The sequence below is a fragment of the Candidatus Hinthialibacter antarcticus genome, from assembly GCA_030765645.1.
GTDB classification, from domain to species: domain Bacteria; phylum Hinthialibacterota; class Hinthialibacteria; order Hinthialibacterales; family Hinthialibacteraceae; genus Hinthialibacter; species Hinthialibacter antarcticus.
On the sequence record JAVCCE010000003.1, the window covers coordinates 1 to 57,671 of the forward strand.

The 57,671-nt window shown below is 51.4% G+C and carries 40 protein-coding genes (1 of these 40 running past the window's edge); 21 read left to right on the plus strand and 19 right to left on the minus strand.

Annotated elements, in window-relative coordinates:
• Positions 1-274: 274 nt before the first annotated feature.
• The 5 genes from P9L94_00630 to P9L94_00650 form a co-directional block, all read right to left on the minus strand.
• Positions 275-1,060: an NIPSNAP family protein gene (locus P9L94_00630; GenBank protein ID MDP8242555.1), complete on the minus strand. Its 786-nt coding sequence runs from the start codon at positions 1,058-1,060 to the stop codon at positions 275-277.
• 162 nt (positions 1,061-1,222) lie between these two features.
• On the minus strand, positions 1,223-1,492 hold the full coding sequence (locus tag P9L94_00635) for a hypothetical protein (protein ID MDP8242556.1): 270 nt from the start codon (positions 1,490-1,492) through the stop codon (positions 1,223-1,225).
• Positions 1,493-1,804: 312 nt separating this feature from the next.
• The gene (locus P9L94_00640) at positions 1,805-4,954 is read right to left on the minus strand and encodes a hypothetical protein (GenBank protein ID MDP8242557.1); all 3,150 of its coding nucleotides are present in this window, start codon (positions 4,952-4,954) and stop codon (positions 1,805-1,807) included.
• Positions 4,955-5,016: 62 nt separating this feature from the next.
• Complete coding sequence (larA, locus tag P9L94_00645) at positions 5,017-6,330, minus strand: nickel-dependent lactate racemase (GenBank protein ID MDP8242558.1); 1,314 nt, start codon at positions 6,328-6,330, stop codon at positions 5,017-5,019.
• A gap of 31 nt (positions 6,331-6,361) precedes the next feature.
• Entirely contained in the window at positions 6,362-7,708 is a 1,347-nt protein-coding gene (locus P9L94_00650; GenBank protein ID MDP8242559.1) for a formylglycine-generating enzyme family protein, read from the minus strand.
• 212 nt (positions 7,709-7,920) lie between these two features.
• On the opposite strand from P9L94_00650, the gene P9L94_00655 reads away from it, so the two are divergent.
• Complete coding sequence (locus P9L94_00655) at positions 7,921-9,231, plus strand: Gfo/Idh/MocA family oxidoreductase (GenBank protein ID MDP8242560.1); 1,311 nt, start codon at positions 7,921-7,923, stop codon at positions 9,229-9,231.
• A gap of 203 nt (positions 9,232-9,434) precedes the next feature.
• Here the strand turns inward: P9L94_00655 and P9L94_00660 are convergent, their stop codons facing one another.
• The 3 genes from P9L94_00660 to P9L94_00670 all read right to left on the minus strand — a co-directional run bounded on the left by P9L94_00660 (position 9,435) and on the right by P9L94_00670 (position 12,535).
• Complete coding sequence (locus P9L94_00660; protein MDP8242561.1) at positions 9,435-10,952, minus strand: alpha-L-fucosidase; 1,518 nt, start codon at positions 10,950-10,952, stop codon at positions 9,435-9,437.
• A 54-nt stretch (positions 10,953-11,006) separates the two neighbouring features.
• Positions 11,007-11,516, minus strand: coding sequence for a hypothetical protein (locus tag P9L94_00665; protein ID MDP8242562.1), 510 nt, complete (start codon positions 11,514-11,516; stop codon positions 11,007-11,009).
• Positions 11,517-11,611: 95 nt separating this feature from the next.
• On the minus strand, positions 11,612-12,535 hold the full coding sequence (locus P9L94_00670; GenBank protein MDP8242563.1) for a carbohydrate kinase: 924 nt from the start codon (positions 12,533-12,535) through the stop codon (positions 11,612-11,614).
• Between the two features lie 56 nt (positions 12,536-12,591).
• On the opposite strand from P9L94_00670, the gene P9L94_00675 reads away from it, so the two are divergent.
• Positions 12,592-14,634 carry a class I SAM-dependent methyltransferase gene (locus P9L94_00675; protein MDP8242564.1) on the plus strand — a complete coding sequence of 681 codons (2,043 nt, stop codon included), beginning with the start codon at positions 12,592-12,594 and terminating at the stop codon, positions 14,632-14,634.
• 32 nt (positions 14,635-14,666) lie between these two features.
• Here the strand turns inward: P9L94_00675 and P9L94_00680 are convergent, their stop codons facing one another.
• Entirely contained in the window at positions 14,667-17,015 is a 2,349-nt protein-coding gene (locus P9L94_00680) for a glycoside hydrolase family 95 protein (protein ID MDP8242565.1), read from the minus strand.
• A 253-nt stretch (positions 17,016-17,268) separates the two neighbouring features.
• Here P9L94_00680 and P9L94_00685 point away from each other — a divergent pair, with 253 nt between their 5' ends.
• Complete coding sequence (locus tag P9L94_00685; protein ID MDP8242566.1) at positions 17,269-17,838, plus strand: hypothetical protein; 570 nt, start codon at positions 17,269-17,271, stop codon at positions 17,836-17,838.
• On the opposite strand, the gene P9L94_00690 is transcribed toward P9L94_00685, so the two are convergent.
• The gene (locus tag P9L94_00690) at positions 17,826-18,989 is read right to left on the minus strand and encodes a HAMP domain-containing sensor histidine kinase (GenBank protein ID MDP8242567.1); all 1,164 of its coding nucleotides are present in this window, start codon (positions 18,987-18,989) and stop codon (positions 17,826-17,828) included. The genes P9L94_00685 and P9L94_00690 overlap by 13 nt on opposite strands.
• A gap of 237 nt (positions 18,990-19,226) precedes the next feature.
• On the opposite strand from P9L94_00690, the gene P9L94_00695 reads away from it, so the two are divergent.
• Positions 19,227-20,516 carry a glycoside hydrolase family 30 beta sandwich domain-containing protein gene (locus P9L94_00695; protein MDP8242568.1) on the plus strand — a complete coding sequence of 430 codons (1,290 nt, stop codon included), beginning with the start codon at positions 19,227-19,229 and terminating at the stop codon, positions 20,514-20,516.
• Positions 20,517-20,573: 57 nt separating this feature from the next.
• Here the strand turns inward: P9L94_00695 and P9L94_00700 are convergent, their stop codons facing one another.
• Positions 20,574-22,289 (minus strand): hypothetical protein, encoded by a 1,716-nt coding sequence (locus P9L94_00700; GenBank protein MDP8242569.1) that lies wholly within the window; start codon positions 22,287-22,289, stop codon positions 20,574-20,576.
• Between the two features lie 479 nt (positions 22,290-22,768).
• Between P9L94_00700 and P9L94_00705 the strand changes: the two genes are divergently transcribed.
• Entirely contained in the window at positions 22,769-23,620 is an 852-nt protein-coding gene (locus tag P9L94_00705) for a DEAD/DEAH box helicase (GenBank protein MDP8242570.1), read from the plus strand.
• Here P9L94_00705 and P9L94_00710 read toward each other — a convergent pair.
• Positions 23,599-26,979: a formylglycine-generating enzyme family protein gene (locus tag P9L94_00710; GenBank protein ID MDP8242571.1), complete on the minus strand. Its 3,381-nt coding sequence runs from the start codon at positions 26,977-26,979 to the stop codon at positions 23,599-23,601. The two genes, P9L94_00705 and P9L94_00710, sit on opposite strands and share 22 nt — an antisense overlap.
• Positions 26,980-27,091: 112 nt before the next feature.
• On the opposite strand from P9L94_00710, the gene P9L94_00715 reads away from it, so the two are divergent.
• From P9L94_00715 to P9L94_00725, 3 genes are all read left to right on the plus strand, one after another.
• Positions 27,092-27,697, plus strand: a complete 606-nt coding sequence (locus P9L94_00715) for a hypothetical protein (GenBank protein MDP8242572.1) — start codon at positions 27,092-27,094, stop codon at positions 27,695-27,697.
• 279 nt (positions 27,698-27,976) lie between these two features.
• Entirely contained in the window at positions 27,977-28,987 is a 1,011-nt protein-coding gene (locus P9L94_00720; protein ID MDP8242573.1) for a carbohydrate-binding family 9-like protein, read from the plus strand.
• A 1-nt stretch (position 28,988) separates the two neighbouring features.
• Complete coding sequence (locus tag P9L94_00725) at positions 28,989-30,488, plus strand: family 10 glycosylhydrolase (protein ID MDP8242574.1); 1,500 nt, start codon at positions 28,989-28,991, stop codon at positions 30,486-30,488.
• Between the two features lie 230 nt (positions 30,489-30,718).
• Here P9L94_00725 and P9L94_00730 read toward each other — a convergent pair whose 3' ends face one another.
• Entirely contained in the window at positions 30,719-31,438 is a 720-nt protein-coding gene (locus P9L94_00730; protein MDP8242575.1) for a lipoate--protein ligase family protein, read from the minus strand.
• A 142-nt stretch (positions 31,439-31,580) separates the two neighbouring features.
• Here P9L94_00730 and aceE point away from each other — a divergent pair, with 142 nt between their 5' ends.
• Genes aceE through lpdA form a run of 3 tightly spaced genes read left to right on the plus strand, consistent with a single transcriptional unit; the run spans position 31,581 to position 37,410 of the window.
• Positions 31,581-34,301 carry a pyruvate dehydrogenase (acetyl-transferring), homodimeric type gene (gene aceE, locus P9L94_00735; GenBank protein ID MDP8242576.1) on the plus strand — a complete coding sequence of 907 codons (2,721 nt, stop codon included), beginning with the start codon at positions 31,581-31,583 and terminating at the stop codon, positions 34,299-34,301.
• Between the two features lie 34 nt (positions 34,302-34,335).
• On the plus strand, positions 34,336-35,976 hold the full coding sequence (locus P9L94_00740; GenBank protein MDP8242577.1) for a 2-oxo acid dehydrogenase subunit E2: 1,641 nt from the start codon (positions 34,336-34,338) through the stop codon (positions 35,974-35,976).
• A gap of 12 nt (positions 35,977-35,988) precedes the next feature.
• A complete protein-coding gene (gene lpdA / locus P9L94_00745; protein ID MDP8242578.1) occupies positions 35,989-37,410 on the plus strand; it encodes a dihydrolipoyl dehydrogenase in 1,422 nt (473 codons plus the stop codon).
• Positions 37,411-37,441: 31 nt separating this feature from the next.
• On the opposite strand, the gene P9L94_00750 is transcribed toward lpdA, so the two are convergent.
• The 4 genes from P9L94_00750 to P9L94_00765 form a co-directional block, all read right to left on the minus strand.
• Positions 37,442-38,212, minus strand: a complete 771-nt coding sequence (locus P9L94_00750) for a WecB/TagA/CpsF family glycosyltransferase (GenBank protein ID MDP8242579.1) — start codon at positions 38,210-38,212, stop codon at positions 37,442-37,444.
• Between the two features lie 16 nt (positions 38,213-38,228).
• Positions 38,229-38,867, minus strand: a complete 639-nt coding sequence (locus P9L94_00755; protein ID MDP8242580.1) for a prepilin-type N-terminal cleavage/methylation domain-containing protein — start codon at positions 38,865-38,867, stop codon at positions 38,229-38,231.
• 138 nt (positions 38,868-39,005) lie between these two features.
• Positions 39,006-39,473, minus strand: coding sequence for a peptide-methionine (S)-S-oxide reductase MsrA (gene msrA / locus P9L94_00760; GenBank protein ID MDP8242581.1), 468 nt, complete (start codon positions 39,471-39,473; stop codon positions 39,006-39,008).
• A 142-nt stretch (positions 39,474-39,615) separates the two neighbouring features.
• Entirely contained in the window at positions 39,616-40,233 is a 618-nt protein-coding gene (locus P9L94_00765) for a prepilin-type N-terminal cleavage/methylation domain-containing protein (GenBank protein MDP8242582.1), read from the minus strand.
• A 216-nt stretch (positions 40,234-40,449) separates the two neighbouring features.
• Here P9L94_00765 and P9L94_00770 point away from each other — a divergent pair, with 216 nt between their 5' ends.
• The 4 genes from P9L94_00770 to P9L94_00785 all read left to right on the plus strand — a co-directional run bounded on the left by P9L94_00770 (position 40,450) and on the right by P9L94_00785 (position 46,379).
• Complete coding sequence (locus P9L94_00770; protein MDP8242583.1) at positions 40,450-41,121, plus strand: ABC transporter ATP-binding protein; 672 nt, start codon at positions 40,450-40,452, stop codon at positions 41,119-41,121.
• A complete protein-coding gene (locus tag P9L94_00775; GenBank protein MDP8242584.1) occupies positions 41,118-43,670 on the plus strand; it encodes an ABC transporter permease in 2,553 nt (850 codons plus the stop codon). Before P9L94_00770 ends, P9L94_00775 begins: the two co-directional genes overlap by 4 nt.
• Entirely contained in the window at positions 43,660-44,748 is a 1,089-nt protein-coding gene (locus P9L94_00780; protein ID MDP8242585.1) for a lipocalin-like domain-containing protein, read from the plus strand. Before P9L94_00775 ends, P9L94_00780 begins: the two co-directional genes overlap by 11 nt.
• Before the next feature lie 380 nt (positions 44,749-45,128).
• Positions 45,129-46,379 (plus strand): NAD(P)/FAD-dependent oxidoreductase, encoded by a 1,251-nt coding sequence (locus tag P9L94_00785; protein MDP8242586.1) that lies wholly within the window; start codon positions 45,129-45,131, stop codon positions 46,377-46,379.
• Positions 46,380-46,480: 101 nt separating this feature from the next.
• Here the strand turns inward: P9L94_00785 and P9L94_00790 are convergent, their stop codons facing one another.
• Positions 46,481-48,757, minus strand: a complete 2,277-nt coding sequence (locus P9L94_00790) for a hypothetical protein (protein MDP8242587.1) — start codon at positions 48,755-48,757, stop codon at positions 46,481-46,483.
• Positions 48,758-48,831: 74 nt separating this feature from the next.
• Here P9L94_00790 and P9L94_00795 point away from each other — a divergent pair, with 74 nt between their 5' ends.
• The 4 genes from P9L94_00795 to P9L94_00810 are packed head-to-tail and all read left to right on the plus strand — an operon-like array spanning position 48,832 to position 54,145.
• Positions 48,832-50,964, plus strand: a complete 2,133-nt coding sequence (locus P9L94_00795; protein ID MDP8242588.1) for a hypothetical protein — start codon at positions 48,832-48,834, stop codon at positions 50,962-50,964.
• Between the two features lie 38 nt (positions 50,965-51,002).
• On the plus strand, positions 51,003-53,393 hold the full coding sequence (locus tag P9L94_00800) for a glycoside hydrolase family 127 protein (GenBank protein MDP8242589.1): 2,391 nt from the start codon (positions 51,003-51,005) through the stop codon (positions 53,391-53,393).
• A gap of 21 nt (positions 53,394-53,414) precedes the next feature.
• The gene (locus P9L94_00805) at positions 53,415-53,687 is read left to right on the plus strand and encodes a hypothetical protein (GenBank protein MDP8242590.1); all 273 of its coding nucleotides are present in this window, start codon (positions 53,415-53,417) and stop codon (positions 53,685-53,687) included.
• Between the two features lie 11 nt (positions 53,688-53,698).
• Positions 53,699-54,145 carry a DUF1569 domain-containing protein gene (locus P9L94_00810; GenBank protein ID MDP8242591.1) on the plus strand — a complete coding sequence of 149 codons (447 nt, stop codon included), beginning with the start codon at positions 53,699-53,701 and terminating at the stop codon, positions 54,143-54,145.
• On the opposite strand, the gene P9L94_00815 is transcribed toward P9L94_00810, so the two are convergent.
• Positions 54,146-55,072 carry a hypothetical protein gene (locus P9L94_00815; protein MDP8242592.1) on the minus strand — a complete coding sequence of 309 codons (927 nt, stop codon included), beginning with the start codon at positions 55,070-55,072 and terminating at the stop codon, positions 54,146-54,148. It abuts the gene before it with no gap.
• A gap of 229 nt (positions 55,073-55,301) precedes the next feature.
• Here P9L94_00815 and P9L94_00820 point away from each other — a divergent pair, with 229 nt between their 5' ends.
• On the plus strand, positions 55,302-56,240 hold the full coding sequence (locus P9L94_00820) for a TIM barrel protein (protein MDP8242593.1): 939 nt from the start codon (positions 55,302-55,304) through the stop codon (positions 56,238-56,240).
• Between the two features lie 71 nt (positions 56,241-56,311).
• Positions 56,312-57,671, plus strand: the 5' portion of a protein-coding gene (locus P9L94_00825; GenBank protein ID MDP8242594.1) for a cellulase family glycosylhydrolase. It continues 770 nt past the right edge of the window; only the first 1,360 of its 2,130 coding nucleotides appear in the window; its start codon is at positions 56,312-56,314; its stop codon lies beyond the right edge, outside the window.

Below are 57,671 nucleotides of genomic sequence, written 5' to 3' on the forward strand. Positions count from 1 at the left end.
ACATTGGCTTCAGTGCGGGCTTTCAGGCCCTTATGCACAGGCGCTCCCAGAGTTGCACCCATGCCTATATTTGGTTTATCAATTTTTGATATGCAGGAATAGGTTTTTTTAACCTAAATCATGTCCATCCATCAATGTAGGTACTCACTTGTCGGATGAACCGTTATTGTTTTTGATCGAGGATGCTTAATAAAGACGAGGGGTATTCTTATCAATAAAAAAAGAGGCGCTGGTTAGTGCGCCTCTTTTTGGAAAGATTAATGATGAGTTTGGTTTAGATTTGCGAACAAGCCATTGGTTTTAAGTTAATATTGGTGATGTTGCTGAGGATTTTATTGTCGGCGTATTTTTCGATGCTTTTCAGTTTTTTCCAGCCTTCGCTGCCGCCGAATGTTTTCCAATTGGCTTTTTGTTCTTCTTCGTCCTTGAAGGTCAGCATGTAAGTCAGGTTGGGGATTTTGCCGCCGATCAGCGCTTCGCCGAAGAAAACCGGGTGCAATCCGGTTTCACGGAAAACGTCGATCTCGCCAATGTTAAACATTTCGATTTTAGTTTGTCCTGTTTTGACGCTGGGGCTTTCATAGATGCGTAATTGAAAGACGCGATCTTCATCGGCGGAGATTGGCGTCTCAAGCGTTGGCATGCCATCGAAAGCGGCGAAGAAGCTGCTTTCTACCCGCGTATAAGCCGGGTCGGTTGCGGGAGCATTCAAAAACGCATCGCCTTTTTTAAGGAACGCGTCATCGGCGAGTAATTTCTGATTGACCGTCGTCGCTGCTTCGAGGGATTTATGGCGCAGGAAGACGTAAACCGGGCCGATACCTTCACGCAGTTCAAATGCGCCAACGGGTTTGACGCCCTGGCGGTTCAATGCAGGGATCATGGCGTCTTTGAGAAACGCGGCAAGCCCGGCTTTTTGTTCTTCTGTTTCCAGTTGATATTCTCGCAGTTCAAAATAGTCGCGACCGCTGGCTGCTGCGGCTGTTTTTCCCGTCGAAATCGCTGCGATTGACGCGGCGCCGATGGCGCTGGACTGTTTGAGAAAAGATCGTCGTTCCATGAGGTTCCCATCCTTTATATATGATGATAGGAAATCATAAAGCATTTATGCGGCTTTGGGAATTGCTGATGACGGATGGAGGAAGCAGGGAATGGAAAACAAAAAAACGGGATTGACGTAACGCCAACCCCGTTTTTTTGCCGACTCTGGAAAATACGGTAGTTACTGCATCCGCGGCATCCGCGCGAACCATGACAGCATGGTTTCCGCCGACGCCATAATCTTTGAATCCCGTTGAAACGAAAATGCTTCTGCGTTTTCAGAATTCGCTGAATTTTGATGGGCCGGTTCAAAGGCCGCCGCTAACAAGGCGTCGACTTCTTCTTCCGGCATTTCACCATACGCGCGATGATCGTAGCGCAAAAAACAGCTGGGGCAGATTACGGATGAGGACGGAGAGCCGCAATGCTTGCACTCGCAGGTCTTGGACATGATCGAGCACCTCAATTGCCATAAATATCGCCTCAACCGAAACCCTGCAAATAAAGGAGAGAATAACCGCGTCCACACATGATTCATGGCTGGCTACACCTGCTTTTATACAAAAATAATTATGACTGCCTAATCGTTATCGGAGTTGCAGTCAAAACCTTAACCAAATTCTATTATTTATTCGGTATGAGTCGTTTGTATTTGAAATCCATTGGGGCCGTCTTGCGTCCACATGCACGTCATGCCCGGCCAAAGTTGCGGATTTTTTGGGCGGCGGCGGTGAGCGCTGCGCTTTGTTTGGGTTGATCGGGTTTATTCCGTTTCTCGTTCTGTATCCGGTCTGTATGGTTCAATGACGATGATGGCGACGTCTTTTGGATGAAGGCTGCCGGAAATGTCTACGCCGTCTTCGGTTTGGGCGGCGCTGAAATCATCCATCCCCCATTCGCACAAAGCCTTGGCTTTGGGGGCGGCGAAGGAGAACAAGCGTCCTGAGGCGGTGTCAGCGGTATTGTTGAAAAGCGTAATCACATGTTTTTCATGGGTCGAAAAGCGGTTGGCGTACACGCCGGGGCGCAGTGTGGGCAATAACGGTTCGACATTCTGAGATGAAAACGCATCCTGATGTTTGCGGATGATGGGATAAACATCTTGTACAAACTGGCGGAACTCAGGGCTGTACCAGCTGCGCGGGCGGCCTTTGAGCCACATCCCTACGCCTTGGAAGACGCAGAGTTTCGCCCGTTCCGGGTTCAATAAATGGGCGTGGATACTGGGATGGATTTTCTCGATGACGCGCATCTGAGGTTGCGAAAAACGTAAAGTGTTGATTGGGATTTGGGTCGGGTAAGCGCCGCCCGCCAGCGCATACGACAAGGCGCCGTCAAGATGAAGCGTTGAAATGTCCGACGGTGCGCGTTCGGCGTATAGGGCGCGGTCAGATGTTTTGTTTAACTCGTTGTAGGTTTCCTGCAGCAAGGCGTTTTCACCGGGCAGGGTTTCTAGCGGGCCAAGCCCGATGCGGTCAAAGTACAACGCATTGCCATGAAGCGTTTGTATCCGTCTTGCGTAGGCATGGGCGGCAAACTGGCGCCATGGTCCAAAATTCGGGTTCATTTGTTTTTCGGATGCGTACTTTAACGTAGCATCATCATTCTTGTACCCTAGGAGTAAATAAGCTGAAGACTCAAATCCCGTAAGCGGCGCGAACGGATCGGCGACCAGTGAGACATGGACGCTTTGTGATTTCATTTCTTCCATATTGCGGCGTAAGTTGATCTCGCTGCCAAGTGAGAGTTTATTGGGATCGCCTGTGATCGGGGATTGTAGGTAGGAGGTCGAGTTGAGTTTCTGTTGCATCCACCCCGCCAGTTCGATCATGTCGACGCCGCCAAATTCGCGCTTGAGTTCCTCTAACAGCGGCGCAAAGTGATACGCGTTCATCGCTGGAGAAAAAGTCAATCCCGAACCGCGATAGGGATAGTCGCGCCAACATAAAAACACATTGCCAATCGGGTTGCTTCGCGTTGTTATGGGTTTCAAAGAAACAAGCCAGTCGCGATGAGCGGCGAGCGGCGTTCTCCAGTCGCCTCCGTGAATTTGCACGCGCGTCGGCGATGATTCAAACCATTCGCCGCCTTGTATGAGCAATGGCTTTTCAAACCCATCGTTCGGTTGCTCCAAGCCGTATTCAACGCCCATGCGCGAGCCGGATTTTTCTTTCAACAGTCGAAATTGTTTTGGAACCAACATCTGATCGCGAGTTTGAATGGACAGCCCGCATTGATAGTCGTCGGAATATAAATCCATCCACTGCTGAGGCATCTGGCCTGAATGCGGCGCGCTGATTCGCGTCTCGCCGCGCGCCCATGTAATGCGCTCGGTCGGGAGGAAGTGAATGTCCTTGCTCGCGTCGTTGTGGATGCTGAGCGATTGCAGGGCGGGAAACAAAACCCGCAACGGAACGGGCGCGCCGCCGATGTTTTCGATGCGCAATCGCATCTCACAAGCATCGCTCGCCGTCGGCGCAAAAAATAATTTTGCCGCCAAGGGTAAGGCCGGGTCGATATTGTTCAGCGTTAGCGATACGGTGGCGCCGTCAAGTTCATAATTCGCGAGCCGCCAACTGTCGTCAGGAACGCGAAGCCCGTTCGAGATGACGGAGAACAAGGGCGAAGAGTTTTGTAAAAACTCGCGATTGTTGGGGACGTATTTGAGCGATGAAATCGAAAAGGCGTCCTGGGTTTCAAATGTGATTTGATAATGCTGATTGGCGATGGTCAACTGTTTTTGTGGAGTCATCGAAACTTGCGGGGCGCTCGCTTCGGTCGTAGACGCGATGGGCAGCGTTTGGATGATGTCCGGCTTTTGGATGTAGGCCATGCTCGACTCGCCGGGGTTCAGCGTCGCTGCTGCAAGATAAATTTGTCCAAACGGCATGGCGTCGCGAAGGACGATTTTTTGCAGCGTTTTGTCTGGATTAACGGGGACATGATAAATCGACCACAAATCATTCGCAATTTCATGTTTGAACGTCGATAACGAATACGGCATTGAGCGTTCAATGGCGCCGTCGGCGTATCGTTTTTCAATGACCAGCCAATCGGGCGAGCGGATGGCGTCGCGCGGTGAGAATCCCTCATGTAATTCTTTGCCAATCAAATGTGCGCTCATCAACAAAAACAAATCGCTGCCGCTGGCGTTCACTTCGATGGGAGCGTCTTCGCTGAGCGCCAGGCTGGTTGCTGCGACGCGTCGGTCGGGCGCGAGTTCGAATAACTTGCCTGAGATGGAATAGCCGCGCAGCTGCAGCGGCGCGTCTGTCGCCGAGGGGGTAATATCACCCAATTTGTAAGGCGATGGCGGCAGCGCGAGATAGTTCCACCCCGGCGGAGGCGTGGTTTCATCGGGCGCCTGGAAGGTGAATTCTTTTAATAGCGGCTCATCGCCGATGGTTGGGTTTGTAATGTCAAGTTGATGCAAAGTAAACGTGAGCGGTGAACTTCCGCTCTTAATCGTAATATGAATCTGGTCGACGGGCAGATGTTGGTAGTATTTGAGTATTTGTTGTTGACCGATTGATTCACCGGTTTTGGAGCCTGGCTGAAACGATATAACCGATGGGGCGGCAGCCGCTATCATTGGAGCATTTTGGTTCGGAAGAAGCCGCACATCCACTGAACAATTCGCGTCCTGAGAGTCGACGCGATACTGCGTGTTTGCGACCGGGAACCAATCGGGCCAGATGGGCGTGGTGGTGAGAAGCCAGCTGCTTTTCTGGTTGGGCGGGACGCGAAAAACGAAAGCCCCGTATTGCAGCTGTACGCTGCCTTCACCGGATTGAAGCCGGATATCGCTGGTTTCCACATTACGCAACGACCAGCCAACCATGGCGGGATGGTCGTCCGCATGGGCGGAAATAATGAATAAAGCAAAAAAGAATGCGATGCAGGTTCGGTTCATGATATACGTCCAACGATTGAGATGCGCCGGGCGTTATCATAGCATAAGCAGGCCGCTTGCGGCTAAGCCGACGCCGTCTGCCATGAATATAATCCCTTGACGTCTTGCGTCTGTTTGGGCATGACGTACGGCCCTTCGGGGATCACCATCACGCGGGCGTTGGCGCCGTGGCGTTCGAGCGCCTGGTCGAGGCCGTTTTGCACCGACGCAATGGGTTGTACCAAAAAGTCGCGCAGGTCGCCGTCGCTGATGCCTTCGGTGTAATACAGCAGTTCGCAACGGTGCAACCCATTGACCAATTCTTGAATCATCCATTGATCTTTGGCGACGTAGTTCGGCTCCATCACGACCTTGTAGTATTCCATCGGGTCTTGCAGGCGCCGCAGCAAGTCTTCAAATTCGCGGCTGCCGCAGCCTTCTTCATTTTTGGCGGCAAGAATGATGGCGCCGCCCGGTTTGACCGCTTCGAGTGCGGCGACGAAGCCTTTGATCGCCTGGTAGAGCGTCTTGTCGAGCGGATAGCCGCCGCTGGATGTAACCACGATGTCTACTGGCTCGTCAATCGAAACCATCGTCGCTTGCGCGGAATGGGCGCATGCCGCTTCGTGAGCGGCTTCGAGTTCGCCCGCAAACACGCCGGTGACGTTGCGGTGTTCATCGAGAGTGACATTCAGAATAAAATCGACGCCCGCCTGGCGCGCGACTTTGACGGCGGCTTCGTGAAACGGGTTGCCCTCTAACTTACCGTTGCAAACCTCGTCCTTTTGTAACATGCGGTAGCCGTGCATGTGCTTCATGGTTTCCAGCGAGGCGATGCCGGGCAATACGGCCTTGCGTCCGCCTGAGAAACCTGCCATCAGGTGTAGCTCAACCAGCCCTGTGAGAATTTTCAGGTCGGCTTCGAGATAATGTTTGTCGATGTATACGGGGATATCGCCGTTGACGACGCCGATGTACTCGTTGGCGTCGGGGTCTTCGGAGTAATGGTTTTCGACGCGGTAATGATTGGCGATGTCTTCGCCGACGAGTTCAACTAATTCGTCGCCCAAGTTGGGACGATGGATTCCCGTGGCGATGAGGATGCAGATTTTTTCACGGGAAACGCCTGCTGCTTCTAAGGTTTCTAAAAGCGGCGGCAGTATAACTTTATTGGGAACCGGGCGTGTGATGTCGGAAATAACGATAACCGCCGATTCACGCCCCTGGGCGATTTCGCTGAGCGGTTTGGATTGGATGGGCGATTGAAGCGAGTCGCATACTGCCGCGTCTGTATCGGTGATCGGCGCCGCTTCGCGCATGTGGATGACGCTCGCCAAATTCTGGTCGGGAACGTCTACTTCTACGCCTTCTTTTCCATACGCTAAACGAATCTTCATCTGGTTCTCTCCGGTTTTATTGGTGACGAAATTATAACTCTCTTACCACGCGCAATCCAAGAATGAAACTGCGAATCGTGGGCGCGGGCGACTCGCGCTGGGCGGAACGGCAAAAATCTGCGTTGCTTGCCCAACCGCCGCCGCGCACTACGCGGCCTGACCCGCTGGCGGGACCGGTTGGGTCAGCTTGCGGCCCGGCGGGATAATCGCCGTACCAGTCGCTGCACCATTCCCATACATTGCCGCTCATGTCATAGAGGCCGAACGCGTTGGCGGATTTCAGGCCGACTTCGTGGGTCGCGTTGCTCGCGTTTACAATTTGCCAAGCATTGTCGTCAATCGCAGTTTGGGTTGGGTCGTCGCCCCACGAATAGCGGGTGGACGTTTCCGCGCGGCTGGCGTATTCCCACTCGGCTTCGGTGGGGAGGCGGAAGCGGCCAATGCCCAAAGCGTTTAGTTCATCAATGAACGCCTGAGCGTCATTCCATGAGATCGACTCAACCGGATGGTTGGGGTTGCCGTTGAAATTCGACGGATTATAGCCCATCACCGCTTGCCATTGCGCCTGAGTAACTTCGTACTTACTCATAAAAAATGGTTTTGAAATCGTAACGGCGCGTTGCGGGCTTTCGTCGTCGTCGCGGCCTGATTCGTCATCGGGGCTTCCCATCAAAAACGTACCAGACGAGATGAAGTTCAGTTCCAGCGGCTTTTCACCAGTGGTGATGTTGAGCGGCACAACAATCGGGGGGATGGCTGAAATCGCGATTGGGCTTGGGTCGTTCTCATCGCTATCGAGGAATTGGGCGTTATAGAATTTTTCTGGATCAAGCAGGATGACTTCAAAATTATCAATATACGCATTGACGGCAGCGCTTGCACTGCGGTTCACGACCTGAATGATGGCTTGGAAGCCAAGTCCCGGCGGGATAAAGAACGTGGTCAGGCGACGGTATTGTCCGACAAAGTAACTGGTGTTGTTGGGTGCGTTGGTCGAAAGAAACCGCGCATCGTCAAGGCCAAGCGAGGCGAGTGTGATTTCCGCGCCGGGCGCATCCGTACGCACGCTGCACCGCACGATGGCGGCGTTGGTGGTGTTGATAGGCTGGGTCAGCAGCATGACGCCCTCGCCGGGGTCAGCGGTCACGATGGCGCCGCGTCCGTCGGTGGCTTTATCGAAGGCGTTGTCGGTCGGGACGGGGCCATACGAAACGTCCGCCAGGTTGATGGCGGCGAAACCCGCGCCCTGGATGATGACGCTGTTTTCTTCGTTTGTATCGCCGTTAAATTCATGGACAATGGCCTGAGACTGGACCGGGGCCGTAAGAACCATCCCAGCTAATAATAAGAACCCAAGACGAAACATCGAACGACGCATGGATATAATCCTCCAACTATTTTTCTAACATTACGGTTATGCCCCCAAAGGGTAACCGTATACATGATATCTTAATGCTTGAATGTTGTCAGTCCAATCTTTACATTGGCGGGCCATTTTGGGCGACGAATTTTTTTATTCAGAATCCACCTATATAATATGGAACCGTTTTGGAACAATATGCGTTGGAAAGAAGCTCTGGGAGGATTTAGATGAATGTAGAACAGAATGAATCAAGGCGTTCCTTTTTGCGAAAGAGCGGAATGGGCGCTGCTGTGGTTGCTGTAGGGCCGATTGCGAAAAGCGCGTCATCCGCCAACGATGTGATCGGCGTCGGGTGTATCGGCCTGGGCGTACGCGGCGGGACGCTCAACCGACTGGTTGTCCGCAACGAAGGCGTGAAGGTGGTTGCGCTGTGCGATGTGTATCAACCTCATGTCGAAAAAGGCGTTCGCCAAAGCAATAATCCTGATGTCAAAACTTACATCGACTATCAGGACTTACTCGCAGATAAAAACGTCGATGCGGTTGTGATCGCGGTTCCAGACCATTGGCATTCGCGCATGTTGATCGACGCCGCCAATGCAGGCAAAGACGTATACATCGAAAAAGGTTGGACGCGCACCATCGACGAAGCGAAGGCCATGCGTGAGGCCGTCAAAAAAAATAACATCATCATGCAACTCGGTCACCAGAGCCGAGGTCAAGCGGCGGGCGTCCAGGCGGCGGAACTGATTCGCGACGGCGTCATCGGCCCGGTAACAATGGTTCGCACCGGGCGAATGGAAAACCGCCCTGTCGGCACCAACTTCTGGCGCTGGTACGGCTGGTATGACAACTATGAGCGCCCCGATCCAAAACAGGTCGTGAAGGAACTCGATTGGGAACGCTGGCTTGGCCCGGTCGGAAAACGCCCCTTTAACGAAGAACATTTCTGGCACTGGCGCTGTTATTGGGACTTCGGCACCGGCATCGCGGGCGATCTCTTGTCGCATGAAATTGACTTTGTCCATTCCGTCTTGCAGCACGGCATCCCCGATTCATGCGTGACGATGGGGATCAATGCGTTCAACAATGACGGCAGGGACGTGCCGGACACCTGGACATCGATATTCAATTTTGAAGAAGCCAAGCGGCAAGTCACATTTGAATGCAGCATGAACACCCGCGAGCGAACGGTCACGCCGACGTTTCATGGCAAGCACGGCGTCTTGGAATTTGACCAGATCGCGCAATCGGTCAGCGATTTTGCGGTGTACCCTGACCGGGGTACGCAGAAATATCAGAAGGCATTTGAAGAAGGAAAACTCAAGGGCGGGGAGCCGATGCTGAGGTTTGATCCTGACAAAACCCAAACGCCGACCCACATGGAGGATTTTTTCAATTGCGTCCGGTCGCGTAAGAAAACGAAATGCCATGAAGACGAAGCCTTTGTTGAAGCGGCGACGCTGGTGATGTCGGTCAAGGCGTTGCGTGAAAAACGTGAAGTTCAGTGGGACCGAAACAAAGAAGAGGTCGTTTAATTTTTCGCCATGATTGTATGAACAAGGGCGCTGATGTTTAGGCGCCCTTTCTTGTGATGATTCCTCATTCTTTGATAAAAAAAATCACATCAAGAGTTAATGTGAATCAATTTCAATCGTCGCTTAAATCCCCCCGGCGCTTGCCGCGCCACCCCCCTTATTAAGGGGGGCAGGGGGGATTCAATTTCCCTCCCCACATTTATTTAATACTTCGCTTGTTTGTATAAACCCAATTCGCTGATTAGCGGCAGGCCGCGCGATTTTTTGACCGTAAGGCGGATCGCGTCGCTTGTGGTTTCTTCAATGCGGAACAAGCGCTTATAGCCGATGGTTGTTCCTTCCGCAACGGTTTTCCATTCGTCGTTCACTTTGGCTTCGACGGTGAATTCGGCGATGCGCTGCCCCATCGAAATGGGTTCCTGCAATAAAATTACGTCGAAGGTTTGTGGTTTGTTCAAGCCAATTTCCAGAGGCGCGAATGCGTATTCATCTTTCGGCGCCCAGTAGGTGTCGTTGTTTCCGTCAAACAATTGAGGTGGATTCTGATCGCCCTGGTGTTGAGTCCCTGGATAGGAAAACGGGGCTTGAATGAGATTGGTTGCAAAGGTCTCTTTGACGTACGCGCCAAATTGCATCAAGCGCCATACGTCGTTTTCATGGAACAGGCCGCGGCGGTCGGGCGGAATGTTCAGCAGCAAGACGGTGTTACGCCCGATGGATTGATAATAAATATCAATCAAGTGGTCCATGCTTTTGACTTGCTCGTCTTCTTTTTCATGATAAAACCAACCGGGACGTATTGAGACATCGGTTTCGGCTGGATACCAGATCAACGGCGCTTGCCCCTGGTCGGGTGAATCAGCAAGATGGTTGAACGCCACGTCGTCGCGGTTTTTGCCTGCGTCTTTCAAGTAAGTCACATCGCCTGCGACGACGGTCTCGTTGAATTGAACTTTAGGGTCGTTGAGCGCTTTGGGCGTCGAGACGCGGACGCTCCATTCCGTTTCAGCCGCAACGCCGGATTCATTACCGACCCAGCGAACGTCCGGCCCCATGATGGCGATTAAGGCTTGTGGCTGTAATTTTCGGATCAGCGAATAATACGCCTGAAAGTCATAGACCTGACGTTTGCCGTTGGGGCCTTCGCCGTTGGCGCCGTCGAACCACACTTCCGCAATGGCGCCGTAGTTGGTCAGCAACTCAGTCAGTTGGTCTAAAAAATATTGGTTGTAGACCGGCGAGTCGCCGTAGTCCGGGTTGTTGCGGTCCCAGGGCGAGAGATAAACGCCGAATTTGAGACCGTGTTTTTTACATGCCGCCGCCACTTCTGCGACGATGTCGCCCTGGCCGTTTTTCCACGGGCTGTTTTTGACGGAATGTTCCGTATACTTGCTGGGCCACAGGCAGAAGCCGTCGTGATGTTTGCAGGTGAGGATGATGAGTTTTCCACCAGCGGCTTTGACGGCGCGCGCCCATTGTTCTGCGTCGAATTGAGTTGGATTAAAGATTTGCGGGTCTTCGCTGCCGTCGCCCCATTCGCGGTCGGTGAAGGTGTTGACGCCGAAGTGGGCGAAGAACACCAGTTCCATTTCCTGCCACATTTTTTGTTTTTGCATCGGGACAGGGCCTATCGGGTTGATCTGAGCGCTTGCTGTGAATGAAGCGAAGCAAGCAATGAGAATGAAAATGGCGAGACATTGGCGAAGGAAGGAAAGACGCATAGCAACCTCTCATTTTTTCGTTTTCAGTTTTTAAAATCATAAAGGAAAAACAGATTAATCGTCAGGCGAGTCGTGCATTTTACGTTTCATAATGGCGTCGATCTTAGGGCCGATTTTGGGTGGAACGTGGAAATGGAATTTCTTGCCTGTACGCAAGGTGAGAAATACTTCCTGCTTTTCGCGATGATATTGTTTCATCGTGTCCCAGGGGATCAGGTCGCATTTATAGAGGAACCATTTTCGGCTGAGGGCGTAAATTCCGTTCTCGCGAATTTCCAACGGAAACGCCGCGACCATAAAAAATGTAAGAAACGCAATGATGAACAACGTAATCGTTATGTCTTCCGTCAGCGTGATAACAAACCATGTGACCAATACGATAAATAAGACCGTCATCGTTGAGATGGGATTAAAAAACATATAGCGAATTAAGCGCTTGCCGCCAATGCGGTCGCGATTTAAGCGGTCAGCCAGAATTAAGAAGCCAATTAACAATAAGAGAATTGAAAATTCACCAATAAAACTATAGATTGCGTCAGATGCAGCCCAGTGTGATTCCATCATTGCGCTCCCCAGACTTGTGCGAATATTATAGTGAATGTAAGCCACAAAAGAATACGAGCGTGTATAAATTGTGATGAGGACAGGCTCTGTTGTTATTAGGGTTGATCTGCCAATCGTTGCTGTGGGTTTTGAATGAACGCTTCAATTTCATCGGGGGATATGGGCGAGGTCGCGCCTGCTTGCGTAGCGACCATGGCGCCCAGCGCGTTGCCCCAGACGCAGCATTCATCCAGAGGGGCCTGATTCAACCACTTCGCCATGAAGGCGGCGGTGAAGGCGTCGCCTGATCCGCAGGGATCGACTAAGTTGACTTGAAAACCCGGCTCGTAAACGCTCTCGCCCTGGCGGTTGCGCGCATAGGCGCCTTTGTCGCCTTTGGTGATGACGCAGGCATCTAATGAGAAACTCGTCAGTAGAGACTCTGCAATGGCGGGCAGTGAATCGCCTTTAAGCGGCAGCATATCGCGCAGCATCCAGGCTTCGTCTTCATTGATCTTCATCATCTGCGCTTGCTTTAATGAGTTTATAATTATTTCTTGGGTGTAACAGTTTTTGCGAAGATTGATGTCACATAATTTGACGGCGCCGTCTGCGGCGTTGAGTAAACTGTTTAGCGTGTTGCGTGATGGTTCGGATCGTTGCGCCAGGGTCCCAAAACAGATGCAGTCGGCATTGCGAATTGCGTCCAGCGTGGTTTCATTGATCTGAATGAAATCATAGGCGACCTCAGGGACGATGAAATAATCGGGTTGATTGTTTTCATCCAGGGTTATATTGACCGTACCCGTAGGATGGCTGTCATCCCACTGGACGCACAAATCCGGCACACCTAGTTCAAGAATGCGTTGGTGCGCTTGCTTGCCTAGTTCGTCGCGGCCCAGACGGCTAATCATGGCGGCGTTCATTCCGAGTGAATGGGCGCGATAACAAAAATTAAACGGAGCGCCGCCCAATTGCGGCCCGCCAGGCAGCAGGTCCCATAACACTTCGCCGAATGCAACGATGTTTCTTGGATTCATTGTTGTTGTCATAAAAAAAGATTATAAGATTATAGCAATCAATCAAGCGGATCGACGTGAATACAATCTTTGAATGGATGCCCATGACGGAACAATGGTTCGAAGAGGTGCAGCGCTGTTTTCAAGCCCATGATTGGGACGGGACCCAATCGGCGCTGTTACGCGTGATGAATGAGGAACCCAAAAACCCGCTGCCGCGCTACCACCTCGCGAATTTATTCCGCCTGCTAAAGCGTCCCTCTGAGGCCGTATCGATTTTGGAGCCGCTTGAGCATGAAGCGGATGTTCCCGCTGAATATCTCTGGGCGTTATTTGAATGTCGGATGGAAGCCGGCGATTACCAGGCAGGGACTGCATCGATCCACCTTCTACCGCTCGATCGAGATTCATCGCCGCAACGCCTCGAACTCGCGCTGGGATGCGCCCGCTTGGCTGGTAACTATTCGCTGGGATTAAAAATCGCCCGGCGGATGCACACAAAAGGCCTCGCGTCAGAATTGCGTTGGGTGTTGCGCGTCCATCGGTTGCTTCGCGTGTTTCCAAAATTTCTACGAATCAAATTGGCGCGTAATTTTGCGCTTCACGCTTTGCAGCGCTGTCGCTGGCGGCGGGCGCGGGTGTGGCTTGAAGCCGCGCGGGCGATGTACCCACAACAATTTGAATGGCCGTTTCGTCTCGCTCACTTGCAGCGGATTAGCCGCGACCCGTTTGATCCGCAATTTCATTGGGAATTTGCCTGGTTGTCGATTGCGCTGACGATTCAACCTGATCGCAAAGAAGCGTTGCGGATGCGCGCGCTCACGTTGTTTGATATGGAGCCGGGGCAAGTGGTTCTGGATGAAATACAACAATGCCCGGGCGCATTCAGCGAATCCGAACGATTGAGAATGCAGGCGGCCTGCCATGCAAATTTGCAGCAGTATGAGAAAGCCGCTGCTGCGTATCACGAATTGCATCAATGCGGCGACAAAGCGTTCGCGCAATTCGGCCTTGGGTTAATCCATCTAGAAAAAAGTGAATATTCTTTTGCGTTGAAATGTTTTGAAACAGCGGAAGAGGAATTAGAAACAGATGATGGGTTTCAGTTTACGCTGTGGTTTTTTTATCAAGCGTGCTTGCAATTTGAAAACGGAATTCCGCCTGAATCCATTTGTGGGCAGGCGATTATTCATGAATTAGATGATAGCCATGAAGTCGCAAACACGTTTGATGAATGGGACGATTTTGAATGCCCGCTCTGCGGCAATGCCGCCGCCGGAGAACTGCTTTGGAAAGACCACTCAACAAATTGGCAGCGTGCCCGATGCAGCAGCTGCGGAATGATCGCCGTTTCGCCCATGCCGACAGAAGCGCAGATCAACGCTATCTATACGCGCGAAAGCCGCAGCGAAGACTCAGTCAATCGCGGGTATCGCCGTCAGTTAATGGAAGCCCTACATGCCTCGGAAGACCAATTGAAGACGCTGAACGCTTACCGCGAAGCGACCGGGTGGGACGGCCAGTTTGATTGGGACGCCTACGAAGCCTCGCTCGGCGAAACCAAGCGCTGCCTGGATGTGGGCTGTGCGTCTGGTCGAACAGCGGCGACCTTTCAGCGCTTGGGGTGGGACGCGCATGGCATTGACGTCGACCCGCAGGCAATCGCCGTTGCGCAAGAGCATGGCCTGGAAGTGAGCGTGGCGCATCTCGAGCAATTAGAACTAGACAAGTTGTTTGATTTTATCACGCTGGTCGATGTGATTGAGCATGTGCGCGATCCAAAAGCGCTGATGCAACGCGCATCTCAATTATTGAAGCCGGGCGGCGCCGTGTATATCAAGACGCCCTGCGCCGATAGCCTGCCGCATCGGTTGGTCGGCGAGCGCTGGTTAGAATCAGCGGAGCATGTGCAATTTTTCAGCCAGCGAACACTCACAAAACTGGTGGAAGAAGCCGGATTTAAAATCGCGGCGTCTTCCTATTATGTTGATGATGCGACCCCGCTATTGCATTACGACCAATGGCAGTCGCGCCGCTTTCCCCAATTATTTCAACAATGGACCGACCGCTTGCAAGCAGGCGATGCGGTACGCATGTTATTATTAAAACCTCAGCCGTAATGACGCGGCAATCTCACGTTGCATAACGGCTGCTATATCGGGCGAACGATATAGGTCTTGCCTTTTTCTGTCGGGATACTGACGACAACGCCTTCTGAGGCGGCTTGTTCAATCAATGTTTTGCCGTCGCATGTAATCGCGACGGGCGCGTTGGTTCTTAGCGTCAGCCAATTGCCTAATTCAGATTGAATGGACGCTTCGCGTAATTTGTTTTCCTGCCAATTGATATCGACTTCAAAGCCGCCGCGCGCTTTGAGACCGCTGACGGAACCTTCTTTCCATGCGCTTGGCAACGCTGGTAACAGATGGACGGCGCCGTCGTGGCTCTGCAGCAGCATTTCCGCAATGCCCGCTGTCCCGCCGAAGTTGCCGTCGATTTGAAACGGGGGGTGATTGTCGAACAGGCTGATGAAAGTCGATTTTCTTAGTAATGCAAGAATGTTTTCATACGCTTTGTCGGCTTCGCGTAGGCGCGCCCAGAAGTTGATGATCCAGGCGCGGCTCCATCCGGTGTGACCGCCGCCGTTGGCGAGGCGGTGTTCGATGGATTTACGCGCAGCAGCGGCGAGTTCGGGCGTGCCGTCTAGAGTAATTTGGTTGCTGGGGTGTAAGGCGTACATGTGAGAAATATGACGATGGCCCGGTTCGGGTTCCTCAAATTCTTCCGTCCATTCCATTAGCCTGCCGTCGGAACCGATTTGCGGTTTTGCCAGTTGCGAAAGCAAGCGAGTGGTTTCTTTGGTGAACTCATCATTGATGCCCAAAATATCTGCTGCGGCAAGACAATTGGTGAAGAGTTCCCCAATGATTTCCTGGTCCATGCTGCATCCCATGTTCAGTTGGGAGCGCTGGCCGTCTTTGGTGATGAATGCGTTTTCAGGCGAAGTTGACGGGCCGGAAACCAGCAAGCCCGTCTTGGGATGTGCCACTAAAAAGTCATGAAAAAACAGCGCCGCTTCTTTCATGATGGGGTAGGCGCGAAGACGCAAAAATTCTTTGTCTTCGGTGAAATTATAGTGTTCCCAAAGGTGTTGGCAGCTCCAAGCGGCGCCCAATGTCCACATCCCATATCCCACATTGCCAATCGGCGAGGTCCAATACCATGCGTCGGTGGTGTGGTGGGCGACGAAGCCCCGGCAGCCGTATACGTCACGGGCGGTCTTGCGTCCGCTGGGGCGCAACCGGTCGATGAAATCCAGAAACGGTTCGTGACATTCGGACAAGTTGGTGACTTCCGCTGGCCAGTAATTCATTTGAACATTGATGTTGATGTGATAGTCGGCGTTCCAGGGCGCGTCGATGTGTTGGTTCCAAATGCCCTGCAAGTTGGCGGGCATGTTTCCAGGACGCGAACTGCTGATTAGCAAGTAGCGTCCGAATTGGAAATACATCGCGATCAATTGCGGGTCTTCGGCGCCGTCTTGTACGGCTTTGAGGCGCTGGTCGGTCGGCAATTGGGCTAGGTCTGTACGTCCAAGGTCTAGTTGAACGCGGTTGAACAGTCGCTGATGTTCTTTGATATGGTCGTTGCGAAGCGTTGCATATTTTTTCTTTGCTGCGGCTTCAAGCGTTTGCAGCGCATGGCTGGGGTCGTTATTTTGATACGTCGTTTCAGCCGCAAGCAAGAACACGGCTTCATCTGCATCTTTGATATGCAGGGTTGCGTTATCGGTGTTGACGGAGCCGCCTTTGACGATGGCTTTCAGGTAGGCTTCATATTCGACGCCCTGGGTCGGTTCGCCATGATCGGCCTGGCCTCTCATCAGCAGGACGTTATTTTCTAATGCTGTGATCTCAAAATTTTCCGGGCGGGTCAAGGCTGCATCGAATGTAAGCGCGCCGGGTTTGCTGGCGGTGATGCGAACCGCGATCACTTGGTCGACCGGGCTGGAGAAATATTCGCGGGTGTATGTGACGCCGTCTTGTGTGTAAGTTGTTTTGGCAATCGCGGTTTCAAGATTCAGTTCGCGGCGGTAGTCGCTGGCCTCGCCGTTGGATGGAAACTCGAGGGCCAAATCGCCGAGTGTCTGGTAACTGAGCGGCGCGATGCGCGGTCCCATAAATTCTTCTTGCATCACCTGTTGGCCTTCGACGTACTTGCCGTCGAAAATCAACTGGCGGGCGCGGTCGAGATGTTTATAAGCGCCGACGCGGTCGCGATTTTGCGCAGGCCCCGCCCACAAGGTTTCCTCATTGAGTTGAACCTGTTCGCGTTCAACGCCGCCGTAGACCATGCCGCCCAGGCGCCCGTTGCCGAAGGGCAGGGCGTCTTCCCACTGCTGGGCGGGTTGCTCATACCATAAGGTCAGGTTGTTTTCGACAGCGTATGTCGAAATCGTCAGGCAAACCGCAAGACTGATATAGGCAAAACGATGAAGCATGAGTGATCTCCCGTGGAAATTGGATGGTTGAAAAAATACGATAAACCAACAGAGCGCCGCTAGGCTAGGGACAACAAATGATTGGGCGGGTTAGAGAATGCGGGTGAGGCCTGCGTCTTGGGCGATTTGCTTGGCTTGCATTCGTTCAGCCATCTCGCTCACTTTATGTAATCCTTTAGAATATTGAAGCGTAAAAACTCTCTTGTTTCATGCAAGCGCCTATGGTAGAGTGTCGATAATGAGGCGCTCAACCATGCTGAAACCGCTTAACCAAAACCCTTATGTTATCGTTCCAATCCTACTTAGTATTGCGGTAGCGATTTTTGCAATCGCGTTTATGAATCAGAATGTATTATGCTGGATTCTATTTGTAGGCGTTGATGTAGGTATGATCGGCGCAATACACCAGTTAATTCAATTAAAGAAAATGCACATTATTCATCAAGGGCGAATGAATTTGCATCCGCTTCATTTGCTTGTAAGTATTTTATTGATTGTCTCGATTTTTTATTTCTCAATGAAGGAAATTACAAATCTTGAAGCTTATTTAAATGCAATTTCTTGTTCACTCCTGTTTTTTTTCGTTATGATGCACCGGGCAATAATTCCGAGTGTCGTAATTGTAAAAGAGGGAATCATGTTGCATGGAAGTGTGCATCTTTGGAATAACCTGGATATGTTGAACATCAATATCATTGGCGATGAATTTGTTAGAATCACGCCAAAACACCTTCCCAAAATCATTTTCCCCGCAATTCGAACGGATAAAACTACAGTCGATATTCTTGTCGCCGAGCTCAACAAGCGCGGCTATGCAAGTTGATCTTGCTCCGGCGGCGCTAATTCCTCAGGGTAGAAGTGGACGGTGAATGTCGTGCCCCCTTTGAGTTTGCTCTTGACGGTGAGGTCATAGCCCATCAGTCGGCAGAGCGAACGCGCAATCGCCAAGCCCAAGCCCGTCCCCGAATATTTTTTGGTCGGCCCCGCATCTAACTGATGAAATGAATTAAAAATAGCGTCGATTTCCTCTTCGGGAATTCCGATCCCGGTGTCGATGACGTCGATGCGGCCCAGTCGGTTGCTGCTGCTGTGGGCCGTGAGCTGAAGAGTGATGGTTCCCTTGTCCGTATATTTAATTGCATTGCCCAGTAAATTAATCAAAATAATTTTGACTTTTTGGCGGTCCGCGTAGATCGGGTACAGATCGTCTGGATAGGTTGTACGTATTTTGACGGGTTTGTCAGCGATCTGTCCCTCAATTTCACGAATGAGATCATCAATCAATTCCGTAATAGAAAAAGTTGTGCACACCAATTCGTCGCGGCCCGACTCGATTTTTGAGAGGTCCAAAATGTTGTTGATCAGTTTGAGCAGGTGGTTGCTGTTGGAGAGAATGCGCTCTAAAAAGGCGGCGTCTTTCTCAGAGAAATTAGATTTCTTGTTTTTGATGAGGATGTTGGTAAAACCGATAATGGAGTTCAGAGGCGTACGCAGCTCGTGGCTCATATTCGCCAAAAATAAACTTTTGGACTGATTGGCCTGTTCGGCTTCCAGGGTCATTTGCTCGGCGCATTGAATGGCTTCTTGCAGTTGCTCATTGGCGCGAAGCATCGACTCGGTTGACGCCCGGCGTTGAAACACCATTTCAGCGGCAATGAAGACAAACAGCGCAAAAAACGTAATGGTATATAGTGAGTCGATCTTCGCGGTATCGTTAACGATGATCGCGGTACATGCAATGGCGTATGCGGTGAATCCGGTGAGTAAATAAGATTCCCGATATCGAAATACATGGGCGGCATGAATCATTGGAAAGAAAACCAGAGCAAGCGAAAAATCAAAAATGACGTAACCTGTTTTTTGCTTTAAAATGACAAGGCATACAACAAATAGCACGGCTAATATGATGTAAGTTAACAGGTACCAAAAGTTCTGTTTTATTGTCGCGAAGAGTGGTGTTGCAGGTTTCGTCATCGTTTGTGTGTTCCAAACAGGAGGCCGTTTGTCTGGGGCGCCATCGTAAGGATGCCTCCGTCTTTCTAGACTTTATACTAACCATCTATTGTAGGTCATTAAAGATAAGTCTCAAAGCGACGTTTGCTTAATTCTATGGATACGAGGTGTTCCCCGATGAAGCGGAGTGTGTGTTTTTATATTCTAATGCTGTGTACGTGTTCTATATCGTTTGTATCGGCTGAGGTTGAGAGGTGGGTGAGTTCAGAAGGCGCCTCAGTTTGGATGGCGCCGCTCGAAGCGATTCGCACATCCTCCCCATCAAAAAAAGCAGCGCAGATCATCATTGATCCAGCGAAATCTTTTCAATCCATCGTAGGCGTCGGCGCTTCACTTGAACATTCGACCTGCTGGAACTTGAGCCAACTGGGTTCCAAGGCGCGTTCGGAAGTGATACGCCAAATTGTTGATCCCATAAACGGCAACGGCATGAATATCATGCGCATCTGTATTGGCGCGTCTGATTTCATCGGCGAACCGTTTTATTCGTACGATGATATGCCTGAGGGGGAGACGGATCTCGAGCTGAAGCATTTTTCAATCGAAAAAGATCGCGCCTATGTGTTGCCTGTCTTGAAAGAGGCTTTGGCGATAAACCCTGAATTGCTATTTGTCGCGTCTCCATGGAGCCCTCCCGCCTGGATGAAAGATAACGGTTCGCTCAAACACGGACGGCTGCTGCGAAAATATTATGATGTCTATGCGCAATACCTGGTGAAGTTCATAGAAGCCTACCAGGCGGAGGGCATCCCCATTTATGCGATTACGCCGCAGAATGAGCCTGACTATCCAAACAAATATTATCCGACCTGCTATTGGAGCGCCGAAGATCAGCGTGATTTCATTCGCGACTTTCTGGGGCCGCAATTACGCAAGGCTGATTTAACCACCCCGATCTGGTGTTGGGACCATAATTGGAATTTATTGGAGTTTCCCGATACGGTTCTTCGTGACGAAAAGGCGGCGCAGTATGTGTACGGTACGGCTTTTCATTTGTATGAAGGAAAGGCGGAGGCGCAGACTACTTTCAAGAAAAAGTTCCCTGAAAAAGATATTTTCTTCACCGAAGGTTCAACGTTCAAAACCGACGGCGCGATTGAAATTATAAAAATTTTCCGAAACTGGTCGCGCACTTATCAAGCATGGGTTTTGTTTTTAGATGAAAACCAAAAACCCAACAATGGCCCGCATGACGCCACTCCCACGTCAATTGAGCGCCTCGCCGATAACAGCGTGCGTTATAACTTTGATCACTTTATGTACGGCCATTTTTCACGCTTCATTCAACGCGGCGCAGTGAGAATTGATTCGTCGGCGGGCGATAATAACTATGCGAACCTGGTTGTGCGTAACCCTGACGGTTCGATGGTAATGGTCGTCGCTAACGCCGGGCCGCAAAAATCATTTCGGGTCCGTTGCGGCGAGATGGAATTTGAAGATGTGATTGAAATGAAGACCGTTGCAACCTATCGTTGGAAATTTGAATAAAAAAAAGCGGTCTGGAAAAACCAGACCGCAAACTGGATAGTAAAAGATGGAGTTTCGTTAGTAGAGTTGCCAGAATTTCGCGCCGGATTGGAACATGGAGGTCAGTTCCGCCGCGCGTTCTGGCGAATAACTTAATGCGGTGAAATCCAACACGCTTTGGTTGCTGTGGCAGTTTTCACATTTTAACGCGCCTTTTTTCTTGATGGCGTGGTTGAGGCTGATAAATGAACCGGTGATGTTGAGCGGGTTATTGTCTCCAACATAGGTCGGATCATTTTGGTTATCGGGTAGATTGAGTCCAGCCCACTCGCCGCTCCACATTTGCGAACCCATCTGGATCAATTCGTCGGTGGTCATCATGGCCGGGTTTTGGCCTGACATCATCGCGGCGGTTTTGGCCATGCCGATGCTGATTGATTCGCTGATATTGCCGGTCATCAGATAGTGTTCTTTTTCAAAAGCGAACATGTTGGGGAACTGGCCCAGCATGGCTTTTTCTTGTTCGTTGAGGCCTTCGGGGCGCATGAAGCCAAAGGCTTTCATGGCGTCTTGCATGCCTTCGAGTCCGGCTTTCATGGTAAAGTTTTCGTTGAAGCCCGGCAGCCCGGGGATGCCGTTCATGTCGGCGATCATGCCGCTTTGGATGGCGCGGAACGGATAAATTTTCGCGTTGGGCGTGTCTTTAGTCGCAGGCATGAAATCCCAGGCGGCGGCGTCGTTAACAGGTTCCGCCAACATGCTGGCTTGACCGTTAAACCAGCGATAGGCCGGGCGTTGGTTATAGGCTTCGCTGTATTCAGAATAGGGTTCGTAGGTCCCGGTTTCTTCATCAAATTGTGGGATGTTCGCCAGCGGGCCGTCTTGCATACCGAAGATCGACGCCCATGCGCGAATCGAGGCGCCAGACGTATAAGGAATGTGGCAGGTTTCGCAAGCGATGAATTGCGCGTGTTGATTATAAGCCGCGCTTTCATGTGGGTCGGTATGGCAATTGCTGCAATCGACTTCGACTTCGGGGCGTTCCCAGGCGTGCATGTCGGATACGCGGGAACCGCGCGCAATCTTATGATCCTTTACCAAGTGGCAAGCCGTGCAGTTCATCCCTGCGGCGGCGTGGACGTCGTGTTCGGGTTCGTATGGCGTACCGCGTTTGTATTCCGCATCGGCTTGACCGTGTTTGTGGCAGCGATAGCAGGAATGCGCGGTGACGTCTTCACCGACGCTGCGCGCCGCTTCGAGGCTATGGTCTTGGCTCCACACGCGTCCGCCGAATTCATCGGTGGTGAGTTGGCGCCAGCCTGCGGGTTCAAATTCTTCATAGACGCCGTCGCCGTTCATGTCGTATTTTTCCGCATGGCATACGAGACAGTCGATGCTGTTTTTTTGCACGTCAGAAAACTCGCCGGTTTGCGGGTCAGGGAAGGGCAGATATTGGCTAACGTGGCATTTTCCGCAAGACGTAGAAATCTTATGGTCGCCAAAATCGCCGGTAAAATTCACCATGCCGTTGCTGCCGACCAGGGCGCAGAAGCGGTCGATCATGCCGTGAGAGCCGCCGCCGGGGTAGCCGATGTTTGCGTTTTCCGTCCGCCAGGTAAAGTGAGTGCTCGCCATGACTTCTTCAAGTTTGCCATCGTGGCACTGCAAGCAGGTTTGCGGGCCTTCATAACTTTGCAGGAAAGAGTGATTGGCGGCAAACGATGCATTTGAGAAAAATACAATGGCTAAAATCAATGTAAGATAAGGCAAGTGGTGATAGAGCCGATGATTCATGCTGTTTCTCCTTCTTATGTTGAAATGCAGGTTGGTTTATCTAAAATCCCTCTGTATGAATTAACGGGAAATTAACTTGTTTCCTATATGCAATTATAGCTATGAAGTGAATCGTCAGTAATAGTTGTTTGTTTTTTATGCTATCTTTTTTATGAAAGTCTATAAAATTAATAATGTATATTCTGATAAAATTACTAAATTATATTTGGGTTAATTTGCAATTAAATCTGAATGTAAGCCTATGTATATGAATGTGTTTTTGTGATCGAGCGCTATTCATCGCCGATTAGCTATGAAGGAATATATTCTACTTTTATGGTAACCTTTAAAATTTACGTAGGCACCACTTTCTCGCAATGTTAGCCAAAAATCTATTTAAGAGAACGATGGGATATGGTGAGGAAATGTGTCTTACTCGATTTGATTTCTGTGGGCGGGCGCCTCAAGATAACTCATTAACTTTCACATAAGGTAATTGAATGGCAGGTTCGCTTTCGCTTTTTAGTCCACTGGTGCAAACCTGGTTCGCCGAGCAATTGGGCGAGCCGACCGAGGTGCAAGAACGCGGCTGGCCGGGTATCGTAAGCGGGCGGCATGTAATCGCGACGGCGCCGACGGGCAGCGGCAAGACGCTGGCGGCGTTTTTGTGGGCGATCGACCAACTGTTGACGGGCGCTTGGCCTTGCGGCGAATTACAGGTGATCTACATTTCGCCGCTCAAAGCGCTCAACAATGATATACAGCGAAACTTGCTTTCTCCATTACAAGAACTGCGCGCGCGGATGACGGCTGCGGGCATGGAACCGCCCGATGTGCGCGTCGCAGTGCGCAGCGGCGATACCGACCAAAGCGAACGCGCCCGCATGTTGCGGCGCCCGCCGGAAATTTTGATTACCACGCCCGAAAGCCTCAACCTACTCGTTAATTCAAAACGTGGACGCGCGGTGTTTGGTTCCGTACGGACGCTGATCTTGGATGAAGTGCACTCCGTCGCGGCCACCAAACGCGGCGCCCATCTCATTACGGCGGTTGACCGATTGGTGATGCTCAGCGGCGAGTTTCAACGCTTGGCGCTGAGCGCAACCATTAATCCTCTCGAAGTGGTGGCGGAATGGGTGGCGGGGCGTCGGCTCGAAACGCGAAACGGACAGTCGGTATTTGTTCCAAGAGACATTGATATTGTTGAATGCAGTTCGATCAAAAAACTCGATGTCTGCGTTCGTTACCCTGCGGTTGGAGAGAAAGCCGCAAATGATAAAAATGTCTGGTTGCCTTACGCCAAAGCCATCCGCGAGGTTGTTCGGCAACATCATGAGATTTCGATTGCGTAATCGGTAGCGCCATATAAAGGACCGCCGCCGCTCACTTTGATGTAGTATATCGTTCCAGCCATTAATGTTCTTGTAATTCTAGATAAGCGCCCGTCGCCTCCATCATCATTCATCTCCAATGAAATGGATTCGGGATCTGTATATATGTCCAGGACTGTATCAGTGTATGTTGGATTTTTCCCGCCTACTGCAAAAGTTTCAATAGTATAGGATTTCGTTGAGGTGGGTACGAATCTGTACCAAACAAATGACGTCCAAGTAGGTAAACTCCCTGTAACTCTTTGTCCTTCTAAAAGTTGAGTGGATGTCATGCTCGGCGTAGCCGTTGGAGTGACTGTTGGCGTCGGCGTAATGGTCGGTACCGGCGTCGGAGTAATGGTCGGTACCGGCGTCGGAGTAATGGTCGGCGTAGCCGTTGGCGACCTAAGAAGGCGAAAGCCAAAGCGGTTGCCGCGGTAGTCAGGCGAGCCCTGGCCGCGAAGCGCCGACCGGCAGCTCCGAGCGCCGCCGTCCCAGCCGCCGCCGCGTATGACACGGCCCGAACCCGATGATGGCCCTAATGGCCCTACAGGATCAATTTGAGCACTAGATGAATAACTTCCATACCAATCCTGGCACCACTCCCACACATTTCCGCTCATGTCAAACAGCTCCCATGGATTTGGCAACTTGGTTCCTACCTCGTGTGTTCTAGAGGAAGAATTTGAATCATACCAAGCATACTGATTGATTTGAGAATTATTTGGATCATCACCCCAATAAAAACGTGTGGTCGTCCCCGCACGACACGCATACTCCCACTCCGCTTCCGTCGGAAGCCGAAATGTACCCTGATTCATGCCATTCAACTTCTCTATAAACTGTTGGCAATCATTCCATGAAACTGATTCCACCGGATTATTCATTCCACTGAAACTAGATGGATTGGAACCCATTACCGCCGACCATTGCGCTTGCGTCACTTCATACTTCCCCATATAAAAACCGTTCGTCAAAGTCACCTGGTGCTGCGGACCTTCATCTGAATATCTACCACTCTCATTACTTGGAGACCCCATGGTAAATGCGCCCGCAGGAATTAATTCCATTTTTAATGGCATCGCCCCATCTGGTAAATTCAAATCTATCGTTATTTGACCTGGCCGCGGCGTCGGCGTCGGCGTAACGGTCGGTACCGGCGTCGGAGTAATGGTCGGTACCGGCGTCGGAGTTCTTGTCGGAACGGGTGTGTATGTAGGAGGATAAATATGAGTTGGTGTGGGTAAATCAGTTAAAAGCAATTCAATGCTTTCTGATATACCAAGAAACCTAGCTTCAAACGTTGTTTTTTCTATTCTAAAAACACTAAATAGGTAAATCGTACCACTTTGAGGGCCATTTTCAAATATTACGTTTACACTTTCAGCATTTGGAGACCACTCAAAATAATTACTTGTTGGTGAATTAGAATTACCCAAGAATTCAAATGTCTGTCCATTATCTTTAGATACAGTTATGTGGTAATCGTATGCGTTTGTTGAATTAGGGTCGTTCCAATTAATCACTAATTCTCTATCAAAATATGCATCAGTGTCTACATGGGAGCCAGTGTCCACGCGATCCTGGATGTCTTGAGGATTAGAATCTGAAACATATACGACAGGAATAGGTCTCGGCGTTTCTGAAGGGATTATTGTGATTGTTGGAATTGATGTTGGTTGAGGCGTTGGCTGGTCTCCTTCACCTGGAACAAAAATTTCGCCATTAAAGTGGTAAATCTCTCCTGCTTTCCAAATCGCTATACCAGACATCATGTCACTTGTTGATACAGCCCCCCCGGATTTCCACTGAGCAATGTATATCATCATTTCGCTGGTGGAAATTCTAAAATCTTGATTGCTATCCATTGAATGAACTGTATAAATGTCTGTCAATTGATACTTCGTAGAAGTAATAGGATTTGCCATATTAATTGCTAAGTCGCCAATAGTGATAACCTCTTGCGGCAAAAACTCCTTGGTGAAGAAGGTAGATCCAGAAAAGTATTCTGAAATATTTCCATTGGAGATTGGAGTAATTGTATAAGTAAGGGTTTCTGGCAATTGCGTACCAGGAAGAAATAGCCATTTGAGTTGATGATTAATTTCATCCCATTTTCCTGAATCACTTATCGTGTCAACACTCCAACCATTTGGAGGCGTCTCAATGATTGAAACTCCGCTTTCATTCATTATTGCTGCGTCTACATTGAATTTTAATTGCGTTGTAAATGGTATTCCTGCTTGATATGAATCCGGCAATACCCTTAGAACCTCAACTTCAACCGGCGCAATTGATTTTAGAAATCTATCACCATCTATTTTTTTTTGAATTGGATTGAAATTTAAGGTGTAAACGATCATCCCAGTAAATACTTGAGTCCCAGCAACAGAATCTGAAGGAACGGCTACATAATCAATGGAATCTGGTAGTAAAACTCCTGGAAGAAAAAGCCATTTTAACTGTTGATTTACTGCATCCCAACTTCCTGCATCACTGATGCTGATAACTTCCCATCCCTCAGGCACATTTTCTGTAATCGATAATCCACTATTCGAAGCAATAGAATCAGAAACTAAGATTTCAAAAGAGACTTCCGCTTCTTGCCCATTCTCATAAAAGTTTGGCAAAACACGATTAACAGTTGCTTCGTCTGGTGAAAGTGGTGTTGGTTTCGGTGTAGGAGTAGAAATCGGTAAGTTTGTTGGTACGGGTGTAATTGTTGAAGTTGGGTTTGGTAGGAGGGGCGATTCAGTGTTGATGATTTCATTAAGATCAATTTCAATTTTTTCATCGCCTAAATCAATAATTTGAAAATTATCTAAGTAGACCGTAACAGGTTCTGTCTCACTTGTATTGACGACTTGAATGATCCCCTGAAAACCTATCGAAGGCGGTAAAAAGAAATCTGCAATCCGCTGGTATTGATCGACAAAGAGGTTGGAGACGTTAGGTGAAATCGTCGAAACTACCAAGTCTTCACCAAGATCAATTGAGACCAGATAAACAGACACATTAGGCGCCGTTGAACGGACTGAGCAGCGAAGCAATGCTATGTTCGACGTGAAAATCGGCGCCATGTTGACCATGACGCCCTCACCAGGATCTGCTTCAATAATCATACCTCGACCATCGGTAGCGCCATCAAACGCGTTATCGGTTGGAATGGTTCCATAAGAAATGTCTGGAAGCGGATATTCACCGAACCCTGCGCCAATGACGCTGATGCCATTGGCTTCAGTCGTATCGGCTGAAAAATCGATATTGAGAAGATTCGTTTGAGAAAAGACTGTGGAAAATGATAGAAGAGTAAAAAGGACAACAGTAACCAATCGTCTCATGATGATATCCCTTCGGGTGTGATATTAACATGTTTACAATAATATTATTCCTTTGTCAATAAGAAATTTTCCCCATAAGACTCCACAAGAATAAGAATTGTCATATACATATATGCAACACGCTTTTGTTAACAAAAATTCAAATAGACATTGCTATGGAATCTTGTTCCGTGAACTGCTGTTGCGCGAGTCGCCGCCATTTCGTTGGGGTGAATTATTCAAAGCGTTGCGGGTGATGGAACTCTCCGGCGAAATCGTGGGCGGATATTTTTTTGAAGGCGTTCACGGTTTGCAATTTATGAGCGCGGCGTCGCTGCATTCTTTTCAACAGTCCCAGCCGATTGACGTGGTGTACTGGCTGAGCGCGGTCGATCCGGCGTCGTTGTGCGGCGTTAACATTGAGGGGCTGAAAGACGGCCTACCGGAGCGCCGATTGTCAAACCACCTCGTCTATCATGGAACCCAACTCGCTTTGCTGTCGCGCCGCCAGGGCAAACAACTGACGATTCATGCCGATGCAACCAACGAAAACCTGCCCCGTTTTTTACAAATCTTTCATCGTTGGTTAGAGCGTTCCGCCTCGCCAGTGCGGTCAATCACCATTGAGACGATCAATGAGGCGCCCGCAGCCGAAAACCCCTATCTTGAAGTATTCAAAACAGAATTTGACGCGACGGTTGATTTCGGGAAAATCGTGATTCGTAAGCGCTATTTCTAATTTGTTACATTCCCTCGAAGACATTGAATGACGGCGTTTTTTTAGGCCCCGGCATCTTATTTCTTTGTTCAATTGTTTAATAACGGTTGTTTAGAAAAGAGTGGATTGCGCTATAATTTTTAAAACTCTAACTAGAAAATTAATGGCATTCTTATCGTGTGAATGTTTTTTGAATGAACTGGAGATTTTATGAATTGTAGACTATTGCTTCTATTCTTTTCTGCATATTTTTGTATGCCCATTTTCGCTCAGTCGAGCAATTGGCAAATGCGGCAGCGCATGAATGAGATGCCCCGCCTCCACTATATTTGCTATCAAGCAGGATCAGAGATTACGATTGATGGAAAACTCGACGACCCCGCCTGGCAGCGCACGGAATGGACTGAATATCACGTTGATATCGAAGGCGACCGTAAACCGGAACCGCTCCATCCAACCCGCTCCAAAATGCTATGGGACGAGAACTACCTTTACATCGCCGCCGAACTGACCGAGCCGCATGTGTGGGGAACTCTGACCGAACGCGATTCGGTAATTTTTAACGATAATGATTTCGAAATCTTTATCGACCCTGATGCGGATTCTCACAATTATTTTGAAATTGAAATCAATGCGCTCAATACCGTTTGGGATTTGATATTGATTAAGCCTTACAAGGACGGCGGCCCCGCTGAAAACGATTGGGACATCGACGGCTTGCTGCACGATGTTTCAGTGGAGGGAACATTGAATGACCCCGGCGATGAAGATACGTCGTGGACGGTGGAGATGGCGTTCCCTTGGAGCGGCTTTACGTACACGGGCGTACAAACGCCTGCTCCCAAAGCGGGCGACCAATGGCGCATTAACTTCTCGCGGGTCGAGTGGAAACACACCATCGAAGATGGCTTCTATCAAAAAGTGCCCAAACGGCGCGAAGACAATTGGATATGGTCGCCGCAAGGTATTGTTGATATGCACCGTCCCGAAAAATGGGGCGTTTTACAATTTAGCGATGCAGCGCCCGGCGCCGGTGCGTTTAAGCCGGATAAATCTATGACGGCGCGTCGCGTGTTGAATGATCTTTATTACCAACAGCGCGATTTTAGAGAGTCGAATCGAATGTGGTCAGATACGACTGCGTCGTTTGAATTGAAATGGGGCGATGATGCGAACTTGCTTGGCGCCCCGATGATAATGCTGAATCCAGACGGATATGAAGCCTGGGTGTATATGAAGCGCAGCGACGGCGTGTATGGCAAAGCGATGATTCGCCAGGATGCGAAAATCTCTGTGAAATGGAATGAATAATATGAAAACGATTTTTACTTCAATCGTGCTTGCGGTATCCGTTCTATGCAGCGTATCCGGTGAATGCCAGTCGCTTGAAGGCCGCGCGGTGTGGGGGCATCCCGGCGTCGCTGGCAACAGCCGCGAGTCTATCGCTGAATTTGCAGAGAAACTCAAAGGCGCTCACATCAACACGCTGGTGATGATGGTGAAAGGCATCGGCGGCGAGATTTATTATCCGAGCGAAAAATTTCCTGATAGCGTTCGTAAGGGATATAAAGACTTCGATTTTCCCGCGATCTTGATTGATGAATGTCACAAGCGCGACATCGAGGTGCACGCTTGGTTCTGTGATTTCCCTGAGGGCGCCAACTCGGCGGCGGACAAAGCGCATCCCGAATGGTCGATGCGTAACGCCAACGACAAAACCACCGACAGCGAAATTCTTCGCGGACGAAATTACGGTATGCGCTGGATGTGCCCGGCGCGTCGCCCGGGGTATACCGACCAGTGGTTGGTCCCGTTGATTGATGAGTTTGCGCAAAAATATGACATCGACGCCATCCATCATGATTATGTTCGCTATCCGGGCGACCTCGCGCCTGACACCTATTGTTTCTGCGATTATTGCTTGGAAGAAATACCAAAATGGGCGGGCTATTACAAACAAGCCTACCCGGACGAAGCCTTTCACCCCAACTATGACCGCCCCTATCTGGAAGCGCATTGGGAGCCAGGCCCGAGGGTGTTGCCCGAAAACTGGGCGAACATGCCGCGCAGCGCCAAGAGCGGCTTTTTGTTAGAAGGCGGCTTCTTCAACGGCGGGCGCTACGACCTCGATTATTTCTTTTATAATTACCGCATCCATTGGATCGCGCAGTTCACCCGCGATGTATTTGAAAAAGTCCGTGTCGGCAAACCCGAGATGGAATTTTCCGCTGCGGTGTTTAAGAACCCCGTCCACAGCGGGCGCTTCATCGGGCAAGACTGGCGCGAGTTTAGCGACTGGGTGCAATACATGATGCCGATGGACTACCGTTCGCATTATCCCGGCACGTTCGAGCAGCACCTCGACCTGTTGGAAGAGAGCATCATGCAACAGAAGCAGTGGGCGTGCGACGCCAAGCACCTGTGGCCGGGCATCGCCAGTTATCAATTGTATTCAGAAGAAAGCGCGTTTCATCGCGCCGCCCGACGTATCGTTGAAAATGACGAGATCCGCGACGATTTTGCTTCTGTGTTTACTGCGGTGGAAGCAAGTTTGAAAAAAACCGATGGGGCCGTTGCGGATGCGCTGAAGGCGTATTTCAATTCGCCCAACGACGCCAACCGCGCTAAAGCAGTCATCTCACTGAAATCAGTTGTCGAAAAATACCCGAAATATTACCGGCCGCCCTATAAGTTCGTCCAAACCTTGCAGCGGGTGAAAGATACTGGAGTTAAAGGCATGGTTGTTTTTGCCATTGGCGACGTTATCAATAATGGCTTGTTAGATGAACTCGGGGAATTTTTTGCCCAATAAATGTCGTCGTGAAGGTTTAACTAGATGAATGCTAAGGGCTTTCGTTCGCGGAAGCCCTTAAATTTTAGTGAGTTAGAGCGTTTTGTTCGTAGGGATAGCGTAGGCAAACGACCGCTTTACTGATGCTGCACCTGTATAAAATACACTTGCGCTTGTCGTTAATTTCTAATGAAAACGACAAGCGAACCGCTGCTAATGGCTTCTACTGCTTTAACTTCGGCGTAAAACAACTAAAATTGATATGTCCATTCATCCTGTGAAAACTGCTTCGACGTCAGCTCATCAATCTGGTCAGAGGGAACCGACTCAAGTGGTCCGTTTGCCTCCCAGATTTGCATGAGCCGTTTCTTTAATAGAGAGGCTTCGATGTTGAGATTGGTCAAAAATTCGGCGTGTCGGCGTTGGGCGCGGTAGTCGGGTTGTTTTGACGGCATCGGCAATAAGCGCGTCACGGATTCGATGTCAAATTGCAGCAAGAATGTTCCATGAAAGAGAACATAGCGCTTTTTGCGGCGTTGCGCGTTGCCGGAGCACTTTCGACCGTCAACGGACAAATCAGAAATGCCCTGAATTTGAACATCGCCAGCGACCAATTCTTGTAAAACGGATTTGTGTCGCTCTAGTACATATAGATAAGTACGGTCAATTTTGGCCAGCGGCCCGTCCGGCTCAATCGGCAAGATCAGCGTATAGTTCAGGCAGCCCGGTCCATTGATGACAGAGCCTCCGCCGCTTGTCCGACGTACAATGGGGACATGGTTTTCCCGGCACGCGTCGATGTTGACTTCCAGTTGGACCTTGTTCGATCGGCCCAGGACAACAAACGGCGATTCTGTTTGCCAGAACCGTAAAATCGGCCCGCTATCGTCGCCTTCGCGCATGAGCAACAGCGCTTCGTCGCAGGCGATGGTATGATAGGGTGATGAGAACGAAAGATCGAGAACCTTCATTTGTAAGTTTGCACCTGAGTTTGAGAGTCGTTGTTTAGAATCAAGCCCGGATTCAACTCGCTGTCTAAACCGAACCGGATTTTGAAAACGCAAAATAGCCGTTTACCTGAAACAAAACGTAAAACCAATAGGGAGATACGCCGTGTCTACGGAACCAAAAAACACTCCAGCGTATTCACACGATGACTTGCTGGAGGACAATACTCAAAAAGCGTCTGAGTCAAACCACTGGTTCGACTCGATGGATTATATTTATAGTCACGCCTTGAAGTCAGAAGAACCGCCGCGGCCTTCTTTTTTGATGAATAATTTGATTCGCCGCTTGCGCAAGAACGGCGTCGAAGTGCCCATCACCGTCAGTTCGCCCTATTTCAACACCATCCCCGCGAGCGAACAGCCCGAATACCCTGGCGACCGCGACATCGAACGCCGCATCAAAAGTTTGGTGCGTTGGAACGCGATGGCGATGGTGGTGCAGGCCAACCGCGTGAATGCGGGGCTGGGCGGGCACATCTCGACCTTTGCGTCACTCGCGACGTTGTATGAAGTCGGCTTCAACCACATCTTTCACGCGGGCAACGACAAGCGCATGGCGGACCTGGTTTACTTTCAAGGCCATGCTTCGCCGGGCAATTACTCCCGCGCCTACATGGAATACCGCATCGACGCCAAAAAGTTGCACAACTTCCGCCAGGAACTCGCGGAAGACGGCGGGCTGTCGTCTTACCCACACCCCTACCTGATGCCGGACTTCTGGCAGTTCCCGACGGTCTCAATGGGGCTGGGGCCAATTACGTCAATTTATCATGCGCGCTTTGTGCGCTATATGAAAAGCCGCAACCTCTTGCCCGAAGGCAAAGAAGAACCCCATCTGTTTGCGTTCGTCGGTGACGGCGAGTCGGACGAACCCGAAACCCTGGGCGCGTTAACTCTGGCGGGCCGCGAGTCGCTCGACAATTTGACTTGGATCGTCAACTGCAACCTGCAACGTCTTGACGGCCCGGTGCGCGGCAATGGAAAGATCATTCAAGAACTCGAATCGTTGTTTCGCGGCGCCGGTTGGAACGTCATCAAAGTAATATGGGGTACCGACTGGGACGAGTTGCTCGAAACCGACCATGACGGACTTCTCGCCAAGCGCATGGGTGAAGTGGTTGACGGTGAGTTCCAAAAATATTCGGTAGAACCCGGCAGTTATGCGCGCAAGCATTTCTTCGGCAAATATCCTGAACTGATGGAGCGCGTCAACCATTGGAGCGACGACCGCATTCAAAAATTGCTGCGCGGAGGTCATGATCCCAAAAAAGTCTACACCGCTTATAAATCAGCGTTAGATCACAAAGGCCAGCCCACGGTTATCCTTGCGAAAACCATCAAGGGATACGGCTTAGGCGAGGCGGGCGAAGGCCGCAATATCACCCACCAACAAAAGAAGATGAACGAACGCGAATTGCGTGAATTCCGCGACCGTTTTCAAATTCCCATTGATGATGAAGAAGTCGTCAACGCGCCGTTTTACCGTCCGCCGAAAGACAGCCCTGAATCGCAATATCTGTTGAAACATCGTGAAGCGTTAGGTGGATTTTTGCCCAAGCGCGAAGATAACGCCGAACCGCTCAACACGCCGGGCATGGACTTCTTCAGCGATTTTCTCGGCGGCAGCGGAACCCAGGAAGCCTCAACCACCATGGTGTTTGTCCGCATCCTGACCAAGTTATTGGGCGACAAAGATATTGGCGAAAATGTTGTGCCGATCATCCCTGACGAAGCGCGTACGTTTGGTATGGACGCGCTGTTCCGTCAGATTGGCATTTATTCGTCGAAAGGCCAGTTGTATGAGCCGGTCGATAAAGAGAGCCTCTTGTTTTATCGCGAACAAAAAGACGGTCAGATTTTAGAAGAAGGCATCACCGAAGCCGGTTCGATGGCGTCGTTCGTCGCCGCTGGTTCGGCGTATACCAACCTGGGCCGTCACATGATTCCGTTTTATACCTACTACTCGATGTTTGGCTTCCAGCGCGTCGGCGACTTGATGTGGCTGGCGGGCGACACCCGTTGCCGGGGCTTTTTGATGGGCGCGACCTCAGGCCGCACCACGCTCAACGGCGAGGGCTTGCAGCACCAGGACGGTCACAGCCTCTTGATGGCTTCGACCATTCCAACAATGAAAGCCTACGACCCTGCGTTTGCCTGTGAACTAGCGGTCATCATTCAAGACGGCCTCAAAAGCATGTATCACGACGGCAAAGAGATGTTCTACTACATCACTTTGTATAATGAGAACCACCTGCATTTGCCGATGCCGGAAGGCGCCGAAGAAGGCATTCTCAAAGGATTGTATAAATTCAAAGCGGGCGAGTCGGGAACCCACCAGGCGCATATCCTGGGCAGCGGCCCGATGGTGCATACCGCCTTGAAAGCGCAAGCGATTCTGGCGGAGAAATACGACGTCAAAGCCGACGTGTGGAGCGCGACCAGTTACAAACACCTTCGGACTGATGCGTTGAACACGACGCGATGGAACATGTTGAACCCCGACAAGAAAGCCAAAAAATCGTATCTCGAAACCGTGCTCGAAAACGAGTCGGGCGCGTTTGTTGCGGTTTCAGATAATATGAAGATCGTTGCCGATCAGATTGCGCCGTGGGTGCCGGGTGGTTTAATGACTCTGGGAACCGACGGCTTTGGTCGCAGCGAAACGCGTACGAACTTGCGCCGCTTCTTTGAAATCGACGTCGAGTGCACCGTGGTCGCCACGCTGTATAAACTGGCGGAAATGGGTACCATCGACCGAAAAGTGGTTGCCAAAGCCATCAAAGACTTGGGCGTTGATCCAGACAAAGTGTATCCCGAAATTTTGTAATGACGGAAATTTGAAATAGAGGCGAATGTAAAATATGGATATCCTGCTACCCCCTCTCGCGGAAGGCGCAGACTCAGGCACAGTGGTTTCGATCTTAGTCAAAGTCGGCGACGTGATTAAAGCCGACCAATCTGTGATTGAGATCGAAAACGAAAAAGCAATTGCGCCGATTCCATCCACGTCGGCTGGTACGGTCACAGAAATTTATGTGGCGGAAGGCGATACGGTTTCAGTCGGCCAAAAATTAGTTGCGGTCGGTGAAGGCGGCGCGGCAGCCAAAGATAAATCCGCTGCCAAATCTGAGGCGCCCAAGAAAAAAACATCTCAATCGAAATCGGCCCCCGCCGCGAAGAAAAGCGTACGGACGGATGTCGTCTTGCCTGCGTTGGCCGAAGGCGCTGATTCGGGCACGGTCGTCTCTATCATGGTCAAAGCGGGCGATGCGATTGAAAAAGATCAACCGCTCATTGAGATCGAAAACGAAAAAGCGATTGCGCCCATCCCATCAACGGTTGCGGGCGTTGTGGCTGAGGTTTACGTCAATGAAGGCGACGTGATTAATGAAGGCCAGAAGTTGGTCGCAATTTCGTCAGGCGACGGCTCTGCGCCCGCAGTGACGCAAGAGCGCGAAGCGGCCCCGTCGCCCATTCATACGCCCTATGACGGACAAAAAGTTGAAGACCCCTATCTCAGTTATCGCTATCAGTCGCGCAGCGGATATCCACCGCCGGCCTCGCCCAGTATTCGCAAAATGTCCGCGCAGATTGGTCTGGACCTTTCCCGCGTGCCCGGTTCGGGGCATGGCGGACGCATCCTGATTGAAGATATTCAAACGTACATTCAGTATTTGCAGAACCTGGCAGATTCGCCGCGCCAGGCTGCTCCGGCGGCTTCGAGTGCGCCAAGCGCCGCGCCGTCAAAACCCAAGGCGGAATCCATCGACTTCTCGCAATGGGGCAAAGTGAAATCTGAGCCGATCTCATCGTTGCGAAAAACCATCGGGCGCCGTCTGCAAGACGCGTGGAACACCATCCCGCATGTCTATCAGTTTGATGAAGCCGATATCAGCGACGTCATGGAATTGCGCAAGAAGTATAAAGCGGCCTACGCAAAGAAAGACGCGAGTTTAACGCTCACCAGCGTCACCATTAAAGCCGTCGTCAAAGCGTTAAAAGATTATCCCATCTTCAACGCCAGCCTCGATGAAGTAAAACATGAGATCGTCTATAAAGAGTATTTCCACATTGGCGTCGCTGTGGATACTGAAGCGGGCTTGGTGGTGCCAGTGATTCGCGACGCTGACAAGAAAAGTATTCTGGATATATCCCTCGAATTACAAGAACTCGCCGCCAAAGCGCGCGATCGCAAATTGTCCTCAGAAGAGATGAAGGGCAGTTCGTTCACCATTTCAAACCTGGGCGGTATCGGCGGTACGCACTTTACGCCGATTGTGAACCCGCCGAATACCGCGATATTAGGCGTCGGACGCGGCGCGGTGAAGCCGGTTTATGACGGCAAGAAATTTATTCCGCGCTCATTCATGTCGTTGTGCGTCTCGTATGACCATCGCGTGATTGACGGCGCCGACGGCGCCCGCTTCATCACCTCGCTGGTCGAGGCGATTGAGACGTTTCCTGAAAGCGAAATTAAACTCAGTTCTTCACAGAAGAAATAAGGAACCAAACTGATGAAACCGATTCAAACGGAAATCGTTGTGGTTGGAGGCGGCCCTGGAGGCTACGCGGCTGCGTTTTACGCCGCTGACCGCGGCAAAAAAGTCATCATGATTGAAAAATACAAACGCCTGGGCGGGGTTTGTATGAACCGGGGCTGCATCCCATCCAAGGCCTATCTGCACGCGGCGAAATTGATTGAGGAAGCCAAAGAGTCGTCGTTTCGCGGCGTAACATTCGCCGAACCGAAGATTGACCTCGACAAGTTGCGTGCTTGGAAGGAATCGATCCTTGATAAACTTGCGAAGGGCGTCGAATCGCTGGCGGCCCGCCGTAATGTTCAAGTGATGTATGGGCGCGGATTGTTTGAAGATTCAAATACCTTGCGGGTCGAAACCGACGAAGGCCAGAAGTATGTCAAATTTGAGCAGGCGATTGTCGCCGTTGGTTCGGTGCCGGCGTTGCCCTCGGCGTTTGATTTGGGCAACCCGCGCGTGATGACCTCCGACGAAGCGCTAGAACTTCAAGACATCCCCAAAGATATGCTGATTGTCGGCGGCGGCTATATCGGCATGGAGATGGGCACCGTCTATAAAACCCTGGGCAGCAACATTGTTGTTGTCGAAGCGGTCGATACCATTCTGGCGGGCGCTGACCGTGACTTGATCCGCTATGTGAAAGAACGGGCCGACAAAGAATTCAAAGAAGTGCGCCTTAACGCCAAGGTCACCAATATGGCGACCAGTGGCAAAAAGATTAAAGTCACTATGTCAATCGACGGCGGCAAACCAGTCGAAGAAAAATATGACCGCGTTTTGGTGTCGGTCGGGCGCGCGCCCAACTCAGAAGACATTGGTCTGGAAAATACCAGCGCTACCACGGACCGCAAAGGCTTCATTGAAGTCAGCAAAACCATGCAAACCAAAGACCCGTCGATTTACGCGATTGGCGACGTGGTCGGCGGCGCCATGCTCGCGCACAAAGCCTCCCGTGAAGCGCGCATCGCGGTCGATGTTATCCTCGGCGACGAGAACGCGTTCGAGAATGTGATTGTCCCCGCTGTTGTTTTTACCGACCCTGAACTCGCCTGGTGCGGATTGACCGAGTCGGAAGCTAAAGAGCGCGGCATTGAAGTGCAGATCGCCAAGTTCCCCTGGAGCGCATCGGGTCGCGCATTAACCTTCGACCGCCCCGACGGCATGACCAAACTGATCGTCGAGCCGGAAACTGACCGCGTGTTAGGCGTCGGCATTGCGGGCGTTGGCGCGGGCGACCTCATTAGCGAAGGCGCGTTCGCCATTGAAATGGGCGCCACCGTGCGCGACTTGGCCGAAGTGGTACACCCCCACCCAACATTGTCTGAAACCATCATGGAGTGCGCGGAGAACTTCTACGGCTATTCGACCCATACCTACAGCGCAACCAAGAAAGACTAAACTTGATTGATTCATACTTGCGAACGGCGCATCAATTCGATGCGCCGTTTTTGTTTCTTGCATGGATAAATACACGCAATAGAAACGCAGCGTTCCCAATCAAATAGCGTTTCCATAACCGCCCCGGCTCTTGCGTCATGCGATGCAGCCACTCCAACCCGCAGGCCCTCATCCATTTCGGCGCCCGGGGGATGCGTCCCGAGTAAAAATTAAATAAGCCGCCGACGCCGACTGCGACGCGCGCACCGGTTTTCGCCGCGTGAGTTGTGATCCAGTTTTCTTGTTTGGGAACGCCCATCGCGACCAGCAGAATGTCTGTTTTTGCGTTTCGGATTGTTTCGATAACTTGCGGTGTTTCATTTTCGTCAAAGAAACCATCGTGTACGCCAACGACATTTATTTTTGGATATTGCCTCTCGAGGTTGTACTTCAATTCGTCTGCAACGCCGTGGGCGCCGCCGAGTAAAAATAGTTTGAGATTTGTTTCTTGCAGGGCTTCGCAGAATTGAGGGAACAAGTCTGTCCCGTTTACATTATCAACCAAAGGCGTCTTCATCCATCGCGCCGCGATTTGCATTCCAACGCCGTCTGCATATACCAAAGGCGCCTGTTGCAGAACGCTCCGGTATTCATGGTTGTTTGCTGCGATGTTGACGCAATGCGCGTTCATAAAACAAACCGGCGTCAATCCACTGACGCCGGTTTGTTGGATGATTTGACGAACCGCTTGGTTAAGCGAAACATTTTGAATCGTAACGTCAAACAGATTGATGGTTTGATTGGACTCGTCGTTTTGATTCAATGTGATTGTCCAACGGCTATTGGTTGATGCCGCCGCTGCCGCGCAGCGTAATATCGCCGGAACTGACTAAGCCGTTGCTTTGGTCATACGGCAACCCGCGCACAATGTCGCCGAACCCTGCATTGATTCCCAATATCCCATCCGGGCCAATACCGATCAACACAAATTCGCCTGTATTCAACACACGCAGTCCAGTGATTTTTATGTTCGCTTCAAAAAAAGAGCCGAAGCCGTGATCGGGGCCGGCGCCTTCGGGGTCATTGTCGCCATAGCGGTAGGATTGCGCCCCGGATTCTTGCGGGAAGAACGGATCAATCGGCAGCGAGGCGATATAACTAATCGGGCTGGTGAGCGGGCCTAAGATGTCGAAGGTATTACGCGACTCGAAGTCATTGGCGCCGACCATGTTGAATATTTCTCTTAATCGTGTGTGGCCCCATTCTTGATCATCGTCCCACCAGTCGACCAGAAGCACGTTTCGGTCTGCTTGATTCATCTGTACCGCAGTCGCAGTGGCTTTCATGTCAGCCAGGTTGCGCGCTAACTTTGCGCGAATTTGTGCGTTGAGAAAATTAGGGACGGCAATTGCGGCTAAGATTCCAATGATGGCTACCACAATCAACAATTCAATAAGCGTAAATCCAGACTTGCGCATTAACGTATCCTCCCACATCAATTGAAATAAAGGTCAAAGCAAAAGTGAATTAAACATTTTGTATATACAGATTTTATCATGGGAGAATGATGAAAGATAGAGAAAATGTATAGAGGATAAAAATAGACGAACGCCTGCTTAGAGGAGGCGGCAGGCGCGTTGTTTTCCATAATATTTCTGGTGATATTCTTCGGCGCGCCAGAAAGCGCTCGCTGGTTCGATGGTTGTGACGATGGGGAGTTTAAAGTTGTCCGTTGCGTCCATTTCGGCTTTTGAGGCTTCGGCGGCAACCTGTTGTTCGGGTGTGTGATAAAAAATCGCCGAGCGATATTGCTCGCCCACATCCGGCCCTTGTCGGTTTAACTGCGTTGGGTTATGCGTCGTCCAGAAAATGTTGAGTAGTTGCTCATAGGTGATTATTTCAGGATCAAACTCAACTTGTACGACTTCGGCGTGTCCGGTGGTTCCCGAACAAACGTCCTGGTAGGTCGGGTTGGCGAGATGGCCGCCCATATAACCGCTGACGGCGTCAATCACGCCGTGTACTTTTCGGTATGCGTCTTCGACGCACCAAAAACAACCTTCTCCAAATGTGGCTTTTTCCATCGCAGTGGCTCCTTGTTTGTTTCTTCCATTGTATCGAGGAAATGTGCATCTGAGAAATCAAATTGAAATGAAAAAACGGGACGAATGAATGCTTCGCCCCGTCTGAATGAAGTGCGTCTCATTTGAGTTCATTTCTGCTTGGTTACTGTCGGTCGGCGCCGCCTTTTTTGGCATAGAAGTTTTCGCCGCGATAAATGTCGCCGGGCGAGATCAGCCCGTTGGTAGAATCATAATAACTGCCCGCCAGCCATCCCGCGCCAGCAGGCAAGCCAACATTGGTATATTTTAAGTCGGGGCCGGGGCTGCCGGTTTTCCAGGTCGAACTACCCCACGCTCGATACCAAGGGTGGTTTGATGATTTCGCGCTTCCTTCATAGCCATGAAATACATCCGTCCCATAGTCATAACTTAACGGCCCGTTGGGTCCGCCGATGCGGTGATGCTCTGAGCCTTGTAGAACATCGTCTGCTTGGAACACGTCGGCCAAAATGTTGGGCATGTAGGAGACTGGCGTCGTCAGTAACACATACGAATAGACCCAACCGTGGCTTTGCGTCTCCGTGTCTTGGGGCGGGCGACCATTGTCAACGCGATACATGGTGAGCGCGGTGGCAAGAGTGCGCAGGTCTGACTCAATGCGGGCGAGTTTGGCGCGAATTTGCGCGTTCATAAAATTTGGAACCGCAATCGCCGCCAATATTCCAATAATCGCGACAACAATCAATAATTCAATCAGCGTGAATCCACATTGTTTTTTCATCTTCTACTCCCCAAATCAATAAAAAATATACACCCCGTTATCTTATATATCTGTGTTGGGATGTCAATCGAAATCATTCGCATGAGTGAAGGAAAGGCGATTTGCGGCGCAAAGGCAATCGGGCAAGCATGGTGAAGCGTTGCGTGCGTTACCAAGCAATCGTACATTGTCTGTGCGTAGCTAGTACAATATAGCGAATCATTTAAAGGATTTTCAATGCCAATTCGTTTAGACAATGTGACGAAGACCTACCGTCGCGGTGATGAAGTTGTCATTGCGCTTAACAATGCGTCGTTTGAATTGAGTGATGGAGAAATGGTTGCGATGGTGGGGCCATCCGGCTGCGGAAAATCAACCTGCTTGAATTTAACGGCTGGCGTTGACCTGCCTGACCAAGGCAAGATTTTTATCAATGGAACGGATTTGACGCAAGCGAGCGAAGCCGAATTAACGCGCCATCGGCGTTTTGGCGTGGGGGTGGTGTTTCAGGCGTTTCATTTGCTGCCCCATTTAACGGTTGAAGAAAACGTGGCGCTTCCGCAAGCCATCGCAGGCAGACGCGACCGTGAATGGGTTCGCGAACTGGTCAACCGGGTGGGGTTGACGCACCGCGCCGGACATTACCCCTCCGAACTCTCCGGCGGCGAGCAACAACGCACCGCTGTCGCCCGCGCATTGGCGTTGCGCCCGATGCTGATTGTCGCCGATGAACCAACGGGCAATTTAGATTCGCAGTCCGGTCAACGTGTGTTGGAACTGCTCAACCAATTGAGGCGAGAACAAAACGCGGCGTTATTGCTGGCGACGCATGACGACAACATCGCCGCCGGCGCCGACCGGGTGGTTCGTTTGCAAGACGGCGTCATTGAGGCCATCGAAGCCCGATGATTATACAAGCGTTTTTTCTGCGACCTGTTCGCCGACGACCTGTCCGTTTTTTGTTGACGGCGCTCGGCGTCGCCATCGGCGCGGCGTCCGTTGTCGCGACGGTGCTTGCGTGTCAGGCCGCTGTTCGTTCGATGGAAGAAGACATCAAAGAACTCGCCGGGCGAACCAAATTAGAAATCTCCCGCCCGGGCGATTTAGATGAACAACTGCTTGGAGAGATACGCCATTTCGCGCGCGACGCCGTGTTTGCGCCCGTGTTAGATGAGCGCGTCTTGGTTCCTCAACTTGATGATCTCGTTCGATTTTTTGGATTAGACTTGCTCTCGGACGATTTGGTTCGAGGCCTTGATTGGGACGAGGGCGAGGCGTTCGGCGAAGAACAGTTTACGCAACTCTTACGCGGCGAAGGCGTTATGCTGCCGACGCCCTTAGCGAAACAACTCGCGATTCGCGTAGGCGATTCCATAGAACTCTCGTTGCGAAGCGAACGAATAAAAGTCCCTGTGGCTGGGGTGTTTTCGCCGCCAAGCGGGACGTCGGCCTGGGACCGGGTCATCGTGGCGGATATCGCGTATGCGCAGCAATTGTTCGGGCGCGCCGGACGCATTGACCGCATTGAGTTGATGCCGCGGCGCGGGGTACCCGTCGATGCATTGCGCGCGAGTTTGCGCGAAGCGCTGCCCAATGAATATCGCATCGAACAGCCCGACGACCGCGCGAACCAAACCAACCGCATGGTCAGCGCATTACGATTTAACCTCACAGCCTTGTCGGGCATCTCACTGTTGGTCGGCGGCGTGTTGGTGGCGACTACGTTGTACACGTCTATCGTGCAGCGTCGCTATTGGATCGCCATGCTGCGTTCGTTGGGCGCATCCAAAAGTCAGTTGGCGTTCGCCGTGTTAGCCGAAGCCGCCGCCATTGGCGTGGTCGGCGGTTTGCTTGGGGCGTTGGGCGGGTTCGCTGGCGCACAAGTCGCGCTGGCCAGCGTACGCGCAACTATGTCTGTTTTGGTGCGCGACGCTCCTCAATCAGAAATCGTCTGGCAGCCCTGGTTGCTCTGGCTTGGGGTTGGTCTCGGCGCGGTGACCTCGATGGCGTCTGCGTTCGGCCCTTTGCTCGAAGCCTGGAAAACGCCTCCGCTGCAAGCGTTGAATAGCGAACGCCCTGAGTATCGAAACGCAAAATCCTATCAAAAACCAATGCTGCTCGCAGCGGGATTTATTGTTGCAACGGTTGCGCTTTCGCTGGCGCCGCCAATCTACGATTTGCCCTACGCCGCCTTGGGCGCGTCGCTCGCAATCTTGGCGGCGTTGATCGTATTGATGGGGCCGCTACTCGACGCGAGCGCTGCGCTAGCCCATCGCTTTCGTCGCGGCCCATTTGCGAGCACAATGCAACTCGCTTTTGCCGGGCTGATTGCGGGCCGAAATCGCGCTGCGTGGGCGGCGGGCGCCATCGGCGTTTCGGTCGCGCTCGCAGTCGGCATGTCGATCATGGTGACGTCGTTTCGGCAGACAATCGTAGACTGGACGGAACAGGGATTGCGTTCCGATATTTGGATCCGTTCCGTTTCATCGCAAACCGGGCTTCCATCAGGGCGCTTGTCGCCGGAAGCGCTTTCTATCGTACATACGTTGTTTGACGCCGATCAGATTGACGCCTTTCACATGGGAGAGGCGTTTATTCAGGGTGAAAAAATCATCTTTGCGGCGGGCGAATTTTCTATTGTGCAAAAACGCGGCGGCGTTCCATTTCGCGGCGGGCGTGATTCAAAAGACGTCTTCGCCGAAACGCTGCAAACCCACGGCGCCATCGTCAACGAAGCGTTTTCGCGTAAGTTCGGTGTTGGCGAAGGCGATGTGGTTGAACTGCAAACGCGCGGCGGTTTAATTCAACGCCGCGTCGTAGGCGTGTATTACGATTATTCGAGCCATGAAGGGACCTTGATAATCGACCGCAATGATTTTCTCGAATTGCACCCCGACGATGGCCCGCAAGGCATCGCATTGTTTTTGCCGCCGGACGCGAATTTACCTGCGGCGCGTGAGCGTTTGCGCGAGGCGTTTGCGGGGCGCTGGTTTATCGAAATCTTTTTGAACCGCGAACTCAAACAAGAAATCTTGAAGATTTTTGAACGGACATTCGCTATCACGGCTGCGCTTCAAGCCATCGCGTCGCTGGTCGCGGCGATTGCCGTTGTGATGGTATTGTTCGCGCTGGTGAATGAACGTAAACAGGACCTGTCGCTGCTTCGCATCCTCGGCGCCGCCCGTTGGCAAACCGCCAAACTGGTTTTATGGAAAGCGGGCATTCTCGGCGCCATTGGCGGCGCGGGCGGATTGGCGGCGGGCGCGGTCATCGGCGTGATTCTCGTCAAAGTCGTTAACCTGCAATCGTTTCGCTGGTCGTTGCAATTGATCTGGCCCGTCGGCGATTTGCTGATGTTATACGGCGTGGTGGTGGCCGCTTGCGCGTTGGCGGGAGCGGTCCCTGCATGGGTCGTTGCTAAACGAAATTTGCAATCGGTGATTTGTGATGATGCGTAAATTGTTTTTTCTATTATTACTGAGCGCTGCCTTTGTGAATGCGCAAGAAATGGAATGGAAGAAAATTGTTCCTCCCTTAGAATTTTCCTTTCCGCGCGATCATGGCTCGCATCCTGACTATCGCACCGAATGGTGGTACTTCACCGGGCAAGTCCAAACACGGGAGGGACGCCGCTTTGGCTATCAGTTCACCATTTTCCGCGTTGGCATTCAGGCTGGAGAGAAAAAGGCTGATGAGCCGGATATGGCGCCGCGACAGATATTGGCGGGGCACTTCGCGATTGCGGATATTCAGAATAACGGCTTTCGGTTCGCAGAGCGCTTTCGCCGCATCGGCGCGGGTTTCGCTGACGCGGCGCTGGACGATATGCACGCATGGATCGGCGATTGGGAACTCAAGCGTAATGGGAACGGCGAAGTGAGCATCTCGGCTTTGGATCGAGAGACGGCGATTGGGGTCGAGTTTTCGCTCTCTCCATCAAAGCCGCTGGTGTTTCAAGAAAACGGCGGTTATTCAAAAAAAGGCAGCGAGAGCGGCAACGCTTCCGCCTACCTGAGCTGGACGCGAATGAAAACGGATGGCGTTTTGTCTTTCGATGGAGATGAGTATCCCGTCAGCGGCGCCTCATGGTTTGACCATGAATGGGGTTCATCGCAACTGGGCGAAGGCGTTCAGGGGTGGGACTGGTTTGGTCTGCATCTTGATGATGGTCGCGACCTGATGCTCTACGGTTTGCGTAACAACGATGGTGAATTCATCCCCGAATCGGGTGGGACATTGGTCGACGCGGACGGGACGGCCCATCCACTCACGCGTGACGATTTCACTATGGTTCCATTACAAACCTGGAACAGTCCAATCACTGGCGCGAACTATCCTGTCCGTTGGGAAATTGCGGTTCCAGACAAAAATATTTCGTTTCAAATTCAGCCGATGGTTGATGAAGCCGAAATGAACGCCGTCAGTTCATTGGGCGTGATTTATTGGGAAGGCCCGGTCGAGATGATTGGCAAAACCACCGGGCGCGGTTACATGGAACTTTCCGGCTACGCGACCAATCTGGAAGACCGTTTTTAGGTTCCAAATCAAAGATAAATTACTATAGATATAATTTGCTTGACAAGAGGCCCGCTTCCTGGTTAATTATGGGCAGAGCAGAGAGGAGGTGGTCCACTTTATGTTAGATGACTGTACCTATTGTCGTACGTCGTATAGCTCAGGTGGCTGCGGAGGTGAGGAGGGTTAGTCGGATATCGGGCGGTATATGAGGCCCGGAGCGCCGCACCCTACTCCTGAATCTTGTTTGCGGCGTTGAGGCTCTCCACGCTCTTCAATCCAACCAGTTCACCGTACGGGGGCGATGAAATTCCATCGCCCCCGTTTTACGTTATGATTGAATCAACGAACCGTAATCTGCTGTGTTTTTATTTTGTGCGTAAGATGGTTTGGAGCCTGTTATGACTCAAGTGGATGTGGCTGTCATTGGCGCTGGTCTGGCCGGCTTATGTTGTGCGCGCAAGTTGCATCGTCATGGAATTGATGTTGGCGTCTATGAAGCCTCGGATGAAGTCGGTGGGCGGATACGCACCGATTTGCTAGACGGGTTTATTTTAGATCGTGGGTTTCAAGTGTTTCTGACGTCTTATCCCGAAGCGCAGTCGGTGCTCGATTATAACCTCTTGCAATTACATCCATTTGAACCAGGCGCGATTGTCCGCTATGCCAATGAATTCCATGTGATCGCCGACCCCATGCGAATGGTGAGCAGCGGGTTGCAGACGCTGTTTACTCCGATTGGTTCGTTGTCGGACAAATTTCGTATTGCGTTGTTGCGCGGCGATGTTTGTAATCCGCCGTTGCATTCGCTTTTTTTACGGACCGAACAAACAACCGTTAGCCGATTAAAAGACTTTGGTTTTTCTGACTTGATTATCGAGCGTTTTTTTCGTCCCTTTTTTGGCGGCGTTTTTTTAGAACGCGAACTGTCAACGTCGAGCCGTATGTTTGATTTTTTGTTCCGCATGTTTTCGCAAGGCGACGCCACGTTGCCGCAAGATGGAATGGCGGCGATTCCCAGACAATTGTCGAATGAGATTCCGGCGGACCGAATTCATCTCGAAGCAAAAGTTGAAAAAATTACGGACGCAGGCGTCCGGTTGAAATCCGGGGACGAGATCAAAGCAAAGTCGGTGGTGATTGCAACGGACGGCGCTGATGCGGCGGCGTTGCATTTGAGCGCTTCGCCCAAAGCGTTCCAGTCGGTCCGCTGTTTGTATTTTTCGGCGGACCAATCGCCCGTCAACCGACCGATATTAGTTTTGAACGGGAACGGCGCCGGGCCAATCAACAACATTTGTACGCCAAGCGATATCGCGCCCGGTTATGCGCCAAAAGGGCAGACGTTGATTTCCGTATCCGTCATCGGCCAGCAGGCAATGGACGAAAGTGAATTGTTGCGCTTGGTGCAAAAACAACTCAAAGAATGGTATGGCAGCGTAACGGAAACTTGGCGGTATTTATTATCCTATTCAATTGACCGGGCCTTGCCCAAACAAATGCCGCCTGCCTTGCATATGCCGCAACGCCCCGTGCGAGTGCGACCCGGGTTATATATTTGCGGAGACCATATTGATAACGCGTCCATCAACGGCGCGATGGTTTCAGGCCGCCGCGCCGCCGAAGCGCTGATTGAAGATTTGTCGAATTAGAAGCCATCTCAAAAACAAATGTTGCGATTGAAATTCTGGCCTATCAATAATTAAAAAACCCATGCCTTTCGCAGCGAACGATTCGGTATTACTGAGAGTTACTATTCTAATTCACTCGACGGCGCTTCGATGTATCCTGCAAAGCGCCCCATCCAATACGGCAACAGCCAGAACACTCCGCTGCTTTCCAGGCGGCCTTCGGCGTCGCTGAAATCGCCTGAAACCACCGTCCAGGGATTTTTATCCCAGCGCATGACGCCGCGTTCGCTGGGCGGCAACATGCGGTCGAGTTGGAGCGGGTCGAGCATCGGGCTTCGTACGAGTTGAACGTCTTCACGCTTGGAACTGTCAATATGCCATTGGCGCAAATCAAGCGGCTGGTCGCGCAGGAAGAAAATATTTTCATCCAGTTGGCAGTCGCCGCTCGTCAGCATACCAAAGGTGAAGTTGAAGAACGGGTCCATTTCGTTCGCCACAGTACGGTAGGCCCAGGTATAGCCTTCGCGATAGATGGCTTTCAATTCGGGATCGGTTTCGTACTTCATTAACGCGGGGACGACCATGGTCATCAGGTCGTCATCAATGTGGGTGCGCTCAGAGCGACCGTAGGTTTTTGGGCGACGCGCCAATTCGGCGTATCCGTGTTTTTTAATGAATTTCTCATATTCGCGTTGATATTTTTTGTCGCCGGTGATGTGGTAGGTCGCTTTGAGATACGACAAAATTTCAAATGCATTGATGGGCGCTTCCGAACGCCAGTCGGGATCATGCAGTAAAATCTCCGGCGCCCAAACGCCCCAGCGGGTATGCTCGCCGTCGGTATCGCGCAACACGTAGCCGCCGTCGATAATGTAATCCATGATTTTGCGCACCAGTTTTTCGACGCGCACTTTGCGTTCGGCGTCGGCGCAGAGGTCGTAGTACATCAGGTAGGTATAAAAATGCCCGGTGATTTCGTCAGAACTGGTGTCGCCTTTCCAGAGCCACTTACCGTCTTTGGAGGGGCGCCATCTCACTTCGACGGGCTTGAATCGCGGGTCGGAGACGCGGCGCTCAATGGCTTCTTGTTCGGAGTACGTCCGGTTGGCGTCCGCCATGTGCGTCCAGTCGCCGGGGATGATGGTGCGGGCGACGAAGCCGTCAGTTTCGGTGACGGTTTGCAGATATTCAAGCGCGTCATAGGCTCGGTCGGCTTTGTCTTTTGCATCCGGGTCGCCAGTGACGGCGTAACGCAGCGCCTCCATGACCAGATAGATTCCGGTGTAACTGCCGTCGTTGTCGTCGTCGCGCGGTTCCCACTTCGACAGATCGTTGGGATCGGGGAAATAGCATTTTTCCACGAACCAGGGTTCGCGCACATGGCGCTTCATGCAAATCTCGTAGTAATACTGCGCTTTGTCGGCGAGAGTCATCTTCTTGCGTTTAATGGCGCTGACGCCTGCGCGGGTCGCAACCCAGGCGGCGCCTTCCTTATCAAATGCAACGTCGCGTACGTCGTCGCTGAGCAGCCAGCGCTTGCTATGGCGCAGCGACCAGGTCTCGCCGTCGTAGCGGGCGACGCCTAGCCCAGTCCCGATCCATACCCGCCCATCGGGGCCGACATCGAGTGAGCGAACATCAAAGTAGGGCAGGCCGTCTTCGGCGGTGAGCGTGTCCACGCGCGTCCCGTTTTCATAAATATCCACACCGCCATATTCGCCAATCCAAAGCCGTCCGTCCGGCGCGAAACAAACGGCGTTAACTTCGGTTGAAAACAAATCGTCTGTTCCAAAAATGCGGCGGACGCCGTAAGACGCTTTGCGGACCAGCTCCATTCCGGTTGCGATCCAAACATCGCCGTTGGGCGCCAGCGCGGCGTCGCGCAGGTTGCCTGACCATTCGCGGTTGATTTTTTTCCAGCGTTGTCCGGTGCGCTCCCAGGCTGAATCCGGCCCCAGCGCGAGCAAGCCTTGCTTGGTTGCGCACACGACGGATATCGGATCGTCAAAGGCGTCGATCTTTTTTGCATCGGTCCCAGTGATTTCAAACAACCCGTTCCAGGCTGACGCCCAGAGGGTTCCCGATTGATCTAAGGCTAAATCATAAAAAGAGCCGCTTGCTGCTTGCTTCCAGGCTTCGTTCTCTAGATAGAACAACCCGTCAGTGGTCGCCGCCCACACGCGGTCTTGCCCGTCAACTTCAACCGCGCGGACATCGTTCGCTTCTCCTGAGAGGGGATAGGGCTGGTGGTATTCCTGCCAGAAAGGAAGGTCAGGAGCAGCGGCGAATGAAGTGAATATACAAAATGCTGCTATCAGTGGAGTAACCCATGCGATTGAATTGCGAACCATTTCAAACATCCCTTCAAAAATAAAGCCGTCGCCTGCGTGTGTTAACAATAGAAATTTCGCGCATGATGGTTTATAAAAAACAAGCAGTTCAGTCTATTCTATTTTGAGGAATCTGTGAAACGATGAAACCGACCCTTTTTCATGTTGCTTTTCTTTTAATCGCCGCCTCTCTGTTTGCATCAGCGCAAGACGCGCCTGAAAAGACCATATTCCAAACCGCGTCGCATTGGCGGGCGGAGATGGATATCCGTTCGGACGTCGCCGTCATCTATGGAATGAACGAGTCGTTTTCTGAACGGGCAAAAAGTTGGCAAGACCGAGGCTACGGCATTCAATTTATGACCGGCGTCGCCTGGGGCGGATATCAAGATTACATCGAAGGCCGCTTTGACGGCAAAACTCACCACGACGAAGGACAGGTCGAGCGCGACGGGACGCGCATCATGCACGGCGCGACGGTTCCGTATATGGTGCCGACCCCGAGTTATATCGAATATCTCAAAACGCTCATCAAACGCGCCATCGACGGCGGCGCCAAAGCGATCTTTTTAGAGGAACCCGAGTTTTGGAACCGGGGCGGATACAGCGATGGCTTTAAGCGCGAATGGAAAGCTTATTACGGCGAAGACTGGCAGGCGCAGCATTCCACTCCTGACGCCGCTTACCGTTCGGCGAAATTAAAATATCATCTCTATTTTCGCGCGTTGAAAGAACTCTTCCTTTATGCGAAAGACTATAGCGAGTCAAAAGGCGAACGGGTGCGCTGTTATGTGCCGACCCATACGCTGATTAATTATTCCGCCTGGAGCATCGTCAGCCCCGAAGCGAACCTGGCCAACCTGCCCGGCATGGACGGCTACATCGCTCAGGTGTGGACAGGCACCGCGCGTACGCCGACTTTTTTTCATGGCATTGAACGCGAACGCACCTTTGAAAACGCGTTTCTTGAATACGGCTCCATGTTGGCGATGACCCAGCCCACCGGGCGCCGCGTTTACTTTTTGACGGACCCGATCGAAGACAATCCCAATCACTCCTGGGAAGATTACAAACTCAATTACGAAGCGACCTTCACCGCGCAGTTGTTGCATCCGGCGGTTGACCACTACGAAGTGATGCCGTGGCCTAACCGTATTTTCTTTGGCAAATATCAGGTCGGCGGCAGCAGCGAACGCCAACCCATCCCGCCTGATTATGCAACGGAGATTCAAGTTCTCATCAATGCGCTCAATGATATGCCCAAATCGGACAACCGCGTCACGGGCGCGAAGGGCATCGGCGTCTTATTGTCAGATTCAATGATGTTCCAGCGTTTCCCGACGTTTAAAGACTATCAAGACCCGCGTCTTTCTAATTTGTACGGCATGGCGTTGCCGCTGGTGAAGCGCGGCGTCCCCGTGCAACTGGTGCAGATGGAAAACCTCTTGCAGCCGGATGTGTTGAAAGACGTTCGCGTGTTGGTGATGAGTTACGCCAACATGAAGCCGCTCAGCCCTTCGTATCATCAAGCGTTGGCGCAGTGGGTGCAACAGGGCGGAATGCTGCTCTTCGCGGGGCGCGACGACGACCCCTATCAAACCGTGCGCGAATGGTGGAACCAGGACGGCGCTGAATTTGCCGCTCCCAGCGTTCACCTGTTCCAGCAAATGGGCGTCATTCAGCCCAACGCCGAAGGCCGTTACCCCGTCGGCAAAGGCACGCTGTCGATCATACGCCAGAACCCCAAAGAATTTGCGATGGCGAAAGACGGCGGCGAACGCATGGTGAGCGAAGTTCAGCGATTGTATGGAACGCCGATTCTTCAAAAGAATTATCTCGCGTTGCGGCGAGGGCCGTATTTTATTGTTTCGGTGATGCAGGAAAGCGTTAGTAATGAGCCGTTTCTCGTTCAAGGCCCCGTCATTGATTTGTATGATCCGCAGTTGCCTGTATTGTTAGACAAAGAACTCAAGCCAGGCCAGCGGGGACTGTTTTATCAACTGGTTCTCGCGCCGGATGCGCCCTGCGTGTTGGCTGCCGCCTCGCGCGCGTATCAGGAAACCAAGACGGATGCGGGCTATTCATTCGTGATGAAAGGCCCGTTAAATATCAACGGCGTTGCTCGCGTATTGTTGCCTTCGCAGCCGAAATCCATCAACGCAAACGTAAACGGCGAAGCGGTCGATCTCAAATATGAATGGAATGCTCCGACGAAAACCTTGCTGTTACGCTATGCGAATTCGCCGGAGGGCGTATCGTTTGAAATCAAATATTAGTGCAAGAAACTTCATGCGGAATTTGGGAGAGTAAGACAATGCTTCGAAACGTATTTCTTCTGACGGGTATTTATTTAACTTTAGCTGCAGCGTCCGTTAGGTCGGAAGCCGCGTTTCAGGCGGTCCCGTTCGACCAGGTAGAAATCGACGATGCCTTCTGGACGCCGCGCCTGCAAGCGAATCATGACTCGACCGTTCCCCATGTGTTGGACTGGTGCGAACGCACCGGACGCATCAGTAATTTCGCTAAAGCGGCGGGGCTGGAAGACGGCGAGTTTGAGGGCATCTATTTCAACGATTCGGATGTGTATAAAGCCATCGAAGGCGCCGCACATGCGCTGGCCTTAAAGCCTGACCCGCAACTTGAAGCGCGTGTTGACAAAATGATTGATACCATCGCCTCCGCGCAGCAGGACGACGGCTATTTGAATTCGTATTACATCCTGGTTGAGCCGGATCTTAAATGGACCAACCTGCGCGACAAGCATGAACTCTATTGCGCCGGACATTTGATCGAAGCCGGAGTTGCGTATTATCAAGCAACCCAAAAACGCAAACTGTTAGACGTCGCCATTCGATTCACTGACTTGATTGATTCAATCTTCGGCCCCGACCAGCGACGCGACGTGCCCGGACACGAAGAAATTGAACTTGCGCTGGTGAAGTTATATAAACTGACTGGCGAGCAGCGCTACCTCGACCTCGCTGAATTTTTTGTCGAAGAACGTGGTCATACCGAAGGCCGGGAACCGCAGGAGTATTACGCCCAAGACCATCTGCCTGTGCGCGAGCAAAGCGAAGTCAACGGACATGCGGTGCGGGCGATGTACTTGTTCTGCGGCGTGGCTGACCTTGCTGCGATCAAGGGCGACCAAGGCTATTACGGCGCCATGCAGCGTATATGGGACGATCTCGCCCTACGCAAAATGTACGTCACCGGCGGCATCGGCGTGACCGGACACGGCGAGGGCTTTTCCAGCGGTTACGATCTACCTAACGAGCGTTCCTATTCTGAAACCTGCGCTTCTATCGCGCTGGCGATGTACAACGAGCGCCTCACCCAACTTCACGCCGATTCTCGCTTCGCTGACTTATGGGAGCGCGTCGTCTATAACGGCGTCCTGGCGGGTGTCTCGCTAGACGGCAGCCTGTTTAACTACCGTAATCCTATGTCAACTTACGGCGCGAATGGTTATCACCCCGGCGGCGTCAATGCAGACCCCAACCATAAGCACCATCGACAGGACTGGTACGCCTGCGCCTGCTGTCCGCCCAACGTGGCGCGGTTTATTCCCCAGATTGGCGGTGCGATCTACGGCGTCGGGCGCGACGGCGTCTATATCAATCAGTACATCGGCAGCCGTACGCAAGTTGACGTGAATGGACAAACCGTCGCACTGAGCATCACATCAGAAATGCCCTGGCAAGGCGCCATGACGCTTGCGGTTGATCCAGAACGAACGGCGGAGTTTTCCGTGTCGATCCGTCTGCCCGAATGGTGCGACGCGCCGGAGATCAAAGTAAACCGCAGCCATGTTTCTTATAATGAACACAACGGCTATGCGAAAATTCATCGCACCTGGAAACGCGGCGATAAAGTCGAAGTCTTAATGCCGATGGCGGTGCGGCGAATTCAAGCGCACCCATTCGTTGCGTCCAACACGGGGCGCGTCGCATTGCAGCGCGGCCCGATGATTTATTGCCTGGAAGAAATGGACAATGAGGTCGGCGTCCATCACCTGTCTTTGCCGCGTCATGCGCAAGTCGCCGCTGAGTTTCGCCCAAATTTATTGGGTGGAGTCACCGTACTCAAAGGCTCCGCGCAGTTTCGCACTTTAGATGGCTGGAGCGAGCATTTGTATCGTCCTGCGCGTGAATATGATGACGCAACTTTCGTTGCGGTACCGTATTATTCGTGGGACAATCGCGTCTCCGGCGCGATGACGGTGTGGCTGCCCGAGCATCCCGCACTGGCGCCGTCTATGACCATCGCCAGCGAGAGCAAAACGTCTTCTTCGCATCTACAAGGAGACAATATTCTGTCAGCGCTCAATGACCAGATTGAACCAAAGGCTTCAAATGATACGTCCGTCCCGCGCTTTACCTGGTGGGACCATAAAGGAACGCTCGAATGGGCGCAGTTTGATTTCGCCGATACGGAAATCGTTTCTTCCATCGAGGTCTATTGGTTTGATGATAGTGGAGAAGGCGGCTGCCGCGTCCCGGCGTTTTGGCGGTTGTATTACCGCGACGGCGACGAGTGGGTTCCTGCGCCGTTCGTCAGCGACTATGGGACAGAGTTGAACCGCTTCAATCGAGTTGATTTTGGTCCGGTTGAAACCGATGCATTGCGCATCGAAGCGCAGTTGCAGCCCAAGTCCAGCGCGGGCGTTTTAGAATGGCGGGTGTGGGCGCGAGGCGATGAATAAATCGCGAACAAAGAGGAGCGGATGATGTCAATTCAAGTGAAAGCAAAAAGCGACGTTGAGTTCGACGTGACTGTCGCCGCGTCGTCGACAACCACGCATACGGTGACGCTAGACGACGCTTATTATCAAAAGTTAACGGGCGGCTCTATTACCAAAGAAGCGTTAATTGAAGCGTCGTTTGAGTTTTTATTAGAACGGGAACCGAACACCAGCATCTTAAGCAAATTTGACTTGCCGTTGATTCAACATTACTTTTCGGAATATGAAAGTACGATAAAAACCCAATCGAATTAGGCGGCGAAACGGTGATCTTAAATCAGGATAACTGGCTGGAATTTCAGCAGCGGGTTCGTAAATTGCAGCCGCAGGATCGCGCACAGTGGGGAAGCATGACGCCAGCAAAAATGCTGGCGCATTTGACTTTCTTTTTCGAGTCCGCGCTGGGCAAGTTTGACGTGAAAGACGAAAGTACATTTTTCAGCCGTAACGTCATTTTATTTCTCTTGCTCTATGTTATGCCCGGTTTCCCTAAAAATGTGAAAGCGCCGGAAATGATTACGCCAGAGCCGGATTCAGATTTCGAAGCGGAACGCGCCAAGTTTGAGCGCTTGGCGCAAGCGTTTATTGATCTGACAAACAAAGAGCCCAACCGCGTCATCTCCCACATGTTTTTCGGGCCGATGACGCTACGAACGAATAGCCGGCTTTTAGGATTACACATCAACCATCATTTTAAGCAATTTAATATTTGATCAAAGCAAGCGCTTTGTGATTGTGAATGCTTGTTGGGGGTTCGTTTGCGTGATTTGTTTTATCTCGTCGTCTGTGAAACCAATGTCTTTCAATGCAGGAAGCAGCGCCGTGAAGATGGCGTCAAACGGGCGAAAATCGCCGCCGTTTTCCTGCCCGGGCGAATACCAGCCCGCGTCGTGAGACAGATGTAAGTTGGACAGTGCGCCTTGTTGTTTGTATTGAAGGATGCGGGCAATGTCTTTTTCCATCGAGTTATGATTGACTTTGTCATACGAGACCCAAACGCCGAAGTCGACGGCTTGCATTAGCAAATCCATATCTTGTTCATTTTGGGCGTGTACCCAAACCAGCGCATCGCCGCGAACGCCTTCTTCTTTTAGAATGCGCATCTCATCCGCAATCGCGCCGTTGCCGCCCGAATGACACGCGATTGCCAGCCCGGTCTCTTTGTGAGTAAGGCAGGCGGCGCGTACGAGCTTCTGGTCAATCTCGTTGAGTGGACCGTTTTTCACGCCGATTTTAATAAAGCCCGGTTTGACGCCTGTTCCGTCTATGCCTTCTTCAGATTCTTGCGTCCATCGTTTTGCGAGTTGGTCCGCCGTTTCGCTGCGGGCATAGTCGGGCACAAATTGTTCATTGGCGGCGGCGTAAAGGCCGGTGTTCGTCAAAATGTTTAATCCTGATTCCTTTGAAAGCCTTTTCAATAACGCCGGGTCGCGTCCAATAAAATTCGGTGAGCATTCTACCAACGTCTTGCAACCGAGTTGTTTCAGTTGTTCCAAATGGGGAAGTACCACCGGACAAACTTCATCGGAGTTCCAACGGTGTTTTCCGGTTTTTTTCCAGCCGATAAAATCCACCAGCACATGTTCGTGCGGTAGGGTAACTCCCATTTCGCCGGGTTGAATCGGGCCGAGAACCGTCATAACAACGTCAACCGTTTCAGCGCTTCTTGCAGATGGAAGTGGATACAATAAACCTGCTGCCAATCCCTTTATTAGTGACCGTCGATTTATCTTAAAGTTTTTCATAGATTCACTCCAGAAATTCTTTTATACTTCTATGTAAGATAGCGTACCACGCTGCACATGCTCTTGCTATATCGAAGTCATTTACTTGCAATCTGGTTAATTTTAGATTTGGGGAGAAGATATCATGTCAGCGAAGAATTCGATTTCACGCCGTTCTTTTGTCGCTTTGTCCGCCGTTGCCGCAACCGCATTTGCGCCCGAGAAAGCGCGCGCGCAAGAGAGCGTCCGCTTGGGCGGGCCAGTATTTGAATCTTACAACTCGCCGGAAGAATGGACGAAGGCAGTAAAAGCGTTAGGATATTCCGCAGCCTATTGTCCTGTCGGCGCCGATGCGGGCGACGCGCTCATTGCAGAATACAAGCAGGCGGCGCATGAAGCCGACATAACAATTGCTGAAGTCGGCGCGTGGTCAAACCCGATTGATCCTGACTCGAAAAAACGCGCGGCTGCGATTGATAAATGCAAAACGCAATTAGAACTCGCAGAAAAAATTGGCGCGCGTTGTTGCGTTAACATCAGCGGCTCGTTGAATCCAGAGAAATGGGACAGCCACCACCCCAAAAATTTGCGCAGCGCGACGTTGAATCTAATTATTAAAACGACGCGGGAAATCATCGACGCGGTGAATCCGCAAGTGACGTACTTCACGCTTGAAACTATGCCGTGGGCGATCCCTGATTCGACGGAATCTTACATGACACTATTGGAACGCATGAAGCGCGACCGATTTGCGGCGCATTATGATCCCGTCAATATTATCAACAGTCCGAGACGCTACTATAACAACGCAAAAATCATCTCAGACGCTTTTAGCGCTTTCGGAAATCAGATTCGCAGCTGCCATGCGAAAGACATCAAAATGTCGGACGCATTTACGGTTCATTTGGATGAAGTGCGGCCCGGCTTGGGCAATCTGGATTACGGCGTGTTTCTCAAAGAACTCAGCCGCTATCCTGACGCGCCGCTGATGTTAGAGCACTTGCCCAACGCGGAAGAGTATAAGCAAGCCGCAGATTACGTTCGCGCAAAAGCGGATGAAGTCGGCGTCGCGTTGCATGGTTAGGGAATCTTGAACTGTTTGTTTACAATGTTGAGGATCATCATCACTGATTCGCTTTCATCCAGGGAGTTATTATGGTCCGCACATTGTACTTTGTTGCCGCGCTGTTGTTTTGCCAAACCCTTTATGCCGAAGAGTTGGCTCCATTCAGTTGGGAATGGAGCCAAAACCCTGCCTCGCCCGTCAACCTGTCAAATCGCCTTGACGCTCCAGCAGGCAAGGATGGGTTCATTCGAATTGAGGACGGGCATTTTGTTCGGCCAAATGGCAAACGTTTGAAAATATGGGGAATCAATGTTTCAGCAAATGCGTGTTTTCCAGAAAAAGAACACGCGGCGGAATTTGCGGATTACATAGCGCGTTTTGGAATCAATGGCGTACGTTTTCATTTTATGGATAGCCCTTGGACAAAATTTCTCGAAGGCGATCCAGATACGTCGCAAACCTTCAATGCAGACTTGTTCGACCGCTTCGACTATTTTATTTATCAACTCAAGCAACAAGGAATCTACATCAATCTCAATCTCAACGTTGCGCGTCGGTTTAAAGAAGGAGACGGCGTACGCGAGGCGGAATATTTGGGCTTCGCCAAAGGGGCAACTTACTTTGATGAGAGATTGATTGAGTTGCAAAAAGACTACGCCCAAAAATTGTTGACGCATATCAACCCGTATACGAAAACCGAATACCGCAATGAACCCGCTGTGAACATCGTCGAGATCGTCAATGAAAACTCGCTGGTTGAATATTGGGCGGCGGGCCGCTTGAAAGGCGAAAATACAACAAAGAACCCTGGTACATGGACGGACATCCCGCCGTCGTACGCGAAGCAATTAAATGAACAATTCAACCAGTGGTTTGCGAAGAATGTATCTACAGCAGAGCAGGAGCAAATTCGCATAGAAGCGGGCGTCGGCGACGGCGAGGCGCTTCCCCGTTTAGTTCCAGAGCAATTCAAGATCGCGTCCACATTGCGCTTCCGTACGGAAGCGCGGTTTTATGTCGAGACAGAAAAACGGTTTTTTCAAATGATGTACGCATTTCTCAAAAACGAACTTGGGGTAAAAGCGCACATCGTCGGTTCGTCTGACCATAACCACTACAAATCCGGCTATGCGCATCTCAGCGCGAATGCGTTGTTAGAGGTCGTCGATAGCCATGTCTATTGGCAACACCCGAATTACAAAGAAGGCCGCGTTGACGGTAGAGGCGCGTTTGAGATTGAGAATACGCCAATGGTGAATAATCCCTACTTTTCAACGCCGGTGCAATTGTCGCGCGCGGCGATTGAAGGTAAGCCCTTTACTGTTTCTGAAACCAACCACCCGTATCCAAATGAATATGCTTGTGAGGGCATTCCAATCTTGGCGGCGTATGCGGCCTTACAAGATTGGGACGGCATTTATTTTTATACATTCGATCATGCGCCGCCTA

Coding starts and splice junctions, on each gene's coding strand:
- P9L94_00630 (MDP8242555.1), bottom strand. CDS start 1,060: ATGGAACGACGATCTTTTCTCAAACAGTCCAGCGCCATCGGCGCCGCG.
- P9L94_00635 (MDP8242556.1), bottom strand. CDS start 1,492: ATGTCCAAGACCTGCGAGTGCAAGCATTGCGGCTCTCCGTCCTCATCC.
- P9L94_00640 (MDP8242557.1), bottom strand. CDS start 4,954: ATGAACCGAACCTGCATCGCATTCTTTTTTGCTTTATTCATTATTTCC.
- larA (MDP8242558.1), bottom strand. CDS start 6,330: ATGAAGATTCGTTTAGCGTATGGAAAAGAAGGCGTAGAAGTAGACGTT.
- P9L94_00650 (MDP8242559.1), bottom strand. CDS start 7,708: ATGCGTCGTTCGATGTTTCGTCTTGGGTTCTTATTATTAGCTGGGATG.
- P9L94_00655 (MDP8242560.1), top strand. CDS start 7,921: ATGAATGTAGAACAGAATGAATCAAGGCGTTCCTTTTTGCGAAAGAGC.
- P9L94_00660 (MDP8242561.1), bottom strand. CDS start 10,952: ATGCGTCTTTCCTTCCTTCGCCAATGTCTCGCCATTTTCATTCTCATT.
- P9L94_00665 (MDP8242562.1), bottom strand. CDS start 11,516: ATGATGGAATCACACTGGGCTGCATCTGACGCAATCTATAGTTTTATT.
- P9L94_00670 (MDP8242563.1), bottom strand. CDS start 12,535: ATGAATCCAAGAAACATCGTTGCATTCGGCGAAGTGTTATGGGACCTG.
- P9L94_00680 (MDP8242565.1), bottom strand. CDS start 17,015: ATGCTTCATCGTTTTGCCTATATCAGTCTTGCGGTTTGCCTGACGATT.
- P9L94_00685 (MDP8242566.1), top strand. CDS start 17,269: ATGCTGAAACCGCTTAACCAAAACCCTTATGTTATCGTTCCAATCCTA.
- P9L94_00690 (MDP8242567.1), bottom strand. CDS start 18,989: ATGACGAAACCTGCAACACCACTCTTCGCGACAATAAAACAGAACTTT.
- P9L94_00700 (MDP8242569.1), bottom strand. CDS start 22,289: ATGAATCATCGGCTCTATCACCACTTGCCTTATCTTACATTGATTTTA.
- P9L94_00705 (MDP8242570.1), top strand. CDS start 22,769: ATGGCAGGTTCGCTTTCGCTTTTTAGTCCACTGGTGCAAACCTGGTTC.
- P9L94_00710 (MDP8242571.1), bottom strand. CDS start 26,979: ATGAGACGATTGGTTACTGTTGTCCTTTTTACTCTTCTATCATTTTCC.
- P9L94_00715 (MDP8242572.1), top strand. CDS start 27,092: ATGCAACACGCTTTTGTTAACAAAAATTCAAATAGACATTGCTATGGA.
- P9L94_00720 (MDP8242573.1), top strand. CDS start 27,977: ATGAATGAGATGCCCCGCCTCCACTATATTTGCTATCAAGCAGGATCA.
- P9L94_00725 (MDP8242574.1), top strand. CDS start 28,989: ATGAAAACGATTTTTACTTCAATCGTGCTTGCGGTATCCGTTCTATGC.
- P9L94_00730 (MDP8242575.1), bottom strand. CDS start 31,438: ATGAAGGTTCTCGATCTTTCGTTCTCATCACCCTATCATACCATCGCC.
- P9L94_00740 (MDP8242577.1), top strand. CDS start 34,336: ATGGATATCCTGCTACCCCCTCTCGCGGAAGGCGCAGACTCAGGCACA.
- lpdA (MDP8242578.1), top strand. CDS start 35,989: ATGAAACCGATTCAAACGGAAATCGTTGTGGTTGGAGGCGGCCCTGGA.
- P9L94_00755 (MDP8242580.1), bottom strand. CDS start 38,867: ATGCGCAAGTCTGGATTTACGCTTATTGAATTGTTGATTGTGGTAGCC.
- msrA (MDP8242581.1), bottom strand. CDS start 39,473: ATGGAAAAAGCCACATTTGGAGAAGGTTGTTTTTGGTGCGTCGAAGAC.
- P9L94_00765 (MDP8242582.1), bottom strand. CDS start 40,233: ATGAAAAAACAATGTGGATTCACGCTGATTGAATTATTGATTGTTGTC.
- P9L94_00770 (MDP8242583.1), top strand. CDS start 40,450: ATGCCAATTCGTTTAGACAATGTGACGAAGACCTACCGTCGCGGTGAT.
- P9L94_00775 (MDP8242584.1), top strand. CDS start 41,118: ATGATTATACAAGCGTTTTTTCTGCGACCTGTTCGCCGACGACCTGTC.
- P9L94_00780 (MDP8242585.1), top strand. CDS start 43,660: ATGATGCGTAAATTGTTTTTTCTATTATTACTGAGCGCTGCCTTTGTG.
- P9L94_00785 (MDP8242586.1), top strand. CDS start 45,129: ATGACTCAAGTGGATGTGGCTGTCATTGGCGCTGGTCTGGCCGGCTTA.
- P9L94_00795 (MDP8242588.1), top strand. CDS start 48,832: ATGAAACCGACCCTTTTTCATGTTGCTTTTCTTTTAATCGCCGCCTCT.
- P9L94_00800 (MDP8242589.1), top strand. CDS start 51,003: ATGCTTCGAAACGTATTTCTTCTGACGGGTATTTATTTAACTTTAGCT.
- P9L94_00805 (MDP8242590.1), top strand. CDS start 53,415: ATGATGTCAATTCAAGTGAAAGCAAAAAGCGACGTTGAGTTCGACGTG.
- P9L94_00815 (MDP8242592.1), bottom strand. CDS start 55,072: ATGACGGTTCTCGGCCCGATTCAACCCGGCGAAATGGGAGTTACCCTA.
- P9L94_00820 (MDP8242593.1), top strand. CDS start 55,302: ATGTCAGCGAAGAATTCGATTTCACGCCGTTCTTTTGTCGCTTTGTCC.